36 protein-coding genes and 1 tRNA gene are annotated in these 49055 nt (G+C 47.9%); 22 read left to right on the forward strand and 15 right to left on the reverse strand.

Features of this window, described 5'->3' with window-relative positions; translation table 11 throughout:
• A partial coding sequence (locus JW881_06505) for a T9SS type A sorting domain-containing protein (GenBank protein MBN1697145.1) occupies positions 1-2393 on the forward strand: 2393 nt, incomplete at its 5' end.
• 138 nt (positions 2394-2531) lie between these two features.
• The gene (locus tag JW881_06510) at positions 2532-2888 is read left to right on the forward strand and encodes a hypothetical protein (GenBank protein MBN1697146.1); all 357 of its coding nucleotides are present in this window, start codon (positions 2532-2534) and stop codon (positions 2886-2888) included.
• Positions 2889-2961: 73 nt separating this feature from the next.
• Here JW881_06510 and JW881_06515 read toward each other — a convergent pair whose 3' ends face one another.
• Entirely contained in the window at positions 2962-5433 is a 2472-nt protein-coding gene (locus JW881_06515) for an EAL domain-containing protein (GenBank protein MBN1697147.1), read from the reverse strand.
• A 153-nt stretch (positions 5434-5586) separates the two neighbouring features.
• On the opposite strand from JW881_06515, the gene JW881_06520 reads away from it, so the two are divergent.
• The 6 genes from JW881_06520 (at position 5587) to JW881_06545 (ending at position 15778) form a co-directional block, all read left to right on the forward strand.
• Complete coding sequence (locus JW881_06520; GenBank protein MBN1697148.1) at positions 5587-6540, forward strand: hypothetical protein; 954 nt, start codon at positions 5587-5589, stop codon at positions 6538-6540.
• 185 nt (positions 6541-6725) lie between these two features.
• Entirely contained in the window at positions 6726-8090 is a 1365-nt protein-coding gene (zwf, locus tag JW881_06525; protein MBN1697149.1) for a glucose-6-phosphate dehydrogenase, read from the forward strand.
• A 124-nt stretch (positions 8091-8214) separates the two neighbouring features.
• Complete coding sequence (locus JW881_06530; protein ID MBN1697150.1) at positions 8215-9216, forward strand: DUF1573 domain-containing protein; 1002 nt, start codon at positions 8215-8217, stop codon at positions 9214-9216.
• A 326-nt stretch (positions 9217-9542) separates the two neighbouring features.
• Positions 9543-11150: a glycoside hydrolase family 6 protein gene (locus JW881_06535; protein ID MBN1697151.1), complete on the forward strand. Its 1608-nt coding sequence runs from the start codon at positions 9543-9545 to the stop codon at positions 11148-11150.
• 285 nt (positions 11151-11435) lie between these two features.
• Complete coding sequence (locus JW881_06540) at positions 11436-12938, forward strand: hypothetical protein (GenBank protein ID MBN1697152.1); 1503 nt, start codon at positions 11436-11438, stop codon at positions 12936-12938.
• Complete coding sequence (locus JW881_06545; protein MBN1697153.1) at positions 12935-15778, forward strand: tetratricopeptide repeat protein; 2844 nt, start codon at positions 12935-12937, stop codon at positions 15776-15778. The genes JW881_06540 and JW881_06545 overlap by 4 nt, the downstream gene beginning before the upstream one ends.
• Positions 15779-15802: 24 nt before the next feature.
• Here JW881_06545 and JW881_06550 read toward each other — a convergent pair whose 3' ends face one another.
• On the reverse strand, positions 15803-16999 hold the full coding sequence (locus JW881_06550) for a D-alanyl-D-alanine carboxypeptidase (GenBank protein ID MBN1697154.1): 1197 nt from the start codon (positions 16997-16999) through the stop codon (positions 15803-15805).
• 232 nt (positions 17000-17231) lie between these two features.
• On the opposite strand from JW881_06550, the gene JW881_06555 reads away from it, so the two are divergent.
• On the forward strand, positions 17232-18455 hold the full coding sequence (locus JW881_06555) for an LL-diaminopimelate aminotransferase (GenBank protein MBN1697155.1): 1224 nt from the start codon (positions 17232-17234) through the stop codon (positions 18453-18455).
• A gap of 32 nt (positions 18456-18487) precedes the next feature.
• Here JW881_06555 and JW881_06560 read toward each other — a convergent pair whose 3' ends face one another.
• Positions 18488-19657, reverse strand: a complete 1170-nt coding sequence (locus JW881_06560) for a cyclic nucleotide-binding domain-containing protein (GenBank protein MBN1697156.1) — start codon at positions 19655-19657, stop codon at positions 18488-18490.
• Between the two features lie 410 nt (positions 19658-20067).
• Between JW881_06560 and JW881_06565 the strand changes: the two genes are divergently transcribed.
• From JW881_06565 to JW881_06575, 3 genes are all read left to right on the forward strand, one after another.
• Positions 20068-21354: a cyclic nucleotide-binding domain-containing protein gene (locus JW881_06565; GenBank protein ID MBN1697157.1), complete on the forward strand. Its 1287-nt coding sequence runs from the start codon at positions 20068-20070 to the stop codon at positions 21352-21354.
• A 138-nt stretch (positions 21355-21492) separates the two neighbouring features.
• Positions 21493-22038 (forward strand): SIS domain-containing protein, encoded by a 546-nt coding sequence (locus tag JW881_06570; GenBank protein MBN1697158.1) that lies wholly within the window; start codon positions 21493-21495, stop codon positions 22036-22038.
• Between the two features lie 332 nt (positions 22039-22370).
• The gene (locus tag JW881_06575; GenBank protein ID MBN1697159.1) at positions 22371-23411 is read left to right on the forward strand and encodes a protein-L-isoaspartate O-methyltransferase; all 1041 of its coding nucleotides are present in this window, start codon (positions 22371-22373) and stop codon (positions 23409-23411) included.
• 193 nt (positions 23412-23604) lie between these two features.
• On the opposite strand, the gene JW881_06580 is transcribed toward JW881_06575, so the two are convergent.
• The 4 genes from JW881_06580 to JW881_06595 form a co-directional block, all read right to left on the reverse strand.
• Entirely contained in the window at positions 23605-24198 is a 594-nt protein-coding gene (locus JW881_06580) for a hypothetical protein (GenBank protein MBN1697160.1), read from the reverse strand.
• Between the two features lie 38 nt (positions 24199-24236).
• Positions 24237-25337, reverse strand: coding sequence for a hypothetical protein (locus JW881_06585; protein MBN1697161.1), 1101 nt, complete (start codon positions 25335-25337; stop codon positions 24237-24239).
• Between the two features lie 124 nt (positions 25338-25461).
• Positions 25462-26676 (reverse strand): 6-phosphofructokinase, encoded by a 1215-nt coding sequence (locus tag JW881_06590; protein MBN1697162.1) that lies wholly within the window; start codon positions 26674-26676, stop codon positions 25462-25464.
• A 222-nt stretch (positions 26677-26898) separates the two neighbouring features.
• On the reverse strand, positions 26899-27591 hold the full coding sequence (locus JW881_06595) for a DUF2259 domain-containing protein (GenBank protein ID MBN1697163.1): 693 nt from the start codon (positions 27589-27591) through the stop codon (positions 26899-26901).
• 170 nt (positions 27592-27761) lie between these two features.
• Between JW881_06595 and JW881_06600 the strand changes: the two genes are divergently transcribed.
• The 3 genes from JW881_06600 (at position 27762) to JW881_06610 (ending at position 29066) form a co-directional block, all read left to right on the forward strand.
• Entirely contained in the window at positions 27762-28595 is an 834-nt protein-coding gene (locus tag JW881_06600; GenBank protein MBN1697164.1) for a hypothetical protein, read from the forward strand.
• Positions 28596-28760: 165 nt separating this feature from the next.
• Positions 28761-28832: transfer RNA gene (locus tag JW881_06605), tRNA-Val, on the forward strand.
• An 18-nt stretch (positions 28833-28850) separates the two neighbouring features.
• Positions 28851-29066 (forward strand): type II toxin-antitoxin system HicB family antitoxin, encoded by a 216-nt coding sequence (locus JW881_06610; protein ID MBN1697165.1) that lies wholly within the window; start codon positions 28851-28853, stop codon positions 29064-29066.
• A 428-nt stretch (positions 29067-29494) separates the two neighbouring features.
• Here JW881_06610 and lgt read toward each other — a convergent pair whose 3' ends face one another.
• The 3 genes from lgt to JW881_06625 all read right to left on the reverse strand — a co-directional run bounded on the left by lgt (position 29495) and on the right by JW881_06625 (position 35409).
• Complete coding sequence (gene lgt, locus JW881_06615; GenBank protein ID MBN1697166.1) at positions 29495-30514, reverse strand: prolipoprotein diacylglyceryl transferase; 1020 nt, start codon at positions 30512-30514, stop codon at positions 29495-29497.
• A gap of 222 nt (positions 30515-30736) precedes the next feature.
• A complete protein-coding gene (locus JW881_06620; GenBank protein ID MBN1697167.1) occupies positions 30737-32920 on the reverse strand; it encodes a thiol-activated cytolysin family protein in 2184 nt (727 codons plus the stop codon).
• A gap of 140 nt (positions 32921-33060) precedes the next feature.
• Positions 33061-35409, reverse strand: coding sequence for a hypothetical protein (locus JW881_06625; GenBank protein MBN1697168.1), 2349 nt, complete (start codon positions 35407-35409; stop codon positions 33061-33063).
• 157 nt (positions 35410-35566) lie between these two features.
• On the opposite strand from JW881_06625, the gene JW881_06630 reads away from it, so the two are divergent.
• Both JW881_06630 and JW881_06635 read left to right on the forward strand, forming a co-directional pair.
• Positions 35567-36148, forward strand: a complete 582-nt coding sequence (locus JW881_06630) for a sigma-70 family RNA polymerase sigma factor (protein ID MBN1697169.1) — start codon at positions 35567-35569, stop codon at positions 36146-36148.
• A 34-nt stretch (positions 36149-36182) separates the two neighbouring features.
• Positions 36183-38159: a FecR domain-containing protein gene (locus JW881_06635; protein MBN1697170.1), complete on the forward strand. Its 1977-nt coding sequence runs from the start codon at positions 36183-36185 to the stop codon at positions 38157-38159.
• On the opposite strand, the gene JW881_06640 is transcribed toward JW881_06635, so the two are convergent.
• From JW881_06640 to JW881_06655, 4 genes are read right to left on the reverse strand one after another with little or no spacing between them, the layout of a single operon-like run.
• Complete coding sequence (locus JW881_06640) at positions 38149-39678, reverse strand: hypothetical protein (GenBank protein ID MBN1697171.1); 1530 nt, start codon at positions 39676-39678, stop codon at positions 38149-38151. The two genes, JW881_06635 and JW881_06640, sit on opposite strands and share 11 nt — an antisense overlap.
• Positions 39679-39695: 17 nt before the next feature.
• Positions 39696-40898, reverse strand: coding sequence for a hypothetical protein (locus JW881_06645; GenBank protein ID MBN1697172.1), 1203 nt, complete (start codon positions 40896-40898; stop codon positions 39696-39698).
• Between the two features lie 21 nt (positions 40899-40919).
• On the reverse strand, positions 40920-42062 hold the full coding sequence (locus JW881_06650) for a P-loop NTPase (GenBank protein ID MBN1697173.1): 1143 nt from the start codon (positions 42060-42062) through the stop codon (positions 40920-40922).
• Entirely contained in the window at positions 42063-42593 is a 531-nt protein-coding gene (locus JW881_06655) for a hypothetical protein (protein ID MBN1697174.1), read from the reverse strand.
• A 221-nt stretch (positions 42594-42814) separates the two neighbouring features.
• Here JW881_06655 and JW881_06660 point away from each other — a divergent pair, with 221 nt between their 5' ends.
• The 5 genes from JW881_06660 (at position 42815) to JW881_06680 (ending at position 47605) form a co-directional block, all read left to right on the forward strand.
• The gene (locus JW881_06660; protein MBN1697175.1) at positions 42815-44194 is read left to right on the forward strand and encodes a S41 family peptidase; all 1380 of its coding nucleotides are present in this window, start codon (positions 42815-42817) and stop codon (positions 44192-44194) included.
• A 112-nt stretch (positions 44195-44306) separates the two neighbouring features.
• The gene (locus JW881_06665; protein MBN1697176.1) at positions 44307-45698 is read left to right on the forward strand and encodes a S41 family peptidase; all 1392 of its coding nucleotides are present in this window, start codon (positions 44307-44309) and stop codon (positions 45696-45698) included.
• 22 nt (positions 45699-45720) lie between these two features.
• Entirely contained in the window at positions 45721-46119 is a 399-nt protein-coding gene (locus tag JW881_06670; protein MBN1697177.1) for a YjbQ family protein, read from the forward strand.
• A gap of 2 nt (positions 46120-46121) precedes the next feature.
• Positions 46122-46877, forward strand: a complete 756-nt coding sequence (locus JW881_06675; protein ID MBN1697178.1) for a 16S rRNA (uracil(1498)-N(3))-methyltransferase — start codon at positions 46122-46124, stop codon at positions 46875-46877.
• Complete coding sequence (locus JW881_06680) at positions 46865-47605, forward strand: WecB/TagA/CpsF family glycosyltransferase (protein ID MBN1697179.1); 741 nt, start codon at positions 46865-46867, stop codon at positions 47603-47605. The genes JW881_06675 and JW881_06680 overlap by 13 nt, the downstream gene beginning before the upstream one ends.
• A gap of 44 nt (positions 47606-47649) precedes the next feature.
• Here JW881_06680 and JW881_06685 read toward each other — a convergent pair.
• A partial coding sequence (locus tag JW881_06685; protein MBN1697180.1) for a methionine--tRNA ligase occupies positions 47650-49055 on the reverse strand: 1406 nt, incomplete at its 5' end.

The following is a 49055-nucleotide window of genomic DNA, read 5'->3' on the forward strand; positions in this document are numbered from 1 at the left end:
ACCTTACCATACAGCTTAATGCGTCACTCGACGCGGGTGCATACGATCTGGCGGTGACGGGGACGTTTACCAACAATGGGACGCTCTACCGTGAGGCCGGAGGCAGCGTGAGTCAAATCGACGCGGGGGCGGGGATAACTGAATACCGTACGGCGGACGGAGCGATCCAGGATTACGGGAGTCCGGGTGTGGACTACAGTAACCTGAGGATCAACGGAGTTGCTGCGACGCTCGGGAGCGATCTTGAGGTATCGGGCAACCTTGTTTTTGCAGGCGGCGGGACGCTCGGAATCGGCGGCAACACGCTGTCCGTGGGTGGAGACATAAGCGGGACGGGAACGCTTGCCGGGGGGGCGGGAAGCGTGTCCGTAACCGGGAGCATGACGGTATCGGCGTATTCGGGGACGAGCGGGACGACGACGGTCGGGAACGACTGGGGCGTTGCGGCGTACACGCACAATGACGGGACGGTGGTGTTCGACGGGACGGGGAACCTGGGAACAGGGACGTTCTACGATCTCGAGAACGCAAGCGGGACGAGGACGCTGACCGGCGCGGTGGCGGTCGAAAACGGCCTCACGATAACGGGGGGGACGATAGACGCGGACGGAAACTCGATCGATGTAAGCGGGAACTGGACGAACGATGCCGGTGCAACCGGGTTCACGCACGGGAACAACATGGTGAGTTTTACGGATGCGGGAAAGACGTCCGTGATCACGGGAGGCACGACCTTCTACGATTTCACCTGTACTGCTGCGGGGAAAACAATTCAGTTTGAAGAAGGGGCGGCACAGGCGCAAACGGTGGAGCATACCTTTACCATTCAGGGGACGTCGGGGGGAGGAAACGCGGTGACGCTTGCGCGGTCGGGTTCGACGACGCAGTGGTATATCAATGTCGGCACATCGAGCAGCATCGAGTATGTCGCCGTTTCGTACAGTAACGCGAGCGGGGGAATACAGATCGACGCGTATCACAGCACGAATAACGGCAACAACACCAACTGGAACTTTATCAATGACGTGTCGATTGTTACCCGCCAGACAATCGATTCAGATGCCGACGGATTCATCGACAGAATCCGTATCGTGACGGACAGGGATATTAATGACGTTTTCGACGGACTGACAATGACCGTCAGCGGCTATACGTTGAATACGATAACGCCTTTCGAGACCGGGGGCGGTTCGAGGGACAGCGAATTTTTTATCAATCTGGTTGAACGGGATACCCCGGATACCGGCGCGACCCCCGGCATTCGTGTGACATATAACGACAGCCTCATGGACGACCTGACGGAATCGGTGTATCTCGCAATCGATGCCTTCCCGACCCCCGCGGACGACAATGCCGCCCCGATCCTCCTGTACACCCTTGCCGCGGCGGGCGGCTCCAATATGTACATCCGGTTTTCGGAGTACGTGTACGGCAATGCCACGATGTCGGCCTTAATCGATGAAAACGATTTTAATTATGCAGCGGGGACGGGCATTACGCCCCTGACGCAGTCGGGTTCCGGGGTATCGGACTGCTTTTTGAGGGTCGGGGCCGCCTTTACCGAAGACGAGATAGCGGGCGATACATTCAACGCGCTGGCGGGCTCTATTTTCGATCAGACGGGAACGCTGACGGTCGGAACGGCGGTCCATCCGGTTTCATACCTCGGCCTTGGCGTCATAGCGCCCGCCTGGGCGACAGACGGAACGGACACGATAACGGCTTTCGACGGAACGGAGGGTCTGCCTGATGCGGACATCACCCTTGAAGCGAGCATCCTCGCGCCATCGCTAACCGGTGCGGCTACCAGGATACATTATGACGTGAATGTCCCGTCCTCGTTTAAAAACGGTAACCTCTGGCTGCCGGCATCCATTCCGGTACTCGTTCCTGCGGCCAATACCGAAGCGAGGGACCTTGCCGAGAACAGCGCCGCAGGCGCTTTGCGGGATTATATTGTCCCAGAAAGCGATTCGGAGATCGTGGAGAATGTCCGTGTCGAGTTTATCCTTCAGGTCGGAACGGTCTTCTGCGCGCGCGTCACCTCACCGGATGATCCGCGCACGGTGAGGCCGTGGGCGTTCGAGATAAAGGGGATCACGTGGCAGTCAGATAACGTGACGATCCTCAACAACGTGATCAACCCGGGGAACGGGGACACGACGACCCTCCTCTATAAGCTCGAAAAAAGCGGGATCGTCACGATCATGGTCTTCGATCTCAAGGGTGATATCGTCGATGTCCTCCAGCGGGGGCGGCAGAACCAGGGTGAATATACGGTGACGTGGGACGGAAGAAACAGGGGGAACAGAATCGTGGCTTCGGGGGTCTATTTTATCAAGATCGTCGCGCCCGGCATCGAGGAGATCCGCAAGGTCCTTGTGGTGAAGTAATTGAGACAGTCTTATTGCAGGTTACATGACAATCTCAATTACCTCCGTTATTTTTTTCTTGCAAACGTTGGTATTTACATGTATAATGAGATATTCAAAAAAGTCCGCATATCGATACAAATTACGTAACGGAGGGGAATGATGGGAGAAAGTTCGGGGTATGAACGAAGAAAGGAACAACGGGTCGGCGCCGATAGGCTTCCGGAGAATTTGAGAAAATTTTCCGTCAGTTTCGGGTCCGACGACACGGTGGAATCCGATACCATCGATCTCAGTGTCGGCGGAATCAGTCTGAATGTGCCGGTGAGCGTGAAAGACATCGACGGGTATACCATCACGCTGACGACACTGGACAACAAAATCTCGCTCAAGGAAGAGATACTCGGCATACGCTCGCTGGGCGATTCACGGTCGCGGATCAGTATCATGTTTTCAAGAAACAATTCCTACAAGGAATATTTCCGCGAGATTTTAAGCGCCGTCGCCGTCAATTAAGTTTTTGACAACGGTAAACGTGTAAAATGAAGCGGATGTCCTTGCAGGCTTCCGTATGTTTCTCCCCCTGCCGCTAAAGCCGCTTGTGTTTTAAAAGACTCGTCATCTCATCCGCCGGGACCGGTCTGCCGAAATAATACCCCTGGAAGATATCGCAGCCGAGGTCGCGGAGAAAATCGGACTGGTTTTCGGTCTCGACCCCTTCGGCGATTGTCTTGAGGCCGAGGTTGTGCGCCAGGGTGATGATCGTCCTCACCAGATTGACGTGGTAGGTGTTTGCCGGTATTTCTTCGATAAACGATTTGTCGATCTTCAGATAAGCCAGCGGAAACTTCTGGAGTGTGCTCAGGGAAGAATAACCGGTTCCGAAATCGTCGATGGAAAAACGCGTGCCCTTCTGGACAAGCGCTATTATTTTCTGTATCGCGTTTTCACGGTCTTCCATTATGCACGATTCGGTGATCTCGAGATCGATATCCTTATAGGAAATACCTGCGGTGTCGATGATTCGATTGATAATATCGATGATCCCCTTCTGCCTGAACTGCTTCGGGGAAATATTGATAGCGAGGGAGACCTTTTGTATCCCATCCTGGATCCAATTTTTCTGCTGTTTGCACGCCGCTTCCAGAATGAGTTCCCCCAGGGGAAGAATGAGTCCGGTTTCTTCGGCGAGGGGAATGAAATCGAGGGGATACACAATGGTCCCGTCGAGCATCCATCTGACGAGTGCTTCGACGCAGATAATGGAACCGTTCTTGTCGACAAGGGGCTGATAATGAAGCAGAAAGCTTTCCGGCTTCTTCAAGGCGTTGCGAAGATTGGTGATCGTCTGCATTCGGTGTACCGCTTTTTTCTGCATTGCCTCGGTAAAAAAATGGTAGGTGTCCTTCGTTTTTTTCGCTTCGAGAAGGGCGATATCGGCGTTTTTGATCAGGGTCTCCATATCAAGACCGTCTTTCGGGAACAGTGAAATACCGATACTCACGGTGACGATTATCTGCTGGCCGGCGATGAGGAGGGGTTCCTCCAGGACGTGACGTATTTTCTGGGCCACAAGCGCGGCGTCCGTATAATTGGTGAGGAATGTCAGGATAATAGTGAACTCGTCACTCCCGAGACGGTAAATACTGTCGCTTTCCCTCAGGCAGTTCGTTATGCGTCCGGCGACCCGGATGAGAAGTTCGTCTCCCGTCGTGTGACCCATGGTGTCATTGACCAGTTTGAAGTGATCGAGATCGAGAAAAAGAAGGCCCCTTATGTTTTCTTTTTGCGAGCGTTTTGCGAGGGCGAGTGTTCGCTCGAGGTCGATGTAAAATGATTTGCGGTTCGGGAGCGACGTCAGTGAATCGTGATATGCCAAAAAGGCGAGATTTTCTTCCGCCTTTTTCCTTCCGGTGATGTCGGCCGAAAGTTTGACGAGCCGGTATATCGCACCGTTTTCATCGCGCAGGGGGAAATAATTTTCCCGTATCCATCTGGTACTCCCGTCTTTGCAGGCGATTCTGTATTCGATTTCCTCTCCGTTTTTTATGTCGGGATTTTCAAGCAGCGTCTTTACCTTTTCATAATCTTCCCGGTGAATCGACGAAAGCCATGTTTCCGGGTAAATGTAGAGTGCGGTTCGGGGAATTTTCCATATTTTTTCAACGGCGGGATTGATGTGGAGCAGCTTGTTTTGTCTCGTATCGATGAGCCAGAAAACCTCGCTGATTGTCTCGGAAATCTGTCTGAAGCGTTCGTTTGTCGAATTGAGGGCCCGGAAGGCGATCGTCACTTCTTTCGTCCTGTCGATAAACTGCATGATGACGGAAACCATGATGCAGACAATGGCGACCGTAATCCCGGCCGTGAACCTGGAAAAGTGGATGCCCTGGAACGGATCGAGCATGATATCGCCGTATTGATAGATAATATCGACGATTGCGGCGTAAAAAGCGAAGAAGATACCGATCAGAACGGGTCCCATCGACCGGAAGTCGCGGTGTCTGGCCAAATCGAAAATAGTAAGGATAATACCGTAGACGATAAATATCCCGAGGAGGATATCCCTGACCGTAATGAGACATCCTTCGGCCCCGCGCCCGTAATAAGCTTCCGAAACAAGCCAGCGGGCATTGTGGTGCTTCATTGAGATAAAGCTGTCCGGTCGTATAAAGGCACAAAGAAGAATAACCATGGTGACAAAAATACCGATGACTGAAAGTATCAGGTTGACTCTTTTCCATTTATCCCCCAGATGAAGCAAATAAGCCATGATATAGGGAAGCACGGCAAGAAAAAATGTTCCCCCCAGCTGCTCGATCCGGTGAAACTCCATACCGGGTTCATAAAGGTGAAACCAACCGCCGAAAATCAGGATGAGGGTTTCGCTTCCGACAAAAATAATACCGAAGAAACCGAGAAAAAAAACGGCAATATAGAGTGTTTCCCTTGTTCTGAGATATATATAGAGGAAGAAGATCGTGCCGATGATGAGAATACCCGTGCAAACAGGCGGAAGAAGAAATTGTCCCAATGTAAGGGTTAACTCGAATTCGGGCATTTGATAAAAGGATAAATGGGCGGGTGTTATTTTGTCAAGCCTAAATCTGCATTCAAGCTGTATTTTATCAATTATATTTCTCGAAACCTCGCGGTTTATTGAAACGGTTATATCCGCTTGATTTTTTATGATAGGTCACCTATACTATGAGGAGTGAGTATCCTGAAATGGACATTTACCTGTATTGCGGGTATTATTCTGTTTTTATGCCTGATCGTTACGGTAGTTCTCGTTGCCGTAAGCGGCACCGTCTTGAACGCTGATTTTGTCATCGGCGCATTGGGAAGTATCGATGTATCCGACATGATCGAAAACGCAATACAGCAGGCAGGAAGCGGGGAAATCCCCGATGAGTTGAAGGAGATGCTTGCCCGGATTGACGGCGCTATTCCCAGGGATATACAGCGGGCATTTGAAGAAAAAACAAAAGCACTTGTTAAAAACAGTCTCGGGACTCCCATACGCGCGTTCTATGACTATATACTCGGGAAAACGCAAAACCTCGATGTCGTTGTCCCGCTTAAAAACGTAAAAAGCGAGATCAGGGTACTCGTCTATGATTACCTTGATGTTCTGATCTCCTCCCAGCCGCCCGAATTCAGACAGATCGCGAAAAAAAAAGTCGATATGTGGTGGGATCGCTATGCTTCGCAAATGCCGCAGGCTATAGATATCGGGGCCGTAATCATGAACGGAGACGGTGAGGTTTATCTCGAGACAGTGAGGAGGTATCTTCGATATATACAGCCCGCCCTGACGGTGAGTGTGATTGCAGCCGTCATTATCATCATCCTCATCATCCTTCTGCATAGAAAACCCGGGCTTTCACTCCGTATACCGGGAATCGTCATCCTCTCGGCCGGTCTTTTCTTTCTCCCGATCAACACAATCACATCGGATTTTTTAATGAAAGAGTTTTTCTCTGAAAGAATACCGGAGTATCTTCTTTCGGCCCTCGTTCTCATCATCTCGAAAATACTTCTGAGAGTTCAGATTGAAAGTATTATCGCCATTTGTGTCGGTTCCGTCCTCATCGGTGTCTCGTTTTTTTTGAAACCAAAAGCGGACGAACAACGCCGCCGGCAGACGGCGCCGGAAAACGGTTGACGGGCGGCTTTTCATTTCGTTTATACTCAGCCGATTGACCGCCATCGATGAATCCTCTATAATCGTCAATCATTACGATGAGGAAGCCGATATTTTTCGTGCAATGAGGATAACCGTTCTCTCCGGGTGACGGGGGAATATACGGTGAATACCCGGCTTCCGGTGAAGGAGCGCTGCAGTCTTATATGGGAAATGCGATCGTTCTTTTTGGTGCGACGGGGGATTTGAGCAGACGCAAGATACTTCCCGCACTCTCGACGTTGATCGAACGCGGCAAGCTGCCCCCGGATATCGCCGTTATCGGTGCGGCAACCCGCGAACTCTCTCTGGAAGAATTTTTCGATTATGTGAAAGCGCCGGAAAAAATACGGTCCAATATTGAATATATAAGCGGAAATTTTCTAGAGGAATCCACCTTTCATGCCATCGGGAAACGTCTCGGTGGAAGAGAAAAAGTGATTTTTTACCTCGCGACCCCGCCGTCCTATTATAAACCGATTATAACGGCGCTGGCGAAACATACTATCGCGACGCAAAAAGGTGAGGGTGGATTCAACCGGATTATCATCGAAAAACCCTTTGGTGTGGACCTGCCGACCGCGCGGGAACTCAATGAAACGATTCTTCGTTATTTCGATGAAAACCAAATTTACCGCATCGATCATTATCTTGGTAAGGAATCCGTTCAGAATATTTCCGCGTTCAGGTTTTCAAACGGTATGTTCGAGCCGATCTGGAACAGGAATTACATCGATTATATCACGATTACCGTCGCGGAAAATATCGGGGTGGAAAACAGGGGGAAATACTTCGAGGAAGCCGGCATTTTGCGCGATATCGTGCAAAACCACCTCTTCCAGATACTGGCCCTTATCGCCATGGAACCGCCCGCCGCTTTTACTGCGGATGCGGTGCGGGATGAAAAGGTAAAGGTATTCAAATCCGTGAAGAGGGTCGACATCAAGGAGGTGGTTCGCGGGCAATACAGGGGGTACCGCGAGGAAGAAAATGTCGCCCGGGATTCGACGGTCGAAACATTTGTGTTTGCGAAGCTTTTTGTCGAAAACTGGCGATGGGCCGGGGTTCCCTTTTATATACGTACCGGAAAACGGCTTGAGCAAAAACTGACGGAAGTCGTCATCACCTTCAGACAACCCCCCCTGCGGATGTTCAACGCGATACCGGATGAAGTGTGCGGTATTCCCAACCAGCTCGTTCTTCGGATACAGCCGGAACGATCGATTTCGATCCGGTTCGGCGTCAAAAGACCGGGACAGGGCATGGAGATGATGTCCGTCGATATGCGGTTCAACTATACGGACTACATCACCGGAAAGCCCATCTCCGACTACGAGCGGCTTCTCCTCGATTGTTATCAGGGGGATCTTACCCTTTTCGCGAGGAGCGACGGGGTTGAGGAATGCTGGAAGATTATCGATCCCATCGAGCATGCCTGGCGGGGAGACGCTTCCGATATGGTCGTCTATGAGCCCGGCACATGGGGTCCCGATAGCGATATCCTGTTCGAAAACCAGTGCCATGCGTTTTAACTAAAACCGCCGGTCTTTATCTTCATGACAACGGATCAAAGGGAGATGGGAATACATACGTCTTGAAATAGTTGTCTATATTTGTTATTTTCTGTTGAAAATAAAAACAAGATCGGAGAGGTCTATGACAAGAAAAATCTACTGTTTTACAATCATCGCATTCTGTTTATCCGTCTCGGTCGGATGTGAAAAAAAACCCTTTGACATCAAATTCGAAAAGGAAACTATAGATTTTGGTACCGTAGATGCCGGCGAGAATGTCGAGGCGGTCTTCAGGTTCAAGAATCTGGGTACGGAGACGATCGAAATAAAGCTTGTCCGGCCCACTTGCGGATGCATTATCGCGGGTGACTGGGATCAAACCGTCGAACCGGGTGAAACAGGGAGAATACCGGTGACCTTCAATTCGGGCGTGTACGAGGGTGAAGTAAGAAAGGTCAATTATGTCGATACCAACATACCGGGTCGTGAAAGCATTTCCCTGGTGTTAAAGGGAATTGTCTACAATCCCGTTGTCATCAACCCGAAAACGACCTGGCTTGGCATGATTTTGAATGAGGAAGAGCCCCTTCACGGCAGTTTCCCGATCAAATATAATCTGGATTCTCCGTTTGAGGTAACGGATATCGTTCTTCCGGACGATAAAACGACCGCCTGGATTGAAACCGTAAAGCCGCTTGAAGAGTATATCCTCAAATTCACGGTTCAGCCGCCTTTACAAAAATACGATCCCGTCAGCAGAAAAATTATTCTCAGAATAGGGGGGAAGATAAACAAGGACTATGTGCTTTATTATTCATATCAGGTCCCCCCGCCGATCCAGGTCAATCCAATGGTCGTCGAAGTCGACATGGAAAAAGTCTCAAGCGAACAGATTGAACGCCGAATCAATATCAAGAGCAATATCGAGTCGCCGATCAGTATCATCGACCTCAAATTCGACGGCACGGGAGTCGGCTACTCCGTCGAGGAACTCAGAAAGGATATGTTTTTGCAGATTCCCCTTGTTTTCCCGGTCGGCTTTACCTTTCCCGAAGACAAAAAGATTTTTTATCTGTCGTTCAGGGTTAAAAACGATCCGAGGGATATCCTGTACAAGATCAGGATAGAAGCGTTCCAACGATAAAAAATGCCCGGGCCGGTTTATTCCCGGATTCGGAATGATTTTTGGAATACCCTGGTTGATTTTATGATGATTGTGGGGAAGAAGGTATAACCGTTCGGTACCTGTGGAAATCTTGTATTATTATAGGACAAAAGCCCTAGGGTGATATGGGGAAATGGCTGATTTACATGTTTTTAATAGTGTTATAAGATGGGCCATGGTAAGAGTATACCCTGTTTCATTATTCAGTTCATATTTTTAGACGATAAAACGATGAGCTTTATGACGAAAAAGGTATATGATTAACTAAACGTAAATGATTTCTAATAAAAAAAAGGAGTAATCTAATGAAAAAAGAAAGCGTATGTGGGAAAGGAATCCGGGTGAGTCTCCTTGTCCTGGGTCTCCTTTTTATCACAGCACTGGCTGGTTTCAGCCAAAGTTTGGGTGATGTCAATAATGACGGAAGTATTTCCATCACGGATGCCCTGAGAGTGGCCCAGTATTATGTCGGGTCGAATCCCTCACCGTTTTACACCAGTGCAGCGGACGTTGACGGTAACGGAAGCATTACGATTACCGATGCGCTTCTGATTGCACAGTATTACGTGGGGATTATCACCCAGTTCCCGGGTCAGGGACAGACCAATCCTCCGACGGTAACCAACCCGCCGACAGTGACCAACCCGCCGGCAACCAACCCGCCGACAGTGACCAATCCTCCGGGAGAAGCACGCGTCAGCAATCCATGGTCAGGCTCGACATGGTATGTCGATCCGATCTGGTCTGAAAAAGCGAGAAACGGCGGTGGTTCTGCAATCGCGAACCAGCCCACCTGTGTCTGGATGGACAGAATCGGTGCGATTACCGACGGTATCGGACTCCGGGGCCACCTGGACAATTGTGTGTCACAGGGCGCCAACCTGATCCTGGTATCGGTCTATGACGCGCCGAACCGTGACTGTTCCGCATCGGCATCCAATGGCGAGCTTCTTGTCGCAAACGGCGACATCGCGCGGTACCGGACGGAATACATCGACCCGATCGTCGCGATCATGGGCGATCCCGCCTACCGCGGCATCAGGATCTGCTGTATCCTCGAACAGGACTCCCTCGCCAACCTGATTACGAATCTCGACATTTCATTATGTTCGGAAGCGAACGGAACCGGCGGGTATGTCGACGCGATCACCTATGCGACCAACCAGCTCAGGACACTTCCCAACACCTATATTCATTTGAGTTTCGAGCATTCCGGCTGGCTCGGCTGGAGCGACAATTTCGGGCCTTTCGCCGACCTCGTCGCGAGAGTCGCGAGGGGAACGAACGACGGCCTCAACAGCTATTCAGGTTTCATCACCAACCCGTGTAACTATACGCCGAACGAGGAACCCTACCTGACCAATCCCGATCAGCAGGTCGGCGGCCAGGCGATCAAATCGGCCACCTTCTATGAATGGAATCCCTACTTCGACGAACTCGACTTTGGACGCGATATGCTCGCACAGCTTAAAAACAGGGGCTTCCCGAGCACCATCTATCTCTGTATCGATACTTCCCGTAACGGATGGGGCGGTTCGCAGCGGCCGACACGGGTGAGCAGCTCGAGCGATCTCAATACCTACGTCAATGAATCACGCGTGGACAGACGTCTCCACCGCGGTAACTGGTGTAACCAGGCGAGCGGACTCGGTGAACGGCCGCGCGCCAATCCGACATCCGGCGTCGCCGCGTATGTCTGGGTCAAGCCTCCGGGGGAATCGGACGGTATCAGCGCTCCGGGCGCCCAGGACCCGAACGATCCGGCCAAGACACACGACCAGATGTGCAGCCCCACCGGGACAAACGAATGGGGAAATGTCGGTACCGGCGCTATGGAAGGCGCACCCCATGCGGGCCGCTGGTTCCAGGCGCAGTTTGACGTTCTTCTCCAGAACGCCTATCCGCCGCTGTAAGAAGCGGACAGGACGGGATATAGGGGAAAAGCGGACGGGTAGATACCTCCGTCAAAGACGGAAGGATCCGTTTAAACCCTCATAACCTGAACGAGTAATGACACCGGGCCGGTCCCGTGAAAAGGGATCCGCCCGGTTTTTTTGTGCCTCCGTCTGGATGTCCACCCGGAAAAGACCTTTCGGTACTCCGGATATGGAACCGGTTCGATCGGAAAATATTTTCTTCCTGTGTAAAGTCCGGGTTAATCATCGTTTCACAATGCCGATAATAGAAAATGAATATATATGAAGCCATTTCTCTTTATGATATTGCGAGTATGTCTCATCGGTGTTCTCTCCATCGAAACGCTTTTCCCGCTTGAATCCGGGATAACGATCGGCAGGGAAGACGGCTGGAAGGATATAATCAGCTTCGAGTCCGTTACAAAAAAAAGGGGACGGTGGGGTGATCTGGATCTGGTTCTCGCGGACGCCGGGGCCTCTGCCCGGGAACAGACCGATCTGATGATCAATTTTGATTCGCATAATTTCACGGATGAAAGCGCCCATTATTATATCGGGGGGGAGATGAAACTCGTCTCCGAAGTAGAGACGGCTTTTGGAAAAGGAAGCGGTCTTTTTGACGGAGACATAAACACACTGACAATCACGCCCCGGAATGACGCCCTTTTTAGTCCGGGAATCTGGTGGACCGATGTTACCATCTCTTTCTGGCTTTATCCGGTCACCCTGGGAAACGGGGAGGTGGTTTTTTCTTGGGACGGGGTAAGGACCGCCGGTGAAGGAGTGCTGCATCAGGCCCTTTCCTGCACGTTCCGGAATCGGCGGCTTCTCTGGAATTTTACGAATTTCTTTGTGCCGCCTGACCGGAAAGGGTATTCAATGAAATTGTACGGGATAACACCCCTGCTTCCCCGCCGTTGGCATCATCATATGGTGCGATTCGACAGCAGAAGCGGCTTACTCGAATATTGTGTCGACGGGATTCCCGAAGCGATCGAGTACGCGACAACGGACAACTCGGACGGAGGGACGATTTGTCTTCCGGTTATCGGCAATATTCTGTCCGGCAACCTTGAAGTGGGAAAGCAGTATACCGGTCTCCTCGATGAGTTTCTTATCGAGAAAGCGTTTACGGAAAAACCGGTCTTGAGACGATATGAAGGGATTTCGGGACGGGTGACGAGCGGCGTTTTCGATCTCGGGTATACGGGCACACGGATAACCTGTATCGATGCCGTTTACGCGACTCCGGATGCAACCGATTTATACTTTTACTATCGAACGGCCGATACCCTTTTTACATACACGTCTCTGGAAAGTGAGTGGGTTCAGTTCGAACCCGGTGACGCCTTTAGTGAAGAGGTCAGGGGAAAATATGTGCAGCTTCTTGTCGAATTTTACCCTGACGGCTCGCAAACCCGTTCACCTTCTCTCTCAAGCATCACAATCAGATATGAACCTGATATGCCTCCGCCGCCCCCCGCCGATGTGTATGCGATTGCGGGAAACGGAAAGGTGACGCTTTACTGGAAGCCGGTCAATTTTTATGATATAATGGGCTATGAGATTTATTACGGGAACGCACCGGGCCATTATCATGGAACTGGAAGCAGCGGAGGTGATTCACCAGTGAATGTCGGTAATGTGAACAAGTATGAACTCGACGGACTGGAAAACGGAAAACTCTATTATTTCGCCATTGTCGCGTATGATTCCGCTGAAATTCCGCATAGAAGTATCTTTTCCATTGAAGTGAGCGCGCGGCCGTCCGGTCTTCTGGAATGAAAAATATGACTGTCGAGGAAATCTTCATACGCGTTAAAAGCGCGATGAAGATGGGCGCATACGATCTGGCTGAAACCCTGCTCGAGAAACTGATTAAGGAAAAACCGCAATATTATCTTCCATATGTCTTACTCGGCAATGTGTGCCTCCGTACAGGCAGGCCGGATGAAGCTATTGAACAATTCGGCAAAGCCGTTCGATTGAAGACAGACAACCCCGATGTTTACAACAATATGGGAATCGCGTTGAAAGAAAGCTCAAGATATGCGGAAGCCCTTTCCAATCTGGACCGGGCATTACGGCTTGCGAAGGACCGCGCGGACATTCTCTATAATATCGGGAATGTGTACAGGGAAACAGGGGAGTATGATAAGGCTGTCGAATTCTTCAAGAAAGCGATTGAACGGGATCAATCCTTTGTCCTCACGTACAATAATATGGGCACGATACTCGAACGACAGGGGAAATATGACGAGGCACTCGATATTTACCTGAAAGGGCTGCGTTATGATGTCAACAATCCGCTTTTGAACTATAATATCGGTATCATCCTGGAGAACAGGGGAGCGTATGAAAAAGCGAAAAGCCATTTCGAACTGGCATTGAAATCCCGTCCGGGCTGGACCGACGCATTGAACAATCTGGGTGTCGTACTCGGTAAAATGGGACGTCATGAGGATTCGTGCGCGGTTTTCAAAGAGGTATTGAGGATTCAGCCTGAAAATGTGAAAGCGATCAACAATCTCGGTATCGAGTATGGAAAACTCGAGGAAATTGAAAAAGCAACAGCATGTTACCGAAAAGCCCGGGATATCAATCCGGAATACCATCGTGCAAGCATGAATCTGGGGATTCTTCTTGCGAATCAGGGGTACTATGACGAAGCGCTTGACGAGATGGAAAAACTTCTTCTGATAAATCCCGATGATCATGACGCGCGTTTTCGTATGGCCACCATCCTTTTCTCACTCAAACGATACAGGGCGGCCGAGAGGGAATTCCTTCACATTCTTAAAAAAAAACCGGACCATCCGGAAACCCTCAGGGCACTGGGAAATCTCTATCTCAGAAGCGACAGGGAGGAAGAGGCAAAAGAATATTATGCAAAACTCGAGAAAATCGATCCCGAACGGAAAGCGTTTCATTTCGATATGGCCGTGGTTTTGAATGAAAGAAACGAGATTGAAAAATCACAGGAGGAGACAAAAAAATACCTGAAACGGCATCCGGAAGATACTGACGCGCGGTCGCTGCTTGGTGAGTTATATTACAAGCAGGGCGATCTGAAGCAGGCTTCCGAATTGCTTGCCGGGATCGTCACTGAAAAACCCCGGTCGGTAGAGCCGTATTATTACCTGGCAAAAACCTACAGGAATATGGGAGATCCGGAGAAGGCGATCGAAGTGGTCGGCGAGCTTATTACGATACAGGGGAAAAGGGGTTCGGTAATCGATCTCAGTAATCTTTCGGAGACACTCGCGTTGTACGAAGAAGCGACAAACGAATATGAGAAAAAGTTTATTAAGGGGCTTTATAATGACAGCGCACACCTTCGGGATTTCGGGCTTGATGAGAGTGATTCCGACAGTTCGATCGATGAATCGGATTCAGTATACAGCCCCCTGGACGCCGCAAAATTATTGAAATCCGGCACCGGAGAAGACTTTATTCCGGTGAAAGAAGAGGAAGAGCGTATAACTATCGTCGACGGGACCGATATCGAAGATACTTATGTCGAAATCCGGGATGAGGAGCCGCCCCCTTATACGGATCTTCTCAAAAATGAAGAACTTTATGAAAACATAGAAAAAATCAAATCCCGGCAGGAAAAACAGGAAGAAATTCTTAAAAGTTTGAAACATACGGAAATCCGCAAAGAATCACCGCCCGGCTTCAATGAAGAAAAGGATGACGTAAAGCCGGAGAAAGAGAAAAACAGGGAGAAAAAAACGGAAATAAAGCCCCTTGCTGTTCTCCCGGCTAAAGATCATGTACTCCCCATTGGCGACGGGCGTGAGGAAACATTCAGAAAGTTGTCCGAGAGTATAGAAAACCTCACCGAAACACTCAAATCGTCAAAAAGCCGGTTTATCCCGATCCCGGTATTTTCTCCGGGTTCTCAAAATTCTTTCGATAACATGGGAAGACCCGGTCCGCATGCATTCCGTGTACGGGGAAAAAAACGACGGAAGAAAAAGAAGGAAAAACCGAAATCACTCAGAGACGAACTGCGTGGTTATATACAAAAGGTAAGAAGCAAACTCGACGAAGAAAATACCATTTTACTTCCGGAGGACGAGAAAAAAAGGCAAGATATCAAAAAACTGGTGGACGCGCTTACACATCGGCCGGATTTTCCGGAGCGAACGGACGGGACGGAAGAAGCGGTAAAAGATATCGATGACGTGGATAAAGCCGGAATTGATACCGGCGATCGCGACGATATGGTTCCAAACAATGAAAAATCTGAAACGGAGAAGAAGGAAACGGATGAAGATGATGGTGCAGCGGAAACGGAAGAAAACCGGCTTTCTCCCGTTTCCGTTGAAACAACGCCGGACGAATTTCTGAACACGGATCTGGATGAAAAGATTACGGTCGGGGAAGAAGAAGAGATTGTCATTGAAGAAACAAAGGACGCAGATCAATATTACCCGCCGTCGGCCGGGGATAAATCCTTCAAACCGCGCATCAGGGCGACAAAAACCCCGTTTGCCAGATCGATGATTATCGGTATGCTCCGGTTTTTCCGGAAATTGATCGTTTTATTACCGTTTCCGGGTTTCAAAAAAAACCTCGATGAAAAAATAAACGATACAATGAATCGGATACGGAAATGATACGCGACGACAGGGTGTCCGCTGTTATACAGTCCGCTTTTTTCCGAGCATGACGACAATCGTTACACAGAACACGATGAAGCAAGACAGTGCGATAACAGCCGCATAAAAGGGGAGAATATCTTCCCGTAATATATCGTGTGTCGAAATATCCGGGTAAACGGGATATTCATCCTTTAACTCTATGCCCGCAATCACGAGGCTTCCGGCCTTTCTGTGTTTATCCAGATGCCATGGATCGTAATAATCGGGTTTGAAGAATACCGTGAGCGGCTCACCATGCATATAACACAAGACCGGCTCCCGAACGCGATAGGTAACGATTCTTGTCTTTACGGGACCGAACCACGGGAAAATGCGAAATGAATACGGAATGATTTTTACGCAATCGCCGGGATTAAGAATCGGTATTTTTTTTGCTTTATAACTGTAGGCAATCAATGAGGACATATCGTCGAAGACGACGGTATCTCCATAATCATAGACGGAGTCCAGGATAATACCGATGATACGCCTTTTGTCTCTTTCATAGAGGGCAAGCAGGCACCTGCCCGCTTCCGATGTCCAGCCCGTTTTCCCTCCGGTGCATCCCTCAAATCCGACGAGTTTGTTCCTGTTTTTGATCTGTATGGATGTTTCCGGCGCTATGCCAAGCGAACTCTCTTTTTTCGCCATTGTCTCAAGAATCCATGGATAGTTATACAGGTTCCGGCCGATAATACTCAGATCATATGCGGTCGTGTAGTGATCCGGATCGTGAAGACCGTTCGGGTTCGTAAAGTGAGTTTTACGGAGGTTCAGTTCGGAGGCAAGATCGTTCATCATACCGGCAAATCTTTCGTCATTCCCCCCTGTGTTTTCCGCAATCATCAGTGCGATATCATTCGCGGAAAAGAGAAGAAGTGCATCCATGGCATCCTTTGCCGATATTGTCGTTCCGGGGGAAAGATCGAGCATATATGGAATCGTCTCCCTCGAGTGTGTGGTATAAGAGAGTGCATCTTCGGGTTTTTTTTCACGGGCTAACATCATTGCGGTGACAAGTTTTGTTATGCTTGCCGGATACATGACCCGTTCTATATCTTTCGCATAGATAATTTCATTACTTTCAACATCAACCGAACATGCGCATGCCGCCTTTAATTCAGGTTTTCCGCGGCTTTCCGAAAACAGGTGAGAGGTAATGAGAAAGCAACACAGGAGTATTCCCGCCTTTTTCATTACACATGATATACTACATTTGACCGGTAAAAGTAAAGCCCGTTATAAAAAACCGTAAAAAATATCGGGGATTGACGGATGAGGGGAACAGGGAATATCGCGGGATAATTGACATTCTCATCCAAAATCTCTATTGTTGACTTTCGGTGTCGTGCCGCATCCGAATATACCGGGAATTCTTCGGATGCGGGTTATGCGGTAATCGAGCCGATTTTGATGTGAGGGGCAAATCATGATGACAATCAATGAACATTATCTGAAATTGAAATCTTCATACCTTTTTTCAACAATTGCCAAAAAAGTGGCGGTTTTTCAGGAGAAACATCCGGAGGCGGAAATCATAAAACTCGGTATCGGCGATGTTACCCGGGCTCTTCCACCGGCCTGTGTCGAGGCATTTCGGAATGCGGTGGACGAAATGGGCGACAATGCGACCTTTCGCGGTTACGGTCCCGAGCAGGGGTATCCTTTTCTGAGGGAGAAAATAGCGGAGATGGATTACCGATCGCGAGGTGCCGATATCGAGGCGGATGAAGTGTTCATCAGTGACGGCTCGAAGTGTGATTCGGCGAATATACAGGAAATATTTGCGACCGGGAACAAGATAGGGGTGCCCGATCCGGTATATCCCGTCTATGTCGACACGAACGTCATGGCGGGACGAACCGGATGCATGGAAGACGACAGATATAGCGGACTCAATTATCTCGAATCGACTGAGGAAAATGAGTTTATTCCGGATATACCGGAAGAGAAGCTCGATATCATCTACCTCTGTTTCCCGAACAACCCTACCGGCGCCGTCATATCCGCGGAAAAACTCGAAAAATGGGTCCGCTACGCGAGGGAAAATAAGGCGCTCATACTCTACGATGCGGCGTATGTTTCATTTATACGCGACAAATCCCTGCCCGTCAGTATCTATGAAATCGATGGGGCAAAGGAGGTGGCGATAGAGTTCAGGAGTTTTTCAAAAACAGCAGGATTCACGGGGACGCGGTGCGCATATACGGTCGTTCCAAAAGCGTGTAAGGGCTACGATTCATCCGGTAATCCGCACCCCCTTCATCCCCTTTGGAACAGAAGGCATACAACCAAATTCAACGGCGTTTCGTATCCGGTCCAGCGTGCGGCGGAAGCGGTGTATTCTGAAGAGGGACAAAAACAGGTGAAAGCGCTTGCCGATTATTATCTTGAAAATGCTTATCTTATCCGGGAAGGGATCGGGAATCTGGGATTTACATGTACCGGTGGCGTGAACTCTCCCTATATCTGGGTGAATATACGGGAAGATTCATGGGCTTTTTTTGATCTTCTTCTCGAAAAGGCTCATGTCGTCTGTACGCCGGGAAGCGGTTTCGGCAGGTGCGGCAGGCACTATATCAGGATAAGCGCCTTCAACAACAGGGAAAATGTCGAAAAGGCATTGTCGAACATGACGGGCGTTTTGCGATAATCGGCGCTGAGTGATTACGTGAAATATTCGGGCTAATTTTTGATCGGGATGGCAATGGTAAAGGATGTTCCCTCGAACTCCTTGCTCGATACCGAAAGCACGCCCTCATGCGCGTCAATGATACTCTTGACGATACTCATGCCGAGCCCCGTGCCGCCAGTTTTTGAGAACGAGAAAAAGGGTTCGAATATTTTTTTGAGTACATCGTCGCTCATTCCTTCCCCCGTGTCGCTCACTTCGAAGTAGAGGTATGTATCTTTACTCGATATTTTTATGCAGAACTCGCCGCCGTTTGGCATCGCGTTGGCGGAATTGTTCGCAAGATTGAGAAAAACCCTGAGCATTCTTTCCCGGTCCATGAGAATGGAGTCTTTGAACTCGATATCCGCTTTGATTCTTATTTTCAGTGCGTTGAACTTGTCAGTGATCGAATCGATGAAATGATTGATAAACTCTTCGATATTGACGATCGAGATGGTAAGCCGGATATCGCCTTTGGAAAAATCGAGGAGTTCACTTGCGAGCCGGTTGATTCTGTCCGCTTCCGAAATAATTTTTGCCACGTTCTTTTTTACCTTTTCTTGATCCTGTGGGTTCATCTGGATCATCTCCGCGTATCCCCGCAGGATGGAAAGGGGGTTTTTTATATCATGGAGAATGAGGGATGAAAATTTTCCGAGCGCCGAAAGCCGTTCCGCCCGAAGTAATTCTTCCTGTGTTTCCTTGAGTTCTTTGTTTGTCCGCTCGAGTTCCTTGTTCTGCTCCCGCAGGTTTTCCACATAACTCTCATTGCTTTTTCGAACCATTGAAGTGATGCTTTTTAAAATGGAATGGGCGATTGAGGAGTTCTCCCTTATAATCTTCTGGAAATCCTTTCCGCTTATATAAAGGAGTTGCGTACGCGTTCCCGCGACGATGGTCGCACTCCGGGGTTTGTCGTCGATCAGCGCCATTTCACCGAAAAGGTGGCCCGGACCGTGGACCGCGAGCAATTCGGCTTTCGATGTATTGAAGTCTTTCCATACTTCGACCGCGCCGGAAATGACAATATAAAACCGATTCGCTTTATCCCCTTCAATGAAGACGATATCTCCTGGTTCGAATATCTTTTTATGGCATACATTGATAATTTTTTTGATTTCATTGTCCGTGAGATCCTGAAAAAAATACGCTTTTTTTAAAAATTCAAAATATGTTCCCATAAGCCTCCACCCGCGTCGATAAAAAGATTCAACAGGCCGCCCGACAGACTGTTTTCTGAAATCTTCCGCCGTCAATTAACTGTCACTTGACAAAAAACGCTGCCACCGGTTTCAAGAATTTCAATACGCTTTGCCGGCGGTCTGGTCGCCGTATTTTTTAACCGGAAGCGTTTTTATTACACATCGATTATGTCGATTTCCCCGGATTGTACAATCATGCGGCCGAAAATCCGTGAATTCCTTATTAATATCGGATAAAGTGTGCCATTGCTTGAAAAAAAGAAGGGGCCGGCGGACCGGTTATATTTGTCGGGAGGCATTGCGTACAAAATAATCCGCTATAAAGACCAAAAGCCCCATTTTATATTGACGGATATATATCAATATATTATAGTTAAATCTGTTGGATTATGAATACAATTGCGGTTTTAAATTCGGATGAAAGCCTGAATCATCGAATACTCACCTTTTGTGAAGAGCGGGGAAGCGGTTTCGAACCTGTTTTTTTACGCGATAAACCGCGATGTCTTGAATACCTCAATTATGAATTACCGGAAATCAGTGTGTTCAATTTCATGGATAGATCCATCGATATATATGAGATTATCGATGAGGTCAAGGCGGATCCATGGCTTCATTATGGCGGCATTATCGGTATATATGAAGCGGAAAAAGAAAAAGAAGTCCATATCAAGGTCAAGGGGACGAATATCGTCAGTCTTATACAAAACACGAGATTCGATTTCAGTTTCCCGAGGGTGCTTCGGATTCTCAAACAAAACCGCCAGATGCTGTTTCAACGGCATATTCAGAATCAGTTTCTCAAGAATATTTCCGGTTCATTTATTATCGATAATGATCCCTTTGACGTGGTAACCTATTCCCACCTCATTTCAAATTACCTCTTCAATTCCAATTATATCAATCAGGAGAAAAAGGAGAGTCTGAATGTCGCCCTTACGGAACTGCTTATCAATGCGATCGAACACGGAAATTGCAAGATTTCGTTTCGCGAGAAAAGCGAATGGTTGAATGCGGGAAAAGATATTTTTGAACTTATACGGCAGAAGAACAGAGACCCCCAGATAAACAAAAAGAAGGTTTATTTCGAATACAAACTCACGCCGCAGGAATCTTCGTTTTATATAAAAGATGAAGGGGATGGTTTTGACTGGAGGGAGAGAAAGAAGAAGATGGAATCTTCCGATCCCCTTGAACTCCATGGGCGGGGAATCATGATGGCTGAGATTTATATTAATGAACTCATCTATAATGAAAAAGGTAATGAAGTGAGATTCAAGCTTGCTCATCAACCGCTTGCAAGCAATGTATTGCCTCATGCATTTACAGAGGAAGAAGAAATTGTGTTTCAGCATGGCGATATCGTCTTCCAGGAAGGTGAGGAATCCAATTTTCTCTATTATATAGTGGCCGGTAAACTGAATATTATCGCGAACGGAAAGGTTATATCATACCTGACGCCTGATGATATCTTTCTGGGAGAAATGTCGTTTCTTCTCAACAACAGGCGTTCGGCGAGTGTAAGATCCGAAGGGAAAAGTGTGCTGTTAAAAATATCGAAAGAAGCCTTTCTCAATGCAATAAAGAAGAACCCCCACTACGGTATTTTTCTCGCCAGGCTTCTTGCACAACGGATAAACCGGCTGAATCAACAATCCTCGAGAATAATATCCTGAAGTGATATTTCTTTGAGGATGTCGTCTCCGAACATTACCTCCTCAGGGACACTGTCCTTCAGTTTTTTGCTGACAGCAAAATAAAAAAATCACACGGGATATGCCTGAAATATTGCCCGATAGAAAAGAGGTGACCACATGGCGGATCGAGAACGAATAAAAAGTGAAGGCCTCTCACTTCTTGCCAGTATTGGAAATACACTTGAAAAAGTCGACTGGAATCTGTTTATCATGCTTGCCAATATGTTGTCTCGTGTAAAACATACCTTTGTTACCGGAGCGGGAAGAAGCGGTCTGGTGGCGAGAAGTTTTGGGATGAGACTGATGCATGCCGGTCTTACCGCGTTTATTCCGGGTGAAACGATGACACCCGCGGCCGATAAAGGGGATCTTCTTGTCGCGATAAGCTGTACGGGAAAAACGGGGTATACCGACTATATCACCAGGAGGGCAAAAGAATTGGGAGCGAAGGTGGTGCTTATCACCGCCTCGAATGATTCTCCGTTGTCCATGGTGGCGGATAAAGTGATACCAATCCCCGTCGATGAAGCGGATATTGTCCTCCGGGCGGCTATTTTCGAACATACGGTGAGTCTTTGCCTCGATGCCCTTTTTAATGTTCTGTCACGGAAATTAAAACTGGATCTCGATGCTTTTCGAAAACGGCACGCGAACCTGGAGTGATAGAGTGTTGGTATTGTCTGCCTCGTGTCTTCCCGGGCAGTTCGGTGAGACAAAACGTTGACATCGTTTTTATATATCGCTATACTTGCCGTATGAGATGAAGATACGGCCAAATGGAGAATACGGCAGTTGCTCTTTTTCCCTTGTCCGGCCGGACGGTCAAAGCCCGGGGAAGAGAAAATAAACCCCGGGTGGATATGAGTGATAGATAAAAGAAAGTGAGTTATTGAGCAAAAATGGAGAATCATGATATTTTATCGTGTCATTCCTGCGGTGTGGATGTTGATCACTCCGGACATTTGTGTGATGAATGTTCGAAGACGGTTCATGGAATGGTGAATGAAAAAAAGAAAACCCGGAAGCACGGTATCAATGGCACCACGGAAGAAGGTACCGCGATATGGGTAGTAAGCTATCTTCTTGTCGGTATCATCGGGGGATTGATCGGATATATTTCTTTTGGGGCGATTCATCCGGCGGTCGCCCAGACGGCCCCCCCGGTTCCGCTTGAAGAATCGTTCGAGTGGGAGGAATATGCCGGAAAACAGGACAAAGAAGAGGATATCCCGTCTATTGATATATTCCAGCGTACCGACCATCCTCCTATGGAAAATAAGGAGGAATACGTACAATGGATGCTTCAACATACGAATGAAAAAGAGAAATTCATTTCCTGGCGATGGGATTGTCTGCAGGATCTTTTATCCTGGCACAGTATTACGGATCCACGGGTTAAAGAAGCTTTTTTGAGAACTCCACGTGAAAATTTTATCCGCCAGCGGAATATACACAGAGCCTACGAGCATGCCTATATGCCGATAGGGTATGGAGCGACAATCACGGATCCGTGGATCGTTTCCGTGATGACACAGGCGATCAATCCGTTGCCCCAGCATAAAGTCCTTGAAATCGGTACCGGTTCCGGTTATCAGTCCGCATTACTTTCCGAGCTTTCCAACTATATTTATACGATAGAAATTATCGAAGAGCTGGCTATGGAAACGGACGAACTTTATAAAAAATATGAAAGTGAATATCCCAATTACACAAATATACATCGATTGCATGGCGACGGTTATTACGGATGGCCGCAAAAGGGAAATTTTGACAGGATTATCGTTACCTGTTCAATCGATCATATTCCGCCCCCTCTGCTGCATCAGCTTGAAATAGGAGGTATCATGGTAATCCCGGTCGGACCGCCGTCGGGCCAGAAGCTTCTTAAAATTACCAAACAGCAGGTCGGTGACCAGATTTATTTCGATCGAGAAAACCTTCTTCCCAGAACGGTTCATTTCATCTTTTTCAGGGATGAGTCTGGGAAGCGTTATTCAACCGGTGAGGATGAAGAAGAACCGGAAGCGCAGGAATAAGACGCATATAAAAAAGAAGGCCCGCCGGATTTTCTCAAATAATGAATAAATCTGACAGGCCGTCGCACCCTCATTTAATCTACTGATAATATACTGACTTTTTCCTAAAACGGCGAGCTTTTTTTTAAAAAACTTCCGGTTTGATATTTTTTTCAGGCCGAATACATATGCCTTTTCCTCGAAGAAAGGATCCTCACTCCTTGACGGCTTCTTTTTCTTTTTTCTTTGTCAATTCCTTTATCGCCTGAAAAGAGAGGGCAAGTTCGCTGTCCTCCGGATGTTCTTCGACAAAATTTTCGACAATTAACATTGTCATTGTTGAGAATTCCCTGTTTGCAGAAAGATATTTTTGAATATAGGGGGCCATTTCCAGCGGCGGATGCTCTCCCCATTCAGGATGTTTCTCCGTCACTCCGGCAATTTGCGGCATGAGCCGTTCAAACTTTTCCGCCAGTTCCCAATTCGCGGCCGTCATCGCTTCCGGCGTTTCTGCATTTGTAATTTTACCTTTATACCGTTCGAGTGCGTCGATGATATCAAGAAGAACCCGTTTTTCATATGCGAACACCTCATCATCATTGATAGCCGCCCGGCTGCCGTCTTTTTTTCCCGTACAGGAGCCGGCTGCCGATAGAATAATGACCGCAGATAATATAATAGAAAGACGTCTTGCGAATCCCGATCCGGAGCAACAGTCCCGGATCGAGGCGGATCCGCGGCCGTAGGGCCGGAAGTCCGTTTTCGATGTTTTAATGGTAAACGAAAAGCCCGCTTTAAAAAAGAACATAACAGACTCCTTTTTAGAAAATCGATGTGATGACAGGCCTATAGCCGGTTTACGTTTTTAATGACAAGAAGGCCCGCTGCACCAACCTTGATGAATTGTGTTTCTTCCCACGATGCAAAGATGGTGCCGTTATTGATAAAAAAACCCGTATAGAAAAATCCTTCCGGAAGATCCGGGAGACGTTGTTTATGTTTCAAACCCGATCGCTTGTCGACGGAGAGGAGATGTCCGTCCGGAAGCAAAGCGAAAATCTTTTGTTCATCGCTGAACATATGGATGGTGATAAGTTCGAACAGCCTGCTTTTTATCGATATCGGCGCTTCATGGACAAGACGCCGGATGAGGTTGGTCTGTTTGGATTTGACGAGAAAATGAAATGTCGTCACCCCGGGATCATAGCCGCTTTTATCGATACAGTACCGGCACAATGTTTTCATGTTCTCTTCAACGCCGGCTTCATCGAACCGGACAAAATGATAGGCTTCACGAAAATCATCCCTGGTAATTTTGGTCTCTTTTTTTTCATTCAGATCGTATATCGAATAATCGAATTCCGATTGGGTTTCCGACGATAGTTTCCATTCACAGTAATAGCGGTATGTGTCCGCCGGCAGGAAGGTGACGAGTTCCCATCCCGATTTTTCAATCTGTGTCGGCGACAGAACCGGCTGGATATGACATATGTTCTCCCCCGGAATGAGTTTGATCAAATTCTCGTTTCGTGTCGTAATTGATGCAATGTCAAAAGGGAAAAGCGTCGTATTAAAATAAAGATGGCAAAGAAGCGCTTCTTTTACCGGGATGAGGGAAGTCATGGTTTTATATTTGAAGGTTTCCTCATTGTACAGCGGTGTAGAAACATAGCGGGGATTACCGCTTTCACTCAGCGCGACAAGTCCGTACCCGTTGACGGTAAAAAAAAGCCTTCCGTTAAAAATACTGAAATCGGTGATTCGTTCCTGTATCGTCCACGGCAGGAACGTCCGGTCGTCTGTCGCCTGAGGAAAACGAATCGCCGTCAGTGTCCCTTTACGGAGCCGATACCATCGTGAATCATCATTCATTCTCCCCTTATTGTCCTGAATAATACATGAAAGGATTAATGGAAGAAGAAGTAAAGCGAGTATTCGATTTTTCATTCACGTACCGCGGTCTTTCCTCGATATAACTACATACATATCATTCACCGTTGCTTTCTGCGATGACGATGATTCGAAAAGGCACATTCCGCATGGCCGCGGAATCTCCCGATACCCCATATGATTACATATGTCTGTCAATCCTGCCGCTGCATTCCTTGAAAGCCGGTGAATACGTTACGGGCTTTCTTCCGAAACAGACATCGAGCTGCTCGTAGAACGCAATTGTCGAGAGATTTACCGTCCGCTGTACGATCGCCTCTTTTGTCGGCATATACCGGATCTCTCCCTCATGAACATTGACGACGGTCACACCGGTAATATCATTGAGCAGAAGCAGCACCGCAGCCGCGCCCGCTTCCATTCCGAAATTGACGTCAAACGACGATGTACTTCCCGATCTGATAAGATGTCCAGGACGAACATCCCTGATCTCCGGTGTCTCATAAATACCCTTCACGAACATTCCCTGTTGTTTCATGAATTCGGGAATGTCGGGGTCGGCCTTGATCATTTTGGTCAACGTGTCCCTTACATATTTTCCCGCGCCGGCGAGTTTTTTGTGTCCGAATGAATCCAGACCTGCCGATTCATCGACAATATCCGACCCGCTCGCGTCTTTCAGCCCCTCGGCGACAACGATCGAGTAGGTTCCCGCCTTGACATCGCTTGCGGTAATCCGCTGCATGAAATGCTTTTTCATGTGCTGGTAGACGACCGTGAAATCGGTCGGAATTTCCGGGATGAGGATACAGTCCGCATCGGCGCCGATACCGCCCCTGAATGCGGTGTGTCCCGCATAACGGCCGAAAACTTCTATGACCATGATTCTGTTATGGGTTTGCCCCGTCGTTTTAAGATCGGAGACAAACCTTGAAATTTTATTGATCGCCGAATCCGCCCCGACGGAATAGGTTTGAAGATCAAGATCCATGGTTTTCGGGGCGTGGACACATGGAATGCCTTGCTGTGCGAGATCGACAACGACGCTTCCCGTATCGTCTCCGCCGGATATGATAAGGCCGTCGATAGAGAACTTAGCAAGACCCTTTTTGATTCTCTCGTATTTATCCGGGTCTGTAATTTTGGATATTTTTACACGTGAATGTCCCGCTTCCGAACCTGCGATGGCCGACGAAACGGCATCCACCCGCTTTTCCTGAAGTAATACCAGTTTCTCCATATCAACTAGATTATAAAGCCCCGCGTACCCGTTTGGAATGATGTAGGCGTTGATCCCTTTGGAAATCGCCGTTTTGGCGGCACCCTTGACAACGGCATTGAGTCCGCCGCAATCTCCCCCGCTGGTTATAATCCCGATATTCTTTACAGATGCCATGACACAATCTCCTTCTTTGACACGAAATGTTGTTCATTCAATGGTGGATAGTATACGGAAAAGGCGGTCTCTGTCAAGTAAACCGCTGCTTCCGGCGGGGAGGAAAGGTACAAAGAATACGGTGCCCCTTGTCGCTTTCAGATGATAGACCGCAGGCGGACGCCGTCTCATGCGTTTGCAGTGCTGCTGAAACGGGGAAAATATCGGGAATATCGAATGATTTCAGTATGCTATAACTGCCGTTTCAACCATATAGCGGATATTGATGCCTTTTGTGTCGATTTCTTCTTTTTCGATGACAAAGACAAGCGAGCGTTCGTCTGGTGCAAGAATGATTTGTTTTATTTTATATTTCACCACCCCTGTTCTCGCGAATGAGGGGTGCCCTGTATTCAATGATGCCGAGGCCCCGGAGCTTTTTGTGACGGTTGCCGAGATATGAAACGATGAGGATATATTCTTGCCCGTTCCGGTTGCGTTTTGGAAAAGCCGGACGTTATAGGTGTTTCCCGTATTGAAATCTCTGAAGCTAATGGTTTCTTTTGGCGTGTCGCCGTTCAAAAGAAGATAGAGAATGCGGCCGGTCGCAAGGTGGTTGATATTGTATTTTACCTTAAGCGCGATATTTTGTTCGACAAGGTTGAGCAGGGCCCCCATCCCGCTGTTTCCCGGTTCGACAGCTTCCCGGGCAAAAAAATTTTTTTTACCGTACGGTGTAAAAATATTCGAACGGACATCGACGATATAAAGATCGGCATAGGGGAACGAATTGTTTTCGGTGATGCCGAACTGTCCGAACATAAAATACCGTGAATCATCCGAAAAACCGAGGTTGACAAAGGCGGCAATATCTCCCGCCATAGTACGGAATGGGATGACAATGAGTAACAAGTAAAATAGCAGTATTCGTCTCATCAGGATCCTCTATATACTATATCGATATTATTTGAGATTACTGTAGTGAAATATTTGGTGAATGCGGAAAAATATACGGTTGATTTTTAACCGATATTTGGGAAAACCAAACGGATTTATGCAGTCGAAATCTTGATAAAATCAAACATATCGTGCACAATAGCAAGGCTATGCTTGTCGGAGCACGCAATAACATCCTGTTATCGGGAATCCTCGTTTCTCTTGTTTGTATGATCGGGTTCGTCCTGATTCTGGCGGGGCTTCTTTCAGGTGAATATCACATTGATGATACGACGTTCAATACATACCAGTACTGGTGGTTTATGTATGAGGGCGTACATCAGAATAATTATCATTACGTATTCGTTATCATCGGTCTTTCATTACTTCTGGTTTTCAGTTTTTCAATGTCCATTATTTTCAGGAGTCTGTTCAAGCGCATCGCTTCCGCCGAGGTGTTTTTCTTTTCTCTCTTTATCTGTTCCCTTTCCATCGAGTCTTTGAGATTGCTGAGTCTGTTCTTTCATCTTGTCTGGAATTTCAACCTTACCGGGCTCATCACTTCAAGGATTGTTTATTTCGGGAGATTTTTCGGCCTTCTTTGTTTTTTCTTCTCGAGTCTTTATTCGATCGAGGTAAAATACCAGAAATACGGCAACCTGCTCGGGGGCGCAGTCATACTTTCCATCATCATCGCCTATATCGTTCCATTCGATACTTCCGAGTTTCTTTCGACCTTCCTTTACAAACTCGGAGATGAAAGCGGTGTGTGCATGATCTATTCGGGATTGAGTATCATTATTGTAATCAATTTCATTGTCGCCACAATCATACGGCAGAAACGGTTTCTGGGTATTGTCGTCGCCTCGCTGCTTATTTTGGCGGGATATACCGCATTATTATTTATTTCCGGGCCCCTGCCCCTTGTTTTGGAATTCCTTGCCCTTCTGGGAGGCACGATACTTTTTTATGTTCAAATGGGTAAAATATATTTCTGGTATTAAAGCAAGATGTTACTTTGTTCGTGACCTATGAAGAAGCAGGTCGCTGAAATCCGATGTGCCGTTTTTTACGCCGCTTTCGAAAAACGCGCTTATTGCGGTCGTCATTACCGCACGCAAAAAAAACTATTGACAGGTTGTCGAGGTTGATATATCCTCATGATAAACGGGCGATTAACTCAGCGGGAGAGTGCTACCTTCACACGGTAGAAGTCGTTGGTTCAAATCCAATATCGCCCATAATCAGGAGTATTTATTATGCACAATGAATTTACAGCAATTATAGAAAAAGATGAAGATTGGTATATAGGGTATTGTCCCGAAATTCCGGGAGCTAATGGTCAAGGAAAGACCATAAAAGAATGTGAAAAAAATCTGGCAGATGCTATTTCTTTGATCTTGGAAGATAGAAGAGAAGATGCTTTAAGAGGAATTCCAGATGGTGCCATTAAGGAAACAATCAGTATACAATAGAGTTGAATTCCATTGTAGTTAAAACAAGGTGATATTCATTGAAAAGGGAAGTATTATTAAAGCATCTTCGAAAAAACAGTTGCTATCTTAAAAGAGAAGGAGCTTCTCTTTCATTATGGATGAATCCGGCAACGGGGGCTATTGAAGCAATTCCAAGACACAGAGAAATACCCAATAAACTTGTCAAGAAAATTTGTAAAAACTTATCTGTACCTGTGTCGGGATAAGAGAAATTGTCCATTATCTGTTTTATGTTTTGTATTATACCCAAAAGCGTGTCTTTTTTTCCCATGTTGTCTATGTAATAAATGTGTAATTCTGCCAAGATCCTGTAAAATTATCTTGAAATGGCTAAAAATGGGTACCATGTATATGGGAATACCCTCACACGGCAGAAGTCGTTGGTTCAAATCCAATATCGCCCATACCTATTTTATCTTCTTTCGTAACTTTTTCAGATCCGGTTTTTCTTTTGCCTCCGCCGCTTCCAGTTCCTGCCGTTTTGAAAGGTGCCGGAAAATTAAAAGACTCGCTATGCCCCCGATTATCATCAGGAAGCAGAGAAGCTGTCCGAGCGTGAAATTCCACGGGCTGACAAGGCGGTATATAGCGTTCTTTCCCTCACCAAATGGAAAAAGAAATTTTCCGATATCGGGTTCCCTGACATATTCGATAAAAAAGCGGATCAACCCGTAGCCGATAATGTAGGTGCCGATGATAAATCCTTTAAACGGTTTTCTTTTACGAAAAAGAAACCAGATGGCAAGCCAGAGGACGATTCCCTCGAAAAGGGCCTCATACAGCTGTGACGGATGGCGCGGCAGATTGACCATTCCCGATGGAGGAATCTCGATACCGAGTTTTTCCGCGGTCGCTTTTACCCAGGAGTCGTCGGCCGGAAGCTTTGCCCTTGCATCCGGGAAGACCATGCCCCAGGGAAGGGTGGTCACCCGTCCGTAGAGTTCGCCATTGATAAAGTTGCCGAGCCGTCCGAAGGTATAGCCAAGGGGAATCCCGGCGACGATAAGGTCGCCCCACTCGAGGATGTCGATTTTTTTTATTTTCGTGTAAATAAGCACACCGATAATGCACCCGATCACCCCGCCGTGATACGACATGCCGGCGAATCCGGTAAACTGGCACCCCCCGTTTTCACAGCTTACGGGAAGAAACGCGATAATCGGATTTTTCAGGAATTCGCCGTGGCGGTCGTAAACGGTGACGGCAAACAGCCTGGCCCCGATGATGAGTCCCACGATACCCCAGAAAAAAACATTATATATATCGTCTTCCTTTATCTGGAGTTTTCTTTCCTTTATCTGGTACCTGAAAAGGAGGTAGGTAATACCGAACGCGATAATATACATGAGGGCGTACCACCGGATAAAGGTGATTCCCGGTATAATTTCCGGCTTGATCCAGTCCGGAAAGGTAATATAGTGCAACATATCGTCTCCTCTTTTTATGCTGATGACCGGATATACGGTATACCCCGGCGCAGCTGCCGTTCCGGTTCCTTCTGTATTTGCCGGTGACCGATGCCGCTTTCACCGGAGAATTACAGCAACTTTACTATAGATACTGTTTCTATTCAAGAGAAGATACGGAATTCGGGTTTTTTATCGCGAATACGAACCGGGGTATCGAGGATTTTTTACGTAATGTCATATCTACCGCCCATATTCAGGACTGACCGAAGCATTGCCCCGGAAATTGGTAACGGACGTGCCTGCGGAAATCGGGCTTCCGATATCCGCCTCGCCGGACAGATGCCATTGTTTGAAGTAAAGTGTCGTCCCGCTATTTATCTGACTCGCGGTGCTGATCGAGATTGTATCCGTTTCCTTGAGATTTTTGTATGTGACGGAATACGATGTTCCCGATGAATCATTATAGGTAACCTGCAGCGTATGGAGTACGGCGATGTATGAGGCTTCCACCGTCGTATCCTTACTCAGGTTCTTGATGACGGCGCCGTCCGCCGAACCCGCGTTCTCGATTGCGGCGCTGCCGGAAGCAATTCCCCACGTCTGAAACCGCATTGTCGTTCCGTCGGTCGCACGGTAGCGGTCCGTGGTGCCGATAGTGACGGAATCGACGGCGGTCATGGTGTGGTTTTCCGTTTTTGCCGTTCCGTCGGACGCGCGGTACCTGACGGTCAGCGTGTATTCGGGTGTCGGCGGGGGCGGCGGATCGGAGGGCTCGAGGCTGTAGCCGGGGACGACCCTGGTGTTCGCCTTGAACTCCGTCACCGATGCGTTCGACGCGGATCCCGCCTGGATAATCCGGGCACTTCCGGAGGCAACCCGCCAGCTGTCGAAGATCATGGTCCCTTCCGAATGGGAGTAGCTTCCGGCGGTACTGATCGACACGGTACTGCCGTACTGGAGATTGGAACGGGACGGCGAGGACTTGACGCCCGCGGCATTGTATGTGTCATAGGTGAGTGTGTAGGTCGGCGGATTTGTCACCGTTTCCGCGGGCGGGGAGGGAGTCGGGTCGATGCTTCCGGTCTCCTCGTAATGTGCGATGATGGTGCAATGGTTTTCAAAGTAATGGGCGGTGGTATGATTCATGGTTATATCATCGATGATGACGCCTGTCTGCGACGGCTCCCAATATGAGAAACGGTACACCGTTCCTTCCGAGGTGTATTCCTCTACCGCGTCGAGGGGAATTTCGTTTACGTATGTTACATCGGCAACCATTTCATACGGGATGCCGTCGTCGCGGACGGTGCTGACGGTCAATTTATACGCCCGATCGTCATTACCGCATTCGGTTAAATAATATTGTGCGGAAAGGACGACGCCTAATGTATTTAATTCACGCAGTTTCAGATAATTGAGGCTGTAGATGATCGGGTAACATTCGTTTATTTTGGTGTAATCCTTCAGTCTCGATGCGTGTGTACTCAGATCATCAAATCCCGAAAGTGTCGTTATTGCCTGCTTCGATTCCTGGCCGATCGTCAGGGATTTTATCGTGCTGTTGTCGAGTATCTTTCTGTAAAATAGGGCGTTTTCCGTCGTCGCGGGAACATCGTCGAGTGCGTGATTCAGGGCGGCGGTCAAATCATTGTCATCGGCGTCCGATTCAATGAAAATGAATCCCATTTTGCCGTATTTTACGCGGGAAATGTAGACGGGAGAAACCGGTTCCGTGATCCATTGCCGCAATTCCTCCCATGTGACGGACGGATCGAAAAAATCGGAGGGATTCTTCGGCGCATCGCATGAGGCGGTATAATAGATATATTTGTATTGTATCAGCTTTTTCCTGGTAACCGAAGCCGGATCGAAATTAAAAATAGTATCGATGGGCGGGTCGGTTTTTAAATGAACGGGGAGAAGTATCTTGAGATGATCGGCATTGTAAACGTTTTCGATTTTATGATTCACTTCCGGTATCGGCGGTCTCGCCACACAGGCGAGTGAATTTCGGGTTTCCGGATACACCGGATTGATGTCGATCGAGCCGAAATTTATTTTAAAAATGGAAGACAATGTGACGGTGAGTCTGCGTCTATTGACATCGATGACGCCGTATTCGCCGTCGAGAATGCTTGAGCCGTCGAATAGGGCGCCCGGATAAATCCATGAGCAGTCCGGGTCGAGATTGATATTTTCGTCGTTCCCCGTTTGTAGTGTATAGCTGTAAACGCACGGTCCTTTATCCGTTATCGGCCCTTTCCGTTCTTCGAATTCCCCCATTTGATCGAGCAGCGACAATTCCCTGATATGTTTGTTGATAATTTCAGCTTCTGGATAGGGTATATTCGACGCAATATCGTCACAGCCGCCTGAAAGCAGAAGAACAAGCGGCAAAATGGTGCATACCGTTCTTATTTTCATGATTTGACCTCCGCAATAGTGCCGATTATGGTACCCCATTATATCCTGATTCCGGGAATTTTACAATGGTTTTTTTAAAACGAAAAAACCGGGCCCCGAAGGACCCGGTTACCGGATATACTTTTCAAAACGATTGCCGATTACTGGTATTGGACGGAAACGGATGCGTTGCCCTTGAAATTCCTCACGCTTGTCGAAGTGGAAGTGACGCTGTCGATGACGGCGTTCCCGGAAAGCCACCATTGCACGAAATAAATGCGGTGCCCCCCCGAGCCCGGCGCCTCGAAACTGCTTACCGTACTTATGCTTATTACGCTGGTATTCGTGAGATCGGTGTATGTCACCGTATGCGAGGTTCCGCTCGAATCGAGGCTGGTGACATCCAACCTGTACGTTGCCGTGTATTCCGCGGTCAGAGTCGAGTCCGCCTTGATGTTTCTCGCCGTCGTCGCCCATGCGCTCGCATTGTCTAGCGAAACACTCCCGGAAATATTCCACCGGACGAATTTCCATTTTGTTCCGTCGGAAGCCGTGTAACTCTCCGCCGTGCTGACGGAAACAATGCTGCTTTCCGTCAGGTTCGTATGACGAATCGTTCCCTGCTGTCCGTTCAGACCTGTGTGAATGACACTCAGCGTGTAGGTGGTCGCCGTCGTTTCTTTTTTGTATTTCGCCGTCACTGTCGAATCCGATGTGATGTTCCGTACCGTCGTGTTTGCCGCGTTCGGCGATACGATAACGGCATTGCCGCTCAATTCCCAGCTTGTAAAGGTGAATTTCGATCCGCCGGATGTATAGCTTGCTGCGGTACTGATCGAGACCGTGCTGGATTCCGTCAACCCGGACTCTGTTTTATTCTGGCCGGCCCCGCTTGCGTTCATATAGTTTATGATGAGTTTGTATACCTTCCGGGAATTGCTTGTATAGATCGCGGCGACACTCGCGTCCGATTTGAACGAACCGACTGTGGTCGAACGGGCGTTTTTATCGGCGATGACCGCCTCTCCTCCCCGCAGGTACCAGTAGGAAAAGGTATATGTGGTGACGGTGCCGTCGTTCGCCGTTGTCTTGTACGTTTGGGCCGTCGAAATATTGACGGTGCTGTTTTCCTCGAGTCCCGGATGTATATCGCGCTGAAATGCGCCGTTCGCATCGTTATACATCACCACGAGTTCGTAAACGCCCGGATGGGGCGTCGGGGTCGGGGTCGCGGGCGGTGGATCGGCGAGTATATATGTCATACCCAGGACGCATTCAGAGCTTTTTACGTATTCCTTCGGCGTGTCCGTGTAAAGGATATATCCGTCATTCAGCGTTTCGTCGCCGCTTCCGAAATTGAAAACGGTTTTTCCGATATTGAATAATTCAGCCGCTATTTTTATGTATTTGATGACGTCCTCCCACCATTTCGAATCTCCACCTCCGTCCCCACCGTCTCCGGTCAGGAGCGTGGCGCTCCTCGAAGGGCTTCCCGAACGTTTGCCGGGTTCGTATTCAGTATCGGGTCCGTCATTTTCGTAAATGACAAACCGTGTGGCGGGACCGTGAATCGTCCTGAACCAGTTGAAGAGTGCGAGGTCGTTGTTGTTTCTGCTATGGGATTTTACGTTATTGTATCTGAGTTTTTTGTGATATTTGTCGTTCATGAAAACGATACGGATTTCGGCACTTCCCTTGAAGAGACCTTCATGCTCGTTCCAAATCTCGAAATAATCCATCACCTCCGTGGCGCCTTCCCTTCCCGGTGTGACATCGTCACCGCGTGTTAACATTTCCGAATTGTCGGCCGCTCCCGCAAGAGATTCATTTGTGATGTCGATATACTCCTCATGTATGTTTCCCGCCGCGTCGGTCCGTTCGTTTGGTCCGATAACAAAGAGGGGATGCTCCAGGTAATTCGTTTCGTCGATCCTGTATTCGTTTCCGGATGCGTCGTAAGCGGTGATATAGCCTTCGGTCTCGACATCGTAGGTGAACGGGATGAACCCCACAAGCGGAACGGACGCCCCGTCCCACGCATCGAATTCGGGCATGTAAATCTGGAGATTCATGATCTGCTCGAGTCCCCAGACAATCTCGTCGAGGTTCGCTTCGTCCTCCGTCCCCCTCGTCCCGCCGCGGCGCGAGACGGTTGTCTCGACCGACCGCGATACGATCTCCGAAACCTTACGCCCGTCGTCCGTCATTCTGTTGAGAACCGTTTCGAGCAGCACTTCGGTGTCGCCGTCAAAGCGCTTTCCCAACTCTTCATGGATAATCGAGAGCATGGTATTGTCTTCGGTCACCGATTGTGCGACGGATTCTGAAAGGATGGAGATCGCGTCTTCGCATTTTTCCCGAAGAATGATTTCCTCTTCCTCTGTCAATCCGGGCTCTTTCGTTTCCCTGACTCCGTCCTCAAAAGGAGGGGCACATGAAATAAAATAAAATACCAGTGTGCATGTGATTATCAGAATCGATGCGGACATGCTAAAACCTTTTTTAAACATATATTCCTCCTGAAATAAAATTTTTTCGTTATACGTTTATAATAGTAAGGCGTTGTTTTCGAGTGAATCCCTCAAAACTTTTCTTTTTTTTACCGTCTTTTTAAAAAAAAAATTTGAGTGTTGGCCCTTTTTTTCACGATTAATTAATAAAGCGCTTATGAAGTTTTCCGGAGATTTCATCAAACGATTGAAGACAAAAGATAACGAGGCGTTCAGGGAACTCTATTCCTTGACCGCGCAGATACTCATGGGATATATTCTTTTAAGGGTGGGGAATGTCACCGAAACGGCCGAGGATATTCTTTCGGAGGTGTACTGCGATGCGATTACCTATGCGGGATCACTGACATTGACGCACAATATAAAGGCATGGCTGCTCAGAATCGCAAAATCCAAGATTGGTGATTATTACAGACGCCTCAAGAAAGAAAAAAAGATCATCAAAGTCCAGACTGTCCGGGTACGGCAGCATGAGTTACTGAACGCATTTTCGAATTCCCCGGAATCGGATGTGCTTGTCAAGGAGAACGGACTCCTTTTAAAAGCGGCTTTCGGGAGGCTTCCCTCGGAGAACCGGGAGGTAATGAGGAAGAAATATGTGGAAGGGAAAAGCATGGCCGAGATTGCATCTTTGATCAATAAAACAGAGAAGGCCGTGGAGAATATCCTGTATCGGTCACGAAAGATGTTTCAGGCTGAAATAAAGCGTATGGCAAAGGAAAAAATATACTTTTCCTGAAAAGGGACTATATTTTTCCCGGAGGGGATGTGTTATGAGAAACGAAAACAATACTGATTTGAAGCATATCATCGAGGTAGCCGATTCCCCTGTCGCGGTAAGCAGGAGGGCGGAAGAAAAGATTTTTTCCAGAATGGCCGAAATGACTGCCGGAAAGAGTGAAAGAATCAAGCCCGTCACTTTTTTCAGATATTCACCCGCACTCACCTTAATTCTATTATGTGTTATCGTCCTCCCGCTTTGTCTCTGGACCGGATTCGCGGTCTTTGTTCCGGGAACCGTTTCCGCTTATCCCATTACATTGATATCCGATTCGGGGATTATCGGAGAAACCGGGCAGATGCGCTCTGAAGGGGATGTCCTTGAAGAAAACGACCGTATCGTCGTCCCGGAAACATCGGTCTGCGATCTTGAAATAAAAGGTACTGCCGGATTTCGATTTTTCCCCGGCTCCGAAGCCCGGCTCGTTTCCTATTCCCAGTTTTCACGCCGTATCACCATCCGTTTGGAAAAGGGCTCGATGTATGTGAATAAAACCGGAAGCTTTGGTACGGACAGGAGATTGTCCGTCAGTTCGGACCAATACCTTTTTTCAATGACGGGAACACGGGTCCTCTTTGAGAAGACCGGGGATGATATTATCGCAGTCTGTTTCGAAGGAGAAGTCCGTGTTTTTATGAAGGAGGAGACGGCGGACAGGCATCTGGTATCCCTTGGCGCCGGACAGAAGATACGTCTTGCCGTTTCCGGGGGAACCCCCGTTTTTAATGTCGCCCTCCCTTCGAATCATGAAATACGGATTGATGAGGAAAACAGGGACATGGTGTATGCAAACCGTACCGTATCTTCCCTGAAGGAGGCGGTTCGGGATAATGCCGAAACGGATACCGCGGCGGGTAAGCCCGTCTTCGAGGAGGAAGGGGTCGATGAAAAAAAGACCGATATCGAAATAACCCTGCCTTCAAGAGAACAAAAGAAGCCGCTTGTCTACAATATGGTAAATGAAGCGGCAAAGCTTCCCGTCGACGCCCCCGGGCCCGGGAAAGTGCTTTTTTTTTCCGTATGCTTTGACGGCACATCGGTCTATATCCTGAGTACGAACAATCTTTTCCGCCTCGGAGAGGGGGGGATCGAAGAGCCGATCCGGTTTCAGTCACCTCCGCTTTTCCGTGTAAAACCCGTGTTGCGGGGAAATACGATGATGCTGGCCGATTCCCTTTTTCTTTATCTGATCGATACGAAAAAAGAGACGATCACCTCATCGATACCACTCGGGGATAACGGCGTGATGGAAGACAATTATCATCCCCTGGTCTCCGAGACGACCCTCTACCTACCCATAAAAAACAGGGGTTACTACACGTTGAACCTTCTCGAACCGGACGAACCATTGAAGCTGCTCAGAAGCGAACATTTCCCGCTTTCGCCCATAGTCGGGGAACGGGTCATCGTTATCGGGGCGTTTTATGAAAATTACATCGCCGCACTCGACCGAACGGCGCGGGAACTCTGGAAGGTGGAACTGGCGGGTAAATCGTTCTGCAATCCGGTGTGGATGAACAACCGTATCTATGTGTACCTTCTTGAAGGAAGCGTACCGAAAATCATCGAAATTACGGATAACGGCAGGCGGAACGGGGAATGGACGCTGGAAGCTCCCATTATCTCCGACTTTTATTCGTACGGGGGATTCCTTTTTGGTTTTTATACGGACGGCGGTATCTTTGTTCTCGATCCGGACCGTTCGAGGCTTTCCCGTTCGGAAAAAATATTTTCCGGGACACTCTCAACGCGGACATGGCGAAATTATTACCCCCTCATCGCGGGTAAGTTTCTCTATACCGGCACGGACTCGGGCAGTCTGATCGTCTGGGATTGCGACGCACACGAGAAAGCTTATACGGTCATCGTCCGGGAAAATGAATCGTTTTATACGGCGCCCCTGATGGTACATGATGACCTCTATATCATTTCGAACCGGGGCATCGTTTACCGGATTACTAAAAGCTGAAATTAAATCCGATTCCCCCGAGATCACCGGAAAAATGACGTATCCCGTTGTCCTGCGGATGGGGGATTATCGGCAGTGAATAAAAAAGGGTAAAAAGATCGATATAGACCGCGTATGACGGTGAAAAGTAGAAGAGACAGCCGATATCGAGCCCTGCTTTCATGTACACGGTAAACCCCGAATTCTCGTATGTCAGCGGGCCGTCTATATGGCTTGTGATTCTGTACATATTGTGAAGGGCAATCGAAATAAGGTAGTCGAATACGAGACAGAACCTGCCCCCTGCGCGAAGGCTTAATGGTGTAAAACGCAGCTCGTGCTGATAGACAAGGGGATGGTTGTTGAGTGATGAATCGAGTGTGCCGGGATAACCGAGATTGAATCCGTAACCGACACCGGTTCCGAGGATATCGAGATAATACCAGAAGAGATCGATTTCGCCGGAAACGAGATTCAGGTCCGGGTGCAGGGTAGGGGTATATATCGATTTGAATAATTTCTGATGAAACCTGAGGCTGAATCGTTTTGAGAAAAGCCGTTCGGCAAGAAGCAGTTCCCCGATTTTTTGCTCGAGATAGAGATTCTTCCGAACTTCCTCACCGATCATACGCTGTGGAAGCAGAAGATGTTCCGTCATGAGTTCCCCGATTTCACGGGCTTTTTCTTCGGGATCGACGGGCGGATCGACCGGTACCGCCAGTCTTTCCGTGAGGCTGTTGTCGTATACGACAAACGAATGTGAAGGCCGATGTCCGTCTGTGGTCTGTCTGATAAATGCGAATGATCCGCATTCTTTCGATCGAGCGTCGCGTACAAAAGCCTCGAGTGGGGGCGCGGTGAAGTCAAAGTCGATCTCCGTATAATACGGGATGAATCTGGATGCGTCCGTAAGCATGGAAACAAGCGAATAAAACATATCCTTTTGCGCCGCCTCAGCGCCCGTCACATCGTGTTTTCTGAATATGAACAGGATTTTCTCCCGTACGGGAACGGGGCTTACCTGTTTCAGCACCTTTTGCGATAAAGCCGTCCGGCTCTGTCCGGGCGGTATACAGAGAACGAGTTCATGGGCACAGTCTCTCAGATTATCGATCAGCCCGGCGAATTCCGAATATTCGCGGGTCTTCAAATCCGATATCCGTCCGCTTTCGGCATCATAGAGAAACAACGTCAGTTTCACCGGCCCTTTATCGCCCGTTATTTTTCCGCCGATGAGGTAATCGGCATAGAGGAGTTTACCCAGTTCCGGCAGCGACCCGGTGCCGGCCATTTCACTGAGGGGAAATTGCCGTGCTTGCAGGAACGCGTTTCTCTCCGTGCGGCTGATCATGTTGACTTTCCCGGTTTCGAGCAGGTTGATTGTCAATATGTCGATCAGAAAAAGGGTGTCTTTTTCTGAAATTCCGGAACCGGAAAAGTCCAATACGACGGCAAGCGGTTTCTCCTCCCCATACACGGGATGAGAAAAGGGGGTCGACAACAAGAAAATAATGAATATGAAAATATATTTGAGTCTCATTATCGACTTTTTACTCCTTAAAACCGAATCCCCACCTGGGTGGTAATCGAAAAACACAACAATGTCCAGGGCGAAAAACCATAATAATATCTCCACAATCTGGTCCCCTCATTATATTCGTCAGGAGAAAGCGGTTCGAATGTCGCAGTGAGGCCGTGATATTTTATCCGCATATTGATAAAGAACGATGATGTGAGATAGAGGGAAATACCGAAATGGATGGGGAGCGAGATTGAAAACCGTTCGATTGAGGGTTTTACGACGGTTTCCTCGATATCTGTCCTGTAGGAAAGGGCAGAACTGGCGCTGTTGTAATCGTAGATAAAAGCAAGACCCGCATCGATCGAAACGGAAAAAAGTGATGTCGTGTGAAAACCCAGAAGGGCTTCGACAGACACTTCGGATCGCGGATCCTCGATATCCATGATATCAAAGGCGAGATAATCGAGCCCTATCCGCATATGAATACCGTCCCCGAAAAAACGCGAGTATTCACATTGAAGGGTCGGTGAAATAAAAAATCCTGTGGAAGACATCGAAACGGCGGTCCTGCCGAAATTCAATCCGGTGAAAAGGGAAAGCTGAATTTCGTTATGCCGCGAAAAAACCGTATCCAAAAGCCGTTCCTCCCGGTCGAGTTTGTCATATAACCGTGAACGTACCTGCCGCTGCAGAATGGCCTCCCGTTCCAGCATCGGGAGGACGCGGCCGATATTTTCAGCTACCCGCGAACTCAACGCCTCGATGTTTGAAAGCATATCCAGATCCGTCGGCATGGATTTCCTGTATGAGTTTTTTATCCTGAAAGAGCCGGTATCCCACAGATTGATGATAATATGGAGTTCGTCGCGGACGATATAATATTCACAAACGATACAATTTTCTATTGAATAGTCCCCGCGTATCATGGAAAACAACCCTTCAAGATCGTTATGCTTTTCCGGCGGAACGGTGACCGCTCCGGATTCGGGATAAAGCCTGAGGGACGCCTGTTTTTTGATATTGATGGTCAATACGTTATAGATAAAACTTTCAAGGTGTGCGAATTCTGCGTTTTCCGCTATATTTCTGATTGGAAGAAGGAATATTTTCTGTTTTTCCGGCGCGGTTTCGCCGGTTGTTTCGTCTTCTCCATAAAGGGGAATGGTAAAAAGGAGGATCGACACGATCCATAGGATCGATTCGATCCATATCACTTTTTGAATATATCGTCGATTCATATTCCCGTCCGATTATCCGCCTCAATAAACGAAACCCTCGTCGATCGCCCGGATGAGTTTTGCCTTGAGAAGATTGCTTTCTTTCTTCAGTTTTTCTATCTCATAATGCTGGCTTTTTATTATTTCGATAAGGTCTCCTTTTGAAAGTTCTCCGCAATGGAGGAGTTCTTCCATATAGTGAAGCTTTGCCTGAAAATCCGCCTCCGCCTCCATTTCCGCTATCTGGTAACTCTCTTCGATATTTTCCAGGTCGAGGGGACCTTCGCCTTCGGATTCACATTGAAGCAGCTTGTCGGCGATTCTGTATATTGCCTGGGAAAGAATCGAGTCGGGTTTGTACTTGACGATCGGCAGTCTGGAATTGAGGGCGATATCCTGAGCGGCATCCTTTGATATGATGCCCAGGTGTTCGATGTCAATGTCGAGATATTCTTTCACCGACCGGCGCAACTGATTCGCCTTGTCCGTGTCTTTTTTGTTGACGAGCATATTGAGAACAAAGAATGGTTTGAAATTACGGATTTTTATCGTAAAATCATTATAACAATCGATATCGATCTCTTTGATTTTTTGAAGAAGCTTTACGACATATATTTTTTGTAACGGTGTTCCGTCCTTTTTCAGTTTTTCGATATAAAGGGCTGCTTTTGATTTGGACTTGAATGTCGAGGACATGATTCTGAATACCGCGTTTTTGAAAAAGAGGTAGGCGTTAAGAATCGACGTCAACGCGGGGGTCGTCACGAGGATCCCCCGCTGTGAAACGAGAAAAAAGTCGAGTACATCGTAGTTAGTCCCCGGCCCCAGATCCATGATGAGAAAGTCGGCATCAAGGCCGCAAAGCTCCCGCATGAGAAGGCGTTTTTGCGCGGTTTTTAATTGGGCTATATCAGGAATTTCCGCGTCCCCGGGAATCAGGGAAACCCCTTCATAGTCGGTTTTCACGAGAATGGAATTGAAATCTTTATGATGACTGTTTAAAAACGTACCGATTCCCTGCTTAACGGATCTCAGCCCCAAAAACATATGAAGATTCGAGGCCCCAAGGTCGAGATCGACAAGAATTACCTTTTTCCCCGCTTCTCCCAGTGAAATTCCGAGATTCGCCGCGAGCAATGATTTGCCGACGCCACCTTTGCCGCTGGCTACAGGTATTATCATCATTTAGCTGTCCTCTGCCTTTGTCTCTGTAATTTCATCTTTTACCTCGGTTTCGGAAAAGACCGGTAAAAATGAAGATTCCCCCGACGTATCCTTGTTTTTTACCGGTTGAGGTCTCTCTTCTTTAAATGATAGTAAAAAATAAAGTAAAATCAAATCGAAAAATATCGTTAATGAGAGGAGAATGAAAGAAATTCCTTCTGTTTGGGAAAGGGACGGGATAGGGACGAGTAAAAGTACATTACCGGAAATCATTTCATCGATAAAGAGAATAAGGGACGAAAAAAGGCCGAGTATTTTACCGTAGCGTAATAGTTGTATTAACGCCCTGAATCTGGTAAAATTGATAATGAGAAGAAGAAATCCGGCAGGCATGATGAGTTGAGCTGAAGAGAGAAGGATCAACCAGAGAATTGTTTGTCTGTTCCATAGCAGTTCATGGAATTGAAAACCGGTGATAAAAAGGAAAAAAAGTAAAAACCGAATAAATTCCCAGATAGCACCTGCGATTAAAAAAAAATTTTGTTTTTTCATTAAGATAGAGTGTATCTTTTGTTGTATATTTAGGTCAAGAGACTTTTATCGCACTTCTCCGGCCGGATTTCAAGCTTGTATGTCTTTTATTGAAATGGGGAGTTTTCCTTATGTCAGGGCACACGGCATAGTGCGGCCGTGATGGAAAAAACGCTATTTGGTCTGCTCTTAAGGGTGGCCACACGGTATTTTTATTAAGATCGGGAAGTTCAATGGTAACCATGGATAAAAATATTAAAGAAAAATTGCTTCTTATCGTAATTACACTCGTATCCCTCATCGTACTTATTTTTCTTGCTGTTTTTTCACGGCTGTTTTTGCAGTCGCGTGATATGAATCTCGAGCACAGGATTGAAGACATCAGGGACGTGCTTTTATTCGTGCGGGGGAATTATGTCGATGAAGAGAAGGTAAAACTCGATATTCTGGCCGAAGGGGCGCTAAAGGGAATTCTTGATGCCCTGGACGATCCGTATTCCGCATATCTAACGGAAGAAGAAATGATGGATATGGAGGAAACCACGACGGGAAGTTTCGGGGGCGTTGGACTTTATATCCTCGAAGGAGAAAAGGGGGTCGAGGTTGCGCGGCCCATTCCCGGCACCCCGGCGTATAAGGCGGGAATAAATGCGGGAGATATCATTATTTCGATCGAAGGTGAAACGACGGTAGATCTGGGAATCGACGATGTCGTCGGCCGGCTCAAAGGTGAGCCCGGGACACCGGTCAAACTGACCATACTCCGCGGAGAATCGACCGTCTTCGACGTCACTGTTGTGCGTGCGATGATCGAACTTCCGACCGTAAAAAAAGCAATGATGCCGGATCATATCGGATATATGCAGATCCTCCAGTTTACCCCGCATACACTCGAACGGGTTGAAGAAGCGATTTCTTTTTTCAGGGGCAACAATTATTCGGCGCTTGTCGTTGATGTAAGGAGCAATCCCGGCGGATTACTCTCTTCCGTTGTCGACGTTGCCGACCTTTTTTTCCCGGCCGGCAGTATTATCGTGAGTACGAAGTCACGGAATCCGCTCGAAAATGAAGTCTACAAGGCGGAAAAAGCCGCGATGGTCGATGAATCGATTCCGATCGTCGTCCTGATCGATAAATATTCAGCGTCCGCAGCTGAAATTCTTACCGGGGCGTTCAGGGATTACGACCGTGCATATATAATCGGAGAAAAATCCTATGGGAAAGGATCCGTCCAGCAGGTACGGTATATCGGGGACGGCGGATTCCGTCTCACCGTGGCAAAATACTACACGCCACAGAATGTGAGTATCGACGGTATCGGTATCGAACCTGATAAAACAATCGAAGAGGAGAAGCTGTCGGACAGGGAAGAGAAATCCCTGGAAGCATTACTCGAAGACGATAAGATCGCGGAGTTTGTCCGGGAATTCCCCGTACCGACCGAAACACAGATCGATTCGTTTATCTCGACGTTGAAAAGAGAGGGCGTCGTGTTGCGGGAACGGTACGTCCGGGGACTTATACGAAAGGAGTTGAACAGGACACTGAACGATCCTCCGGTGTATGATCTTGATTTTGACCTTGTGTTACAGGAGGCGGTTTCCTATATAAAATCATTGTGACCGGCTGATCCCCGGTATAATAAACGGTACCGGCGGGTGCCGGTGTAAAGAGTGGAAAGAAAGGGTGCTGTTAGTGAGGGTAACGGATTTTCATGAAAGAGAGGAGTATAGTATGGCAATAAGAAAAGTTCCGGGGAGAATAAAATATAATCTTGCCGCAATGAAATGGTTGTTTTTTGTCGTGATAGCGGGTCTTGCGTTCAATCTCCCCGTCCTGGCCCAGAATAATTCAAAAAAACTCGAAGAAAAAATTCAGCTTATCCGGGAAGTTCTTGAAGACATCCAGAAGCATTATGTGGATCCTGAAAAAGCGGATCTCGATACGATGACGGAAGGGGCGCTGAAAGGAATACTCCAGTCGCTCGATGATCCTTTTTCCGCGTATCTCACGGAAGAAGATTTAATGGAGATAGAAGAGATTACCACGGGCAAGATAGGCGGTGTGGGGATTGTCATATTCAAGGGAGAGAAGTGGATCGAAGTGTCGCAGCCGATGGAAGCGACACCGGCATATGCGGCGGGTGTCATCGCGGGGGACTTCATCGTCGCGGTTGACGAGGAGTCGACAGAAGAAATGACCCTCTATGAGGTGGTCAACCGTATACGGGGTACGCCGGGAACATCGGTCACCCTCACGATTTTACGCGGGGAGTCGAAAACCTTCGATGTCACACTGGAGCGGGCGGTGATCGAAATCCCGTCGGTGAAAAGGGAAATGATAGGCGATGATATCGCGTATCTGAAAATTCTCGAATTTTCTTCTGTGACCTATGAAAACGTGGTAAAAGCGATCGATTTTTTCGATGAAAACTCGTATAGCGCCATGATTATCGACCTGCGAAACAATCCGGGCGGTTTACGGGATTCACCGATCGATATCGCGGACCTCTTTCTGCCCAAAGGAAAAATTATCGTGAGTACAAAGTCGAGAAATGCGTTCGAGGACCGTGTTTATCGGGCATGGAGGGAGCCGACGGTCACACCGGATATTCCGGTCGTGCTTCTCATCGATAAATATTCCGCCTCCGCATCTGAAATCCTCGTCGGTGCACTCAAGGACAATGAAAGGGTATACGTAATGGGAGAGAAATCATACGGCAAGGGATCGATCCAGGCCATCAGGGATGCGGGAAAAGGCGGATACCGGCTTACTATCGCGAAATATTACACGCCGTCCGGTGTAAGTATTCATGGCGTGGGTATCGAGCCGGATAAAGTGGTAAAGGAAGAGGCCCTGACGGAAGAAGAGGAAAAATCCGCCGCAGAACTCTTCGAGGAAAAATCGATCGAAACGTTCGTCGAGAAAAATTCCTCTCCAACGGAAAAACAGATCGATGAGTTTATCAAACAACTCAAGAAACAGGGGATCGTGCTGAGGGAACGTTACATCAAAAAACTTATTCGTAACCAGGTGAACAAGGCAAACAACAATTATCCGGTCTATGATCTCGATTTCGATATCGTATTGCAGGAAGCGGTGAAATATCTGAAAAAAAAGCAATAAAATAGAGGAGTGTCGATATATGATGTATAATACCTTGCAGGTTCAGACAAGAAAAAGAGAAGAATTTCGCGATATTACCGCCAGAGTGAAGACCTTTGTTGCCGAATCGGGGATAAAAAACGGCTTTTGCAATGTCTATGTTCCCCATACAACGGCCGGCGTAACGATCAATGAAGCGGCAGATCCCGCCGTTGTCGCCGACATTATCAAGGAGATAGATACGATTGTACCCCTTGACGATCACTACAAGCATATGGAAGGGAATTCGGCGGCACATATAAAATCGAGTCTTTTCGGCATCAGTATTCAGGTGCCGGTTCATGACGGGCGTCTCGTACTCGGTACGTGGCAGGGTATTTATTTTTGTGAATTTGACGGGCCCCGGCAGCGGTCCTGTCATCTTTCGGTCATCGGAACCTGAGAATGAAGCAGTTCTTCCTGCGGCGTCCCCCTCGAAGCGGGTGTATGATTGTCGTCGAGGGGGACGATTTCCATTATCTGAAACATGTGAGACGGGTCAAAAAGGGAGATTCCTTTGACGGTCTCGATGCCGAAGGCAACACATACAGGTTGACGGTGAGGGACGAGCAAAGGCATTGTCTCTTTCTGACGGCAGAGAGTAAAGAAAAGGAAAAGATTTCTCTTCCGGCCGTTACCCTCATTCAGGGCCTGCCGAAAGGAAAGAAAATGGATGTGATCATACGGCAGGCGACCGAGGCGGGTGTGTCAACGATAATGCCGCTTTTATGCAAAAATAGTATTGTAAAAATTGATAATCATGATACCATGAGTAAAAAAACAGCCCGGTGGAAACGAATAGCACGTGAAGCGGTACAACAAAGCGGGGCTTCCGTTCTCCCTCACATAGATTCACCCCGGGAGATACGGTCGCTTTCACAGGCGGGTTGTGGAATAAAACTTGTGTTTCATCAGGAAAGGGAGAATAACCGAAGCCTGCACGAATCGCTTGAAAAAGCGGCAGAGCGAGTTTTTCTTTGCATCGGCCCCGAAGGGGGCTTTACCGGAGGGGAAATCGGTCTGCTTGCAGAATACGGATTTATACCGGTGCACCTTGGAGATTCGGTGCTGCGGGTGGAGACCGCCGCGATCTACGCGATTGCCGCTGTAAGGATTATTCTCCTCGAACGATTATACTGGAGGTCGGTGTGCGAAGAGTAAAACGTATCAATTTTCTCAATGTCCCGGTGGATATCGTCGACAAAGAGACGGTTTCCGGGGTCATTGAGGATTTTCTTCAGGATAACGAGAAACACCATATTGTCCTGCTTACCGTCAACAGGCTTTTGCGGGGACGTTTCGATAATGAGTATAATCGCTGTTTGCGGGAAGCCTCGCTTGTTCTTCCCGTCGCTTCCGGGATAATCCGCGGCATCAGGTTTCAACAAAAGGGAGAGGCAACCCGGTATAATCCTTACGAGTTTATCATCAGACTCTTTACCCTTGTTGAGAAACTGCAGAAAACCACCTACCTTCTCGGGTCGCATCGGGAGGATCTGATGGAGGCTGAAAAGAACCTCAAAGTATCCTTCCCCGACCTCAAGGTGATCGGCCGTTTCACCGGCTATTTCAAGGGGAAAATGGAAACGAACGTCGTTCTTTCAATAAAAAAATCATCGCCGTCCCTGCTCGTCGTAGGGAAAGGGGTGGCGGGTAAGGAAAAATGGATATTCAGAAACAAAAAGAATTTTAATCCCGGTATCTACATATGGATCGATAATTATTTCGAAATCTTTTCCGGCAGGGAAAAAAATATTTCAAAAAATCTCTTCAAACTGGGCCTCGAATCAATGGCCGGTTTCCTCAGAAAACCGTGGAAGATATTCCGTATATTCATTTTTATCTACTTCAAGCTTCTTGTGCTCGTGCACAGAATCATGGGGTACTGATCGGCGTATCATTGGATCCGGACGTATCATTCGATCCGGACGTATCATTCGATACGTTTGACAAGTATTTCCGGGCTTCCGATCGTATGGTTTTTCAAATCGAATCCGAGGTCGTTCCACGAGAGGGGCGTCAGGTTGAGTTGCGAACGGAGTCGTGCCGCTATGCCCGGCATCACCGGTTCGATAAAAATGGCGAGGTTTTTGAGAATATTGATACAGGTCCCTAAAACGTCACCCGAGGTTTCCTTGTTTTTCCACGGTTCTTTTCTTTGCAGATATTTGTTGCCCATATCGGATACGGCGAATATTTCGGCAACCGCCTTTTTCAGGTCATATGATTCGTATGCCTCTTTTATGCCCCGGAATCTTTCCGTAATGTTATCGATGACATCGTCCCGATCGATGCCGGTAATCTTCGAATCATAGTTTTTCGCCGTGAACGAGAGACTCCTGTAGCAGAAATTGGAAAAATTGCCGACGAGATCGATATTGATACGTTCCTTTATTAAATTTTCCGCATATTCTCCGTCCCCCTGAAGCGGGGTGGCCTGCAGTATCGCGTAGCGGAACGGATCAACGCCGAATTTTTCAATCTGTTCGGATGGTTCGATCACATTGCCGGTGGACTTACCCATTTTTGCGCCCCCGGAAAGGATAAAGCCGTGAACAAAGAGTTCTTTCGGAAGGGGCAGTTCTGCCGAAAGAAGCATGGCCGGCCAGAATGCCGCGTGGAACCTGAGAATATCCTTGCCGATCACATGAATGTCCGCGGGCCACAGTTCGTTGAACCGATCCTCGTCCCTTCCGTACCCGATACCTGTTATATAGTTCGAAAGAGCGTCGCACCAGACATACATGATATGATCCGGATCGTCCGGTACGGGTATCCCCCAGTTGAGAGATGAACGCGGTCTTGAAAAACTGATATCCCTCACTTCATCGAGAAAAGAAAGTATTTCGTTTTTCCTGATTTCAGGCACAATCCGGTATTCGTCCTTTTTTAAAATATTCTTTAATTGATCCCTGTATCGCGACAGGCGGAAAAAATAGTTTTCCTCCTCGACCTGTGTTATCTCTCTGGTCGGGTGGTCAGGGCATTTGCCGTTTTCGAGTTCCTTCTCCGTCTTGAAAGCCTCACAACCGCTGCAATACATTCCCCTGTATTTCTTTTTATAGATATCGCCCGAAGCAACGAGGCGCTTCCACAGTTGTATGGCTCCGGGATGGTGGCGTTCGGAATCCGTGGTCCGGATAAAGTTGTCGAAGGAGATATTCAGTTTTTGATAAAGGTCCTTGAATACACCGACGTTTTCATCGAGAAACACATGAATTTCCTTGCCCGCCTTTTCCGCGGTCTGCCAGTTCTTGATGCCGTGCTCGTCCGTTCCCGTCTGGAAATAGACGTCTTTTCCGAGCAATCTGTGAAACCGGGCGATTGCGTCCGTCTGGA

Source organism: Spirochaetales bacterium (genome assembly GCA_016930085.1).
Lineage (GTDB): Bacteria > Spirochaetota > Spirochaetia > SZUA-6 > JAFGRV01 > JAFGHO01.

Bases quoted from the DNA above. Each gene is read 5' to 3' on its own strand.
- JW881_06655 (MBN1697174.1), bottom strand. From the start codon at position 42,593: ATGAAAAAACAAAATTTTTTTTTAATCGCAGGTGCTATCTGGGAATTT.
- JW881_06545 (MBN1697153.1), top strand. From the start codon at position 12,935: ATGAAAAATATGACTGTCGAGGAAATCTTCATACGCGTTAAAAGCGCG.
- JW881_06670 (MBN1697177.1), top strand. From the start codon at position 45,721: ATGTATAATACCTTGCAGGTTCAGACAAGAAAAAGAGAAGAATTTCGC.
- JW881_06600 (MBN1697164.1), top strand. From the start codon at position 27,762: ATGCTTGTCGGAGCACGCAATAACATCCTGTTATCGGGAATCCTCGTT.
- JW881_06645 (MBN1697172.1), bottom strand. From the start codon at position 40,898: ATGAATCGACGATATATTCAAAAAGTGATATGGATCGAATCGATCCTA.
- JW881_06515 (MBN1697147.1), bottom strand. From the start codon at position 5,433: ATGCCCGAATTCGAGTTAACCCTTACATTGGGACAATTTCTTCTTCCG.
- JW881_06660 (MBN1697175.1), top strand. From the start codon at position 42,815: ATGGATAAAAATATTAAAGAAAAATTGCTTCTTATCGTAATTACACTC.
- JW881_06590 (MBN1697162.1), bottom strand. From the start codon at position 26,676: ATGGCATCTGTAAAGAATATCGGGATTATAACCAGCGGGGGAGATTGC.
- JW881_06595 (MBN1697163.1), bottom strand. From the start codon at position 27,591: ATGAGACGAATACTGCTATTTTACTTGTTACTCATTGTCATCCCATTC.
- JW881_06550 (MBN1697154.1), bottom strand. From the start codon at position 16,999: ATGAAAAAGGCGGGAATACTCCTGTGTTGCTTTCTCATTACCTCTCAC.
- JW881_06530 (MBN1697150.1), top strand. From the start codon at position 8,215: ATGACAAGAAAAATCTACTGTTTTACAATCATCGCATTCTGTTTATCC.
- JW881_06570 (MBN1697158.1), top strand. From the start codon at position 21,493: ATGGCGGATCGAGAACGAATAAAAAGTGAAGGCCTCTCACTTCTTGCC.
- JW881_06585 (MBN1697161.1), bottom strand. From the start codon at position 25,337: ATGAAAAATCGAATACTCGCTTTACTTCTTCTTCCATTAATCCTTTCA.
- JW881_06540 (MBN1697152.1), top strand. From the start codon at position 11,436: ATGAAGCCATTTCTCTTTATGATATTGCGAGTATGTCTCATCGGTGTT.
- JW881_06535 (MBN1697151.1), top strand. From the start codon at position 9,543: ATGAAAAAAGAAAGCGTATGTGGGAAAGGAATCCGGGTGAGTCTCCTT.
- JW881_06575 (MBN1697159.1), top strand. From the start codon at position 22,371: ATGGTGAATGAAAAAAAGAAAACCCGGAAGCACGGTATCAATGGCACC.
- JW881_06610 (MBN1697165.1), top strand. From the start codon at position 28,851: ATGCACAATGAATTTACAGCAATTATAGAAAAAGATGAAGATTGGTAT.
- lgt (MBN1697166.1), bottom strand. From the start codon at position 30,514: ATGTTGCACTATATTACCTTTCCGGACTGGATCAAGCCGGAAATTATA.
- JW881_06650 (MBN1697173.1), bottom strand. From the start codon at position 42,062: ATGATGATAATACCTGTAGCCAGCGGCAAAGGTGGCGTCGGCAAATCA.
- JW881_06630 (MBN1697169.1), top strand. From the start codon at position 35,567: ATGAAGTTTTCCGGAGATTTCATCAAACGATTGAAGACAAAAGATAAC.
- JW881_06675 (MBN1697178.1), top strand. From the start codon at position 46,122: ATGAAGCAGTTCTTCCTGCGGCGTCCCCCTCGAAGCGGGTGTATGATT.
- JW881_06510 (MBN1697146.1), top strand. From the start codon at position 2,532: ATGATGGGAGAAAGTTCGGGGTATGAACGAAGAAAGGAACAACGGGTC.
- JW881_06620 (MBN1697167.1), bottom strand. From the start codon at position 32,920: ATGAAAATAAGAACGGTATGCACCATTTTGCCGCTTGTTCTTCTGCTT.
- JW881_06640 (MBN1697171.1), bottom strand. From the start codon at position 39,678: ATGAGACTCAAATATATTTTCATATTCATTATTTTCTTGTTGTCGACC.
- JW881_06555 (MBN1697155.1), top strand. From the start codon at position 17,232: ATGATGACAATCAATGAACATTATCTGAAATTGAAATCTTCATACCTT.
- JW881_06565 (MBN1697157.1), top strand. From the start codon at position 20,068: ATGAATACAATTGCGGTTTTAAATTCGGATGAAAGCCTGAATCATCGA.
- JW881_06625 (MBN1697168.1), bottom strand. From the start codon at position 35,409: ATGTTTAAAAAAGGTTTTAGCATGTCCGCATCGATTCTGATAATCACA.
- zwf (MBN1697149.1), top strand. From the start codon at position 6,726: ATGGGAAATGCGATCGTTCTTTTTGGTGCGACGGGGGATTTGAGCAGA.
- JW881_06560 (MBN1697156.1), bottom strand. From the start codon at position 19,657: ATGGGAACATATTTTGAATTTTTAAAAAAAGCGTATTTTTTTCAGGAT.
- JW881_06580 (MBN1697160.1), bottom strand. From the start codon at position 24,198: ATGTTCTTTTTTAAAGCGGGCTTTTCGTTTACCATTAAAACATCGAAA.
- JW881_06665 (MBN1697176.1), top strand. From the start codon at position 44,307: ATGGCAATAAGAAAAGTTCCGGGGAGAATAAAATATAATCTTGCCGCA.
- JW881_06635 (MBN1697170.1), top strand. From the start codon at position 36,183: ATGAGAAACGAAAACAATACTGATTTGAAGCATATCATCGAGGTAGCC.